The organism is Lysinibacillus sp. NPDC096418 (assembly GCF_044762775.1).
Classification (GTDB): Bacteria; Bacillota; Bacilli; order Bacillales_A; family Planococcaceae; genus Lysinibacillus.
Genome location: NZ_JBIWEY010000014.1, coordinates 57,672 through 100,577, shown reverse-complemented (window position 1 = coordinate 100,577; position 42,906 = coordinate 57,672). Strand labels below are relative to the sequence as shown.

Here is a 42,906-nt window from a genome sequence, read left to right as displayed (position 1 = left end):
GCAATGGACGTTAAAAAAAATGACTCCGGCAGCATACCGAAGTCATTTAATCGCTGTTTAATGTAGCAAATGGTCTTTTATTAAACTGTCTACTTAATAGGGTTCAGTTCAGACATGAGGAAAGTGAGCTTTTTACATGTTGTAGCGTTAAAATTATCTATAGTTCTTCTTCATCAAGTGACAGCATTTCATCGAAAGCCATTTTAATGGCCTCATAGATGAAAAGGGCGGCAATTGTATGTGGTATGACAATTCGCTCACCTAAATCATTTGGTAGAAGACCTCCGCGAATGCGTGTTGAAATGTATGTGTATGCTAAATCTGCTAATGGATTTTCAGCAGTAGGGACTTCACTAGCAACGGCCGCAAATGGAATGAAATCTTCATTTAATTTGCGCGCAAGGGCAAGAGCTTCCTCGTCAAATGCGCTACGTGTGAAGATACATACACGGTCTGCATCTTCTAATATAGTATCTGTTGTCCATGGCAATAATTTTGTGAAACGTTCTACGCTGTTCAGTGCATTTACTTCTACTGCTTGCATTTCACCAAAGCATGCAAAATAAATATTACCCGCACCAATTCCTGCTTGAGCCAACAAACGTGCAGTTTCTTCGATTGCTTCTTCTTCATTTTGTGTTATTCTTTGTAACAAACCACTCAATTGAGTTGTAAGTATTTTTGACATATTTCCACCTCACTAAATATTATATATTTGCGAAAAATATAAATCAAAAACAAAAAATATATAATATAGGGAGGTATTAAGAAACGAAAAGAGAATTATACATATAAAGGAAAATATTTAGGATAATAATTACAATAATAATTTATTACTGAGGAGATGAATAGAAGGTGAAACGACTACTAATTGTTGATGATCAGCAGGGAATTCGTTTGCTTTTGAATGAGGTGTTAAAAAAAGAGGGCTATGCTACATATTTGGCGGCCAATGGAATAGAGGCATTAAGTTTTGCTGAGGAACATGAGTTGGATTGCGTTTTACTAGACATGAAAATACCAGGAATGAATGGTATTGAAATTTTAAAACGCTTGAAAGAAAAATGGCCAGGGCTTCCTGTTTTTATGATGACGGCATATGGAGAGCTTGATATCGTACAAGAGGCGCTAAATTTAGGAGCAATTCGTTACTTTACAAAACCTTTTGATATTTTTGAAGTACGTGATGAAGTGAATAAAATTTTAAAAAGTTAAACTTGCTATTAGTTATAAACATAATATGTTATTTGAAAGACAAAAGGATGGTTTATATAGAAAAACAAACCATCCATAAAATTGATAATGTTCCCATAAAAAGAGAAAATATTGAACGGAATGTTACATTTCCCGTACATAGAACAGAGTAAGCTGAAAATACTTTTCAGAGTACTCTATTTTTGCTATGATAAAAAAGCAATTTTGTTTACAAAATAGTCCTAAGAGGAGGATTTTAGTAATGGCATTAGTATCAATGAAAGAAATGTTAATCAAGGCAAAATCAGAGGGTTATGCAGTTGGTCAATTTAACATCAATAACCTTGAATTTACACAAGCAATTTTACTTGCTGCACAGGAAGAAAATTCTCCTGTTATTTTAGGTGTATCTGAGGGCGCCGGAAAATATATGGGTGGCTTTATCTCAGTAGTACACATGGTAAAAGGATTAATCGAAAGCTATAAAATTACAGTACCTGTAGCAATTCACCTTGATCATGGTTCAAGTTTTGATAAATGTAAAGAGGCAATTGACGCTGGTTTCACATCTGTAATGATTGACGCTTCACATCATTCATTTGAAGAAAACGTGAAAATCACTTCTGAAGTTGTTGAGTATGCACATGCTAAAGGTGTTTCTGTAGAAGCAGAGCTTGGTACAGTAGGTGGCGAAGAAGATGGCGTTATCGGCGGTATTATGTACGCAGATCCAGCTGAATGTAAACAACTTGTAGAAGCAACAAATATTGACTGCTTAGCACCAGCATTAGGTTCAGTTCATGGACCGTACAAAGGTGAACCAAACTTAGGTTTCAAAGAAATGGAAGAGATTTCTAATTTAGCGGACCTACCATTAGTATTACACGGTGGTACAGGTATTCCAACAAAAGATATCCAACGTTCAATTTCTTTAGGAACAGCAAAAATTAATGTTAATACTGAAAACCAAATTGCTGCTACAAAAGCAGTTCGAGAAGTATTAGCAAAAGATACAGAAGTATATGACCCACGTAAATATTTAATTCCTGCACGTGATGCGATTAAAGCAACTGTAATTGGCAAAATGCGTGAATTCGGTAGTTCTCAAAAAGCATAATTTTCGCTTTATCATGTAGGACATGTTAAAAGTAATTTAGATGAATATTGTGTACAATAAGAGAAGTGTTGATGCTTGTAATCGACCTTCTCTTGTTTTTAAGAGAACGGACTATTAGCAGTTATTAGATGAGAAAAGTGGAGGAGGAAATATTATGAAGTTTTTTATTGATACAGCGAATTACGAGGAAATTAAAGAAGCCCATGCATGGGGGATTTTATCGGGTGTTACAACGAACCCATCTTTAGTGGCAAAAGAAGAAAATGTTTCTTTCCACGATCGTCTACGTGAAATTGCTGAGCTAGTTGACGGATCTATTAGTGGTGAAGTCATTGCTCTTGATGCAGAAGGTATGATCAAAGAAGGATTAGAACTAGCGGCAATTGCCCCAAATATTACGGTTAAATTACCAATGACACCAGCTGGCTTAACTGCTTGTAAATTCTTTTCAGAAAAAGGCATTAAAACAAACGTAACATTAATTTTTAGTGCAAACCAAGCATTGATGGCTGCTCGTGCAGGTGCTACATATGTATCTCCATTTATTGGCCGTCTAGATGATATTGGTCTAAATGGTGTGGAACTTATTGAAACAATTGCAGACATATTTACAATTCATAATATTGATACAGAAATAATCGCAGCTTCAGTTCGTCATCCTCAACATGTAACTGCGGCAGCACTTGCGGGAGCACATATTTCTACAACTCCGTTTAAAGTGTTAAAACAACTTTTCCAACATCCATTAACTGATAAAGGAATCGAAGGATTTTTAGCGGATTGGAATAAGAGAAAAAGCGAATAATAAGATTATACAGTTAAACAAATAAAGAAAAGTGCATTCACGCCCGTTAATAGCTAGTATTAGTAGTGAAGCGCTAAACGTGCGTGAATGTCTAGAAATAACGAAAAATATTATATTTTTCCAATTATAAGGGAGAACGCGAAATGGATGTTTATAAAATTACTGGCGAAAATCGTCTAAAAGGTACAATTAAAGTAAGTGGTGCAAAAAATAGTGCAGTCGCCTTAATTCCTGCATCGATTTTGGCGAGCTCTCCAGTGACAATTGGGGGAATACCGGAAATTTCTGATGCTTGGACGTTAAAAGCACTATTAGAAGAAATTGGCGGTGAAGTATCGTTTAAAAATGGAAAGATGGAAATTGACCCTTCGAATATGATCGCATTACCGTTGCCTAATGGAAATGTGAAAAAATTACGTGCTTCATATTATTTAATGGGCGCAATGCTTGGACGCTTTAAAAAGGCTGTTATCGGTTTACCAGGAGGTTGTTTCCTAGGTCCACGTCCAATTGATCAGCATATTAAAGGTTTTGAAGCACTTGGAGCCAAAATAACAAACGAGCATGGGGCGATCTATTTAAGAGCAGATGAATTAATCGGAGCGAAAATTTATTTAGACGTGGCAAGTGTCGGTGCGACGATTAATATTATGCTCGCGGCAGTACGTGCAAAAGGGCGAACAGTTATTGAAAATGCTGCGAAAGAACCTGAAATTATTGATGTTGCAACATTGTTAACAAATATGGGTGCCAATATTAAGGGTGCGGGTACGAGCGTGATTCGTATCGAGGGTGTTGATGAGTTACATGGCACGGAGCATACAATTATTCCTGATCGTATAGAAGCGGCTACATTTATGATTATGGCAGCGACTGTAGGTGATGGTATAACAATCGACAATGTTATTCCACTTCATTTAGAGGCGATTACAGCTAAGCTTCGTGAAATGGGTGTGAAAATTGAAATTGGAGAAGAAAGTATTTATATCCCAAAGACTGATTTGTCAACGTTACAATCTGTTGATGTAAAGACGTTAGTTTATCCAGGATTCCCAACGGATATTCAGCAACCACTTTCCGTTTTAATGACACAGGCATTTGGCTCTTCGAAAGTGACGGATACAATCTACACAGCGCGTTTTAAACATATCGATGAACTACGTCGTATGAATGCTAACGCCCGTGTTGAAGGTAACACAGCAATTATTACAGGACCAAATCAATTACAAGGGTCTAGAGTGACTGCAACAGACCTTCGTGCAGGTGCTGCTTTAGTACTTGCAGGACTTTTAGCAGAAGGTGTAACAGAAATCCATGATATTTATCATATTGAACGAGGTTATAGCTCACTTATTGAAAAATTACGTGATTTAGGCGCAGATATTCGACGTGAGACAATAATGGTCGGTGTTGGCGAACATAAGGAATAAAGTGTGGGTAAACGTTTGGAAATAGTTGTGTTACAATAGAGTTAATTTTAATTTTATTCAGCTGAAGTCTCCATCTCTGAGCGTTACGAGGTGAATATAGGTTTTAGCTTTTTTCAGTAAGCACTCAAACCCAGCTGAATAAGATTAAAGCCTTTGGTGGTGGTCGCAGTTTTGGGGTGTAAATACATCATTTCAAAATCTAAATGCCGAATATGCCTAGGCGAAATTGATATGTTTCGGTAATAGTGCCGATAACGGGAGGCAAAACAACAATGGAACGCAGTTTATCTATGGAAGTAGTACGTGTAACAGAGGCAGCAGCAATCGCATCCGCAAAATGGATGGGGCGTGGTCTGAAAATTGAGGCAGATGATGCAGCAACAACAGCAATGCGCGTTATGTTCGATACAATTCCAATGCATGCTACAGTAGTAATTGGTGAAGGCGAAATGGACGAAGCTCCAATGCTATATATTGGAGAAGAGCTTGGTCTTCGTAATGGTGGTCCAAGCGTAGATATCGCGGTCGATCCTTTAGAAGGTACAAATATCGTTGCAAAAGGCACGAACGGTGCAATGACTGTTCTTGCAATTGCAGATAAAGGTAATCTTTTAAATGCACCAGATATGTATATGGAGAAAATCGCGGTAGGCCCAGAAGCTGCTGGTAAAGTCGATATTAATGCATCTGTTACTTATAACTTATTACAAGTTGCAAAAGCGAAAAATAAAGATATTTCAGATGTCGTGGCTACGCTTTTAGATCGCCCACGTCACCAAGCAATTGTAGATGAAATTCGTGAGGCTGGCGCTCGTATTAAATTTATTCAAGACGGCGATGTTGGTGCTGCCATAAATACAGCATTTGATGAAACAGGTATTGATATTATGTTCGGCATAGGTGGTGCACCAGAAGGCGTTATTTCTGCTGTTGCGTTAAAATGCCTAGGTGGAGATTTCCAAGCAAAGCTAGTACCTGAAGATGAAGAACAATTAGAACGTTGTAAAAAAATGGGCATTGATGTAGATAAAGTACTTTATCTAGATGATCTTGTTAAAGGTGATGATGCAATTTTTGCTGCAACTGCTGTGACAGATTGTGAACTTTTAAAGGGTGTTCAATATAAAGGTGCTTATGCATTAACTCATTCAGTTGTTATGCGTGCAAAATCTGGTACTGTTCGTTTTGTCGAAGGTCGTCATGCGCTAGAGAAAAAGCCTAGCTATTGAAAATAACTTCTACATACTAGTGTGAAAACCTCCAATTCACGTTATAGATTTTAAAAGAAGTGATGGAGGATGCTAGTTTAAATACGTCGCATCCCTGCGACAACAGTTAATTAAGCTGTAACATGCGATCCCAAGCGCAATTTAAAATCTGGGCGTAATGACGCCGAGGAGTAATTAATCCAAAAAAAGTACCTAGTACATTTTTATGTGCTAGGTACCTTCTTCTAAAATAATTCTTCTATTATCTAAACTTCAACGATTATCCCAATTTGAACATATTAATAACATTTAAAAAAAGACTGGAGCTGTGTCTATGTCAACTTTGACAATCTCGCAATTAGAGAATATGACGCTAAAGGAGCTATATGCCCTTGCACGCCAATATAAAATTTCTTACTATAGCAAGTTAACAAAAAAAGAATTGATTTTTTCAATTTTAAAAACGCGTTCAGAGCAAGAAGGTTTCTTCTTTATGGAAGGTGTACTGGAAATTGTCTCTCAAGAAGGTTTTGGTTTCCTTCGCCCGATTAATTATTCACCAAGTAAAGAAGATATTTATATTTCTGCATCCCAAATCCGCAGATTTGATTTGCGTAATGGGGATAAAGTTTCTGGAAAAGTACGTCCACCGAAAGAAAATGAGCGTTATTACGGGTTATTACAAGTAGATGCGGTAAATGGGGAAGATCCAGAAGTTGCGAAAGAACGTGTACATTTCCCAGCGTTGACACCTCTTTATCCTGACCGTCAAATTAAATTGGAAACAACACAAAGCAATATTTCCACTCGTATTATGGATTTAGTGGCACCAGTTGGTTTTGGCCAACGTGGTTTAATCGTAGCGCCACCAAAAGCCGGGAAAACGTCATTATTAAAAGAAATTGCCAATGCCATTACGACAAATTATCCAGATGCAGAGTTAATTGTATTATTAATTGATGAGCGTCCTGAGGAAGTGACGGATATTGAGCGTTCTGTAAAAGCTGATGTTGTGAGCTCGACGTTTGATGAAGTACCAGAAAACCATGTGAAAGTTGCTGAAATTGTATTAGAGCGTGCACGTCGTTTAGTTGAACATAAGCGTGATGTCATTATTTTAATGGACTCTATCACACGTCTCGCTCGTGCTTATAACTTAGTCATTCCACCGAGTGGTCGTACATTATCGGGTGGTATTGACCCGGCAGCATTCCATCGTCCAAAGCGTTTCTTTGGATCTGCGCGTAATATCGAAGAAGGCGGCAGTTTAACAATTTTAGCTACAGCATTAGTCGATACGGGTTCACGTATGGATGAAGTTATCTATGAGGAATTTAAAGGAACAGGTAATCTAGAGTTACATTTAGATCGTCAATTAGCAGAGCGCCGTATATTCCCAGCGCTTGATATTCGTCGATCAGGTACACGAAAAGAAGAATTACTTCTTGAACCAGAGCAGTTAGAAAAATTATGGGCAATTCGTAAAACATTCTCGGATTCATCTGATTTTGCAGAACGCTTCTTAAGAAAATTACGTACAACAAAATCAAACGATGAATTTTTTGAGAAATTAAATGAAGATATGAAAAAAGCTACAAAGGGAAAAGGATTGTTGTAATAATATAAGGCGTCCTCTTGATTTTTAATATGTAAGTTAATGAAAGAGCTAAAAATCGATTTTATTGTTGCAAATAATACATTCAATATGTTAGTATATCTAATGTATGTAACGTGTACATATGTAGCCGACATATTCGGGCTATGTAAGGTACAGTTCGAAAAATACTCTGTTCCAGATGGTTCAGGGCGAGAGGAGAAATCGAATATGAAACAAGGAATTCACCCAGATTACAAAGAAGCAACAGTAACTTGCTCTTGTGGTAATACTTTCAAGACTGGCTCAGTGAAAGAAAGCATCGTTGTCGAGTTCTGCAACGAATGTCACCCATTCTACACTGGTCGTCAAAAATTCGCGTCTGCTGACGGACGTGTTGATCGTTTCAACAAAAAATACGGTCTTAAAAACGAACAATAATAGTTTAATACCTGCCAAGCATGTGCTTGGCAGGTATTTTTTTCAGTGTATAAGTAATTAAGCGGTCATTTTGGGATGTTTTTATAGGAATATCCACCACTTATCATGACCCCACAGCATGATGCGAGGAAAGGGAGATTACAGAATGGCACAGTTATATTTTAAACATGGAGCAATGAATAGTGGAAAATCGATTGAGATTTTAAAAGTTGCCCATAACTATGAAGAACAGAAAAAACCAGTAATGATATTTACATCAGGGTTAGATACACGTGACGAAGTTGGTTATGTTTCAAGTCGTGTTGGTTTGCGACAACAGGCAATCCCTGTTTATGAAGATACAGATATTTTTGAGCTTGTAAAAAATAATGCCGAAAAGCCATATTGCGTACTCGTCGATGAAGTACAATTTTTGAAAAAAGCGCATGTGCTGCAGTTAGCGAATATCGTGGACGAATTAGATATTCCAGTGATGGGCTTTGGCTTAAAAAATGACTTCCAAAATGAACTTTTCGAAGGTAGTCAGTATATGTTGACATATGCTGATAAAATTGAAGAAATGAAAACCATCTGCTGGTTCTGTCACAAAAAGGCGACGATGAATTTACGTGTGGATGAAAGTGGAAAACCTGTGTATACAGGTGACCAAATTAAAATCGGTGGTAATGATTCTTACTATCCAGTTTGTCGCAAGTGTCATGCACACCCTTCGTTATAAGAAAAAGTAGCACAGATACAAAAATTTTCTTATACTAGTGTAAGGAAATGCTGAAAATTATTATATTTAGATAATTAAAATCATAGAGGTGAAGGCCATGTTTGATCGACTGCAAGCAGTAGATGATCGTTATGAAAGACTAAACGAGCTTTTAAGTGATCCAGACATCGTGAATGATAGCAAAAAATTACGCGATTATTCAAAAGAACAGTCTGATATTCAAGAAACGGTAGATACTTACCGTGAATATAAAGAGGTAAAAGCGCAATTAGCTGATGCGCGTGAAATGTTAGACAATGAAAAAGATCCTGACATGCACGAAATGGTGAAGGAAGAATTCAATAGCTTAAAGGAGCAACAAGAAGAGCTTGAGGAACGACTTCGTATACTATTAATCCCTAAAGATCCGAATGATAATAAAAACGTTATTATGGAAATTCGCGGTGCTGCCGGTGGGGATGAGGCAAACATTTTTGCTGGAGACTTATTCCGTATGTATTCACGTTATGCTGAAACTCAAAACTGGAAAATTGACTTGATGGAAGCAACACCAAATGCAATGGGTGGCTTTAAAGAAGTAATTTTCATGATTAACGGACAAGGTGCTTACTCAAAATTTAAATACGAGAATGGTGCTCACCGTGTACAACGTGTGCCAGCAACGGAATCGCAAGGTCGTATCCATACATCAACAGCTACAGTAGCGTGTCTACCAGAAGTTGAAGAAGTAGACGTTGAAATTCATGAAAAAGATATTCGTGTCGATACATTTGCATCATCTGGTGCTGGTGGACAATCGGTAAATACAACGATGTCAGCTGTTCGTATGACCCATTTACCTACAGGTGTGGTTGTATCTATGCAGGATGAGCGTTCACAAATTAAAAACCGTGAAAAAGCAATGAAAATTCTACGTGCACGTGTAGCGGATATGTATATGCGCGAAGCACAAAATGAAATTGATGCAGTACGTAAATCAGCGGTTGGTACAGGAGATCGTTCTGAACGCATTCGCACATACAACTATCCACAAAATCGCGTTACTGATCACCGCATTGGTTTAACGATTCAAAAATTAGACCAGATTGTAGAAGGTAAACTTGACGAAATTATTGATGCACTTATGTTAGAGGAGCAAGCGTCGAAGCTTGAACGATTGAATGAAGATGCATAAGCAAGTATCTGAGGCCCTTAATTGGGCTTCTTCTTTTTTGGTGGATAAAGGTCTTGAGGAAACAGCAGCACGTATTGTGATGCAATATGTACTTGGTACAAGTTATTCGGGTGTAATAATGCATATGTATGATGAGTTAACAGCTGATCAATCTGAGAAGTTTGTTGCGCTAATTGAGGAACATGCAGGGGGGCGTCCGGTACAGTATTGTATCGGTAGCGAAGAATTTTATGGACGTACGTTTATTGTTGATGAATCGGTGTTAATTCCGCGCCCTGAGACTGAGGAACTAGTACTTGGTACAATAAATCGTATAAATAATTTGTTTGGTGAGCAGCAATTGAAGCTTGCTGATATTGGTACTGGCAGTGGTGCGATTGCTATTTCCATGAAACTTGAATGCCCGACACTTGCAGTAGTAGCTACTGACATATCAGAATCAGCGTTAGAAACTGCAAAGAAAAATGCGCAAATGTTAGACGCTACTGTTGACTTTCGACTAGGAGATTTAGCTGCACCGCTTGCTGGTGAAAAGTTTGATATTGTGTTGTCTAATCCGCCGTATATTGCATTTGATGAAGCAAAGGAAATATCTAGTGTTGTACTTGGACATGAACCACATAGTGCGCTTTTTGCAGAGGAGGACGGCCTGATTTTATATCGAAAATTAGCTGAGCAGTTACCAGTCCTAATGAATAAGCCTGGGCTTATTGGTCTAGAAATCGGTTATACACAAGGAACGGCGGTAGCAAATTTTTTCAAAGACAGTTTTCCACAAGCTATCGTAACTGTGGAAAAAGATATTAATGGAAAACCTCGAATGGTTTTTTGTGAAATTCATGAATAGAAAATCTCTTTCTTGACGACAATGTCGAGCAAGGAGGGATTTTTTATGTTAAATGAATATGAGATTGTTAGATTTCCAAAAACAAATATTTTTCTAGCGTTTGTAAAACTAGTGTTGTTGGCGTTAGTGTTACATCTGTGCATATTATATATTCCAGAGTTAGTAGGTTTAGCAAAGGAAACTAGTAATAGTGAACAAGAAAGTGATTTTCGTATTCGAGTTATTGCAAACAGCAATACAGCTGCCGATCAATTGGAAAAAGAGCAGTTAGTAGATGATTTAAAACCATACTTTCTTCAAGTAGCTAATGTGCAAGCTGTGGATAATGAGCAATTAAAGTTGTTAGAACAGAAAATTGATGCAAAAATAAAGGAGAATTATCCACAATTATATACACAGGTTACAATTGGGGATAACTTATTTCCACCTAAGCGTCAAAATGCAAACTTCTATCCACAAAATGTCTATCGATCTATCGTTGTCAAAATTGGGGATGGACGTGGGGATAACTGGTGGTGCAGCATTTTCCCTTCAGTTTGTGAGCCTGAAAAAGAAAAAGAAGAAGAAAAGGAAGAGCCAGTTACCTTTTTTATATGGGAATGGATTAAAGGATTTTTTGATTGAGTTATCTACAAATGCAAAAAACTTATACACAATTTTCTGAAAGTTATTAACAATATGTGAGTAAGTCGATAAAAACGAAGTATAGAGAGGAGGGTTATCATGAAAACGATTCGTAAAGTTGTGGATAGTAATGTGAATAGTCAGTCAAATTATACACAAGCTGTGGATATCTTAAATGCAGGAGAGGTTGTCGCTTTTCCCACGGAAACTGTCTATGGTTTAGGTGCTATTGCAACAGATGATGAAGCGGTAAAAAAAATCTTTGAAGCAAAAGGTCGACCTTCAGATAATCCACTTATTGTTCACATTGGTACAAAAGAAGAAGTAGAGCTTTATATTGAAGAGATCCCGGAAGTTGCAAAAAAATGTATGGAATTATTCTGGCCAGGTCCATTAACGCTGGTGATGAATGCAAAACCAAATATTTTGGCCAAAAGTGTAACAGCCGGATTACATACAGTAGGAATTCGTATGCCAGATCATCCAGTTGCTCTCCAGTTGCTACAACAATTAAAAAAACCACTTGCTGCTCCGAGTGCAAATCGTAGTGGGAAGCCAAGCCCTACTGAGGCGATTCATGTAGAGGAAGATTTGCAGGGGCATATTCCATATATTTTAGACGGCGGTTCAACAGGTATCGGTTTTGAATCGACAGTATTAGATGTAACGCATGAACCTCCTGTGATTTTGCGTCCAGGTGGTATTACGAAGGAAATGTTAGAAGTGGCAATTGGACCAGTTATACAGCCGACAAAGGTCGAACAAAACATGGCATCAACACCAAAAGCACCTGGTATGAAATATACACATTATGCACCAGATGCACCTGTATATTTAATTGATTGCAATGAGAAAATAGCTTCCGAAGCTATCCAAAAGTTACGTACTGAAGGTCAAAAGGTTGCACTTTTAGCACCAAATAATTTTGCAAATATCAATGCGGATTATTTCTTTTCAATTGGAGAAGAAGGTGTCAAAGAAGAGATGGGTGCAACACTGTATCATGCATTACGAGCTTGTGATAAAACAGAGGCAACAATTATTTTAGCAACGACAACATCAGATGATGGTGTGGGTGCAGCAATTATGAATAGACTGGAAAAGGCTGCTGCAGGCCAATGGTATACCTTATAAAACTAGCTTATTTCACATGTGTGAAATTAAGCTAGTTTTTTCTTTGTAAAGGGTTAGAAATAGTGATATCAAAATATTCGTGCGTATTAGACTATATGGCGCTTGTCTTATGCGAACGTAATTATCTTTATAAGATAATTTTGTCGGGGTTTAACTGTTATACAAAAGGTTATTTAGGACCGAAAGTAGGATAATCGTGAATTACTGAGCATAAAATGATAAAATATTAGGGAGTGAAGGGGTGCGTTATTGCAGGGGATTCTTGCAGGTATTTTAACATCTGTTGATGTAATAGGGCTATACGTATTATTACCGACTGTAAGATATCGTTTATTATTGTCAGTGTGGACAGCTTCACTACATATGCTTTTCCCGCTGTTAGGATTTGAATTAGGCAATTACATCGTTCGTTTCCTACTGGACTGGGGACAATGGATTTCTAGTATTTTATTATTTTGTATTGGCTTACAATTACTATTGTTTTCAAATAATAATGAGAAAAGAACGATTTCTCCTATTTTATTAGCTGTTACTGCAAGCCTAGATACCTTTTCAGTAAGTGTTTCTTTTGGTATGCTAAATCTAGAGAAAACGATATTTATTATGAGTGCTGGTGTGAGTGCATTTATATGTTCATATATTGCATTAACGATTGCGAGAAAAAATGAGCATTTTTTAGGTGCAAACCTACAAATAATTGCTGGGATCGTATTTATTATTATGAGTATTTTTGCCGTGAAATAACAACAATTGAACTAGGAGGGTGATGAGTGTGAATATACTTTTTGTTTGTACTGGCAATACTTGTCGCAGTCCGATGGCAGCAGCGATTTTACATGATAAACAGCTGAAAACTGTTAATGTACGCTCGGCAGGTATTTATGCAATTCCGTATACAGAAATGTCCGAATATGCAAAGCAATTATTAGATGAAGCAAATATCAGACATCAACATTATGCAACACAATTATCTAGTGAGGAAATTGAATGGGCGGATTTAATATTAACGATGACAACTGCCCATCGAGATAGTATTTATGCGAATTTTCCGGTAGTTGAGCAAAAAATATTTACGTTAAAAGAATATGTCTCTACTAATGGATCACAAGATGTTAGCGACCCATATGGAGGCAATAAAATGATTTATGAAGTAACGTTCCAAGAGTTAAGGGGGTTAATCGATAGGTTGGTCAAAAAAATAGAAGGGAATTGATGCATTATATGAAAAAACAATTTGGCTTAAGAATTAAACTAGTATTATTTGTTAGTATACTAGCCCTAATAACATATTCAGTTAGTTTTGTTTTCATTGAATTTATACAACCTACCTTTTTTCCAGAGGTTAATCGTAAAACATTTGAAATAATAACTTACCTTCTTGGGATTATTTGGTCTGGAATTTTAGCTGCCGTTTTCAGTGTTGTTTTAGTAAAGCCATTGGAGCAACTTGAGCATAGCGCTTCAAGAGTAGCTGAAGGGAAAATAGGAAAAGATGTAACGATGCCTAATACACACGATGAAATACGCTTAGTTGCCGAAGCATTTCAACAAATGATCTTGAATTTACGTCAAATGATTGAAAGCATCGACCACAATTTCCAAGAAACCAATCAATCTATTATTCATTTGTCAGATGAAACAGCTGTTGCCTCTAAAAAAGCAGAAGGTATTGCACGAACGGTCAAGCATATATCATCAGGTGCAGAGGCTTCTGCCATTGCAATACAAGATACAGCAGAGGCTATTGAAGATGTGAGAGAACTTGCTACGGAAGTAAATACAAGAGCAGTACAATCAGCTACACAGACGAAAGAAATTTTACGAAATTTGACGACGACAACAAATGCAATTGAGACATTGGTTAATAGCATCCGACAAATTGCAGTTGGCAATAATGAAGCATTAAAAAGTATTCATACATTAGAAGAAAATGCAGGACAAGTTGAAAAAATTATTAGCTTAGTTGGAGATATCGCGGCACAAACAAATCTACTCGCGCTCAATGCATCCATTGAAGCTGCCCGTGCAGGCGATCATGGGAAGGGATTTGCGGTTGTAGCAGAAGAAGTGAGAGGATTAGCTGATGAAAGTGCCAAGGCAGTACAAGGTATTACAACGTTAATTCAATCTATGCAACAAAACGTTGAAACCGTCGTGAAGCAAATGAATCATCAGGTGGCATTTGCTACAAAAGAAGCTGAACGTGTATCAGAAACGACTTCAGCTGTTGAAAATATGTCTTCAAGTGTCCAAGAAATGGCTACATCTGTAGTGGAAATCTCTACGTTAATTGAAAAACAAATGTTCAATATTGAAACGACAGCTCGCCAATCACAAGAGGTCGCGGCAATTGCTGAGGAGACATCTGCTGGAGCACAAGAAGTTCGTAGTGCTGCAGAGGAACAAGCTTTTTCAATAGAACAGGTCGAAAAGCTAGCGCATGGTTTGAAAAAGCAGTCTGAAGAGTTATATAAAGTAATCCAGCGATTTGACCGTGAAAGTTAACTTCGTATCGAATTCACTAGAATGATTAGTGAATTCGATTTTTTTTGTTATGAAAACCATAGATTTTTTTCCTGTGGATAATTTAGATATTGTCATCTAGATAAGAGTGGCTTGAAGCTCACACGATTTGAGTTATTTAGGCAACAGGGCTGTCCTAAAGGATAAGATAGTATGCTGTTTTTTAATATATAGATATAGGTGAAAATATGCGTAGACACACGCGGAAAGTGAATTGGTTTTTCTATATAAAAAGTCAATTGTTTTGCTTAAAGAGACTTATTGGCTGTCCGCGTTTTGATAATCAGGTGTGAATGAGCGTTTTAACTCATTTGTTTTTAGTAAATACATTAATTAAAGCAAAAAAACAAGAAAATATAATTGGTGAAATATTGAAGTGTAAATATAAAATACGAATTTATCTACAGAATATCTGCATTATCTATAGAATATTCTGCAATAAATGAACGATTTTAAAATTTTGGACAAGGAATGTTCGTATTTCGGGAAAATTTAGTATGAAAAATGAAAGAAAAGTCGTGTTATTATTTAAGAAGAAGTGGTAAACTAAGAATGACTATAATTCGAAATGAGGGAACCCAGTGAGAGTAGCAATTTCATCTGATCACGGAGGCAACAACTTACGTCGAGAGATTATGCAACTGTTAGAAGAGCTAAACATTAGTTATGAAGACTTTGGTCCACAATCTGATGATTCTGTAGACTATCCTGATTATGCAAAGCCAGTTGCTGAAGGTGTTGCAAGCGGGGAATTTGATAAGGGTATTTTAATTTGTGGAACAGGGATTGGTATTTCTATCGCTGCAAACAAAATTAAGGGTATTCGTTGTGCATTAGTTCATGATTTATTTAGTGCAAAGGCAACTCGTTGCCATAATGATTCAAACGTTTTAGCGATGGGTGAGCGTGTTATTGGTCCAGGCCTTGCGCGTGAAATCGCACAAACTTGGCTTCAAACTGATTTTGAAGGCGGGCGCCATACACGCCGTGTTGAAAAAATCGCTGAACTAGAACAGTAAAAAAGAACATTCGCGCCCTCTTAGTTTATGGCGCGAATGTCTACTATAAATGTAAAATAAGGAGCTGAGCTTAGTGGTTGTACAACAGATACAAACGCAATTGACTCAGTTACTCAGTGAATTCGAAGAGCAGGTAATTTTACGACCAAATACTATTTTTGTCGTAGGATGCTCTACATCTGAAGTGATTGGTCAGAAAATTGGCACAGCGGGCGCGCTTGAAACTGCACAAGCTATCTTCGAACCGTTACATACTTTTGCAAAGAAACATCAGCTATATTTAGCGTTTCAAGGGTGTGAGCACATTAATCGTGCGATTACGATGGAGGCAGATGCGGCGCAACATTGCGGTTATGAACCCGTTGCAGTCGTACCAGTACGCACAGCAGGTGGTTCTATGTCAGCATATGCATATACACAATTTTCAAACCCTGTTGTTGTAGAAGAGGTGCGTGCTCATGCGGGCATTGATATTGGTCAAACATTAATTGGTATGCATTTAAAAGCGGTGGCTGTTCCTATTCGTACATCCGTACGCATTATTGGAGAAGCAGTGGTCACAATTGCAACAACACGTCCAAAACTAATCGGTGGAGAACGTGCAATATATAAGTAAGAAACTTCTATATTTATGAGAAGTAAATTTAAATAATCATTTACTTAGGGGGATTTTTCAATCATGTCATTCGAGAAATTAGCAGTACAAGACAAAGCAGTATTAGATGGAATTTTAGCAGAGAAAAAACGTCAACAAGCAAATATCGAGTTAATCGCATCTGAAAACTTTGTTTCTGAAGCAGTAATGGAAGCACAAGGGTCTGTTCTTACAAACAAATATGCAGAAGGTTACCCAGGTAAACGTTACTATGGTGGCTGTGAGCATGTAGATGTTGTAGAAGATATCGCACGTGATCGCGTAAAAGAAATTTTTGGTGCAGAATACGCAAATGTACAACCTCACTCAGGTGCACAAGCAAACATGGCTGTATACCACACAATTTTAGAGCCAGGTGACACAGTACTTGGTATGAACCTTTCTCATGGTGGTCACTTAACACACGGTTCGCCTGTTAACTTCTCAGGTATTCTTTACAACTTCGTAGAATATGGTGTAACAAAAGATACACACGTAATCGATTATGAAGATGTTCGTCAAAAAGCTTTAGAACATAAACCAAAATTAATCGTTGCGGGTGCATCTGCATACCCACGTGCAATCGACTTTGCTAAATTCCGCGAAATTGCCGATGAAGTAGGTGCGTACTTCATGGTAGATATGGCACACATCGCAGGTTTAGTTGCTGCTGGCGAACACCAATCTCCAGTACCATACGCTGATTTTGTAACTTCAACTACTCATAAAACATTACGTGGTCCACGTGGTGGTCTAATTCTTGCTTCGAAAGAATGGGAGCAAAAATTAAATAAATCTGTATTCCCTGGTATTCAAGGTGGTCCATTAATGCACGTAATCGCTGCAAAAGCTGTAGCATTTGGTGAAGCATTACAACCTGAATTCAAAGAATACGCAAAACAAATTAAAGCAAATGCAAAAGTTCTAGCAGATACATTAATTGCTGAAGGCGTTGAAATCGTTTCTGGTGGAACTGATAACCACTTAGTATTAGTGAACGCTAAATCTCTAGGTTTAACTGGTAAAGTTGCAGAGCATGCACTAGATGCGGTAGGGATTACAACAAATAAAAACACGATTCCTTACGATACAGAATCACCATTCGTAACAAGTGGTATCCGTATTGGTACTCCTGCAGTTACTTCTCGTGGATTTAAAGAAGAAGACATGAAGGAAGTCGGCGAAATTATTGCATCTGTACTGAAAAACCCTGAAGATGAAGCAGTGAAAAAAGATGCAATTGAACGCGTAAAAGCTTTAACTGATAAACACCCATTATACGCATAATTTTATAGATTTTAAAAGATACTTCTGATAACGGTCAGAAGTATCTTTTTTTCTATAAGATTAAGTAATTTCTGCCTAGAAAGTAGAAAGCTGTTGAGCGTACTTTTAATATGCTGTTTATCGATGCGCCGTACAGTGGCTCTTTAAAGGTTGCCGGTATGCTTAAGAGCCCACTGGACAACCTCTATAAGTACAAAATAGTAATTGAACATTTATATAGTTAGGACATAATATGTCCTTTATAAAGAGGATTTACGAAAAAATATCGACAATATTCCGAATTTTTATGTAAAATATAAAGAAAGAGAGAAATGGGTCATTACCTAAATATTTACTTGTTTTAGAGTAAACCTCGATTGTAGGTAAGTGCATGGAACGAAAGGTAGAGGGCTCAAGGCTCACCTCTTGGGAAGTGCCTGTGGTGGAATATACGGGATCATTGCCAAGAGATGGGGTTGACATAATAAAGTGTTTGTTGGAGTGGGACCAGCGTGACTCCTTGGGGATTAATGTCACAGGTAAGATTCTGGCGAAACGGAAAATAACCACTAATTTTGGTGAAGAGTCAATATACTGTTGAGTGTAGATTATAGAGTAGAACTTGGGAAACGCTTCAAAGTTTATGAAGGGAGGTTTTTGTGACAATGCGAAAAGTAACTCAGCGAAATGATTATTTACTTGCTTCTATTTATAGATTAGGAAAGAACTCAAAAAACGGCTATGTAGTCTTCGATGCCAAGGCTAATTATAGTGTTTTAGATTGTAATAACTCTTTTTGTGAAATGACAAATTATTCAACGGAGCAGTTAAAAGGCATAGATTATTTTTCGTTGCTCTCTCAGGAAGCGCAAATTGCAGATGTTGAAATGATTAAAGAAAAAATTTGTAACGGTACAATGATTCACATGGAGTTATATCATGATAGCTATAACAGACCGCCTTTCTGGGCTGAAATACAAGTTCTCCCTTTTCAAAATGAGAAGTCGGAAACGGAATATGTATTACTACTCGTAAAAGATGTTACTTACTATCGTACTGAAGAGTTTATTATGCATCTTGAAAAAGCAATGTATGAAGCTATTGAAAAGGATAATTCTTTTGAAAAAAAAATGCATATAATTTGCAGTGCCTTAGATGATTTTTTTATGCAAAATGTTTCAAGTATGGTATTAACGAAGGAAGACACGAATCAATTACTAGCATTTAACGCGCATACTAAGGTTGGTAAGATTCAAATTTTTAATGAAAATAATAAATTTTACTCTACAGTTATGCAAGCGAATGATTTTATCATAGTAGAGGATTTAACAGTTGTAGACATACCCAAAGCACATAAGGAGTTTGCGGCATTGATGGGAAAACGCTCAGGGTGGTTTGTCCCGATTCGCAATCAGCAACAGCATTGTATTGGGTTATTTGCGATATTATATAATGCACATCCTAATAAGGGAGATTTTTTTGTAGGATTATTTCAAAAAATCGCTGCGCTTGTAGCATTGGCACATACTTACTCGAAGACACAAAAGCAAATTTTAGATTTGGCTTATACGGATCTTACAACAGGTTTGCCAAATCGACATAGTTTTTTAAATACGCTTGAGAAAGTTGAAAATCAAGGGCAAGAGGGTTTTATTTATATATTGAAGCCTAGTGAGTTTAATCAAATTGTTGAGTTATATGGGCGGGAAGCTGGAGATGAATTACTTCGTCAAGTTGCACGTCGATTTGTCGAAAATAAAAACGAGAAGAATGAATATATTGCACGCTTTACAAGTTCTAGTTTAATTATTTCGAGAATGGTCTCTCACGAAGATATGATGAATTATGGTGTGCATATAAAAGATTTAATTCAAAAGCCTTTTATCATAGGTGATAAGCAAATATACATTACGTTGAAAACGGGAATTGCACCATTTAATAAAGACATTAAAATTGCAGATGCCATTCGTTTTGCGGATAGTGCTTTATCATTTGCAAGTAAAAAACCAGGTACGCATACAGAAACGTTTACGAAAGAGCAAAATGAACAGTTAGAACAACAAATGACTGTATTAAATCATTTATCGTATGCACTGAAAAATAGAGAGATAACTGTGAATTTACAGCCGAAAGTAGATTTAAGAACAGGTGAAATTCAAAGTATTGAAGCGCTAGCTCGCTGGATATCACCAACTCTTGGCTTTGTCTCACCTGATGTATTTATTCCTGTAGCAGAGAATGCAGGAAAAGTGAGAGAAATAGATTTGCAAATACTAGAAATTGTTTTACAATGGCTTTCACAAAGAAAGCGTGCAGGTAAAGATTTAGTCAAGGTAGCTGTAAATATTTCACCAGATCATTTTTATCATCCAGGATTTATAAATACCATTGTGGAGTTACTGAGGAAATATGAGATAAATCCAACTTATATCATATTGGAGGTAACTGAAAATATCGGTCTAGTAGATTTCCAAACAGCACTTATGATTATTCGAGAATTAAATAACTATGGTTTTAAAACGTCGGTCGATGATTTTGGAATGGGCTTTTCTTCGCTAAGTTATTTGCAAAAGTTACCGTTTGAGGAGTTGAAAATTGATCGAAGCTTTATTAATGGGATTGAAGAGGCGGGGACATTAGCAATTGTTCGCTCGATCATTCAACTGGCCCTAAATCTAGGCATGACATCTGTGGCGGAAGGCATTGAATCAGAAGAGCAGGTGGAAATATTACGCACGCTTGGCTGTAAGGTTGGTCAAGGTTATTACTATTATAAACCTATGACCATTGAGCAACTTGATGGGATATTAGATGGGTAATACTATATGGAATTTTTGAAAAATTTACTCAATAAAGCAATCTACACATAAAAGGAAGTATCTCGAATTAATTTTTGAGACGCCTCCTTTTTTCTGTTATACTAGTTGAGATAAAAATGAAATCCGAACTGTTAGGAGAGAACCCCTTTGAGCAAAGTATATGTATTTGATCATCCATTAATCCAACACAAGTTAACTTATATTCGTGATAAGAATACAGGAACAAAAGAATTTCGTGAGTTAGTTGATGAAGTAGCAACATTAATGGCATTTGAAATAACACGCGACATGCCACTTGAAGAAATTGAAATTGAAACACCTGTTACAACAGCAAAAACAAAAGTACTTTCTGGTAAAAAACTTGCCATCGTTCCAATTTTACGTGCTGGTATCGGCATGGTTGACGGTGTATTAAAGTTAATTCCAGCTGCAAAAGTTGGTCATATTGGTCTTTACCGTGATCCGGCAACGTTAAAACCAGTAGAGTACTACGCAAAACTACCTGCAGATGTTGAAGAACGTGACTTCATTATTGTAGACCCAATGCTTGCAACGGGCGGTTCAGCTGTAGAAGCTATTAACTCTCTAAAAAAACGTGGTGCGAAAAATATTAAATTTATGTGCTTAATTGCTGCTCCAGAAGGCGTAAAAGTTATTCAAGATGAGCATCCAGACGTAGATATTTACATCGCTGCACTTGATGAAAAATTAGACGACCACGGCTATATCGTACCAGGTTTAGGCGATGCTGGAGATCGTTTATTCGGTACTAAATAAAAAAGTATAGAACGTTAGCGTTTTGCAACATAATAACCATTAGGAGCGTCCTTCTTTATAGAAGGGCGTTTCATAGTATATAAAAACTAAGGACGGTGCAAATTGTTTTGACAAATAAATGGAAAGTAATGACAATTTTCGGCACAAGACCAGAAGCTATTAAAATGGCGCCTCTTGTGCTAGAACTGCAAAAACATCCAGAACAAATTGAATCAATCGTAACAGTAACAGCTCAACATCGCCAAATGCTTGACCAGGTGTTAGAAACATTCAAAATCACACCTAACTATGATTTAAATATTATGAAAGACCGTCAAACTCTTATCGATGTGACAACAAATGCATTGCAAGGACTCGATAAAGTTATGAAAGAGGCAAAGCCTGATATCGTATTAGTACATGGTGATACAGCGACTACTTTCATTGCGAGTTTGGCTGCATTTTACAATCAAATTGCGATTGGTCACGTGGAAGCGGGTCTTCGTACATGGAATAAGTACTCGCCTTACCCTGAAGAAATGAATCGACAGTTAACAGGCGTTATGGCCGATCTTCACTTTGCGCCGACTGAAGTTTCAAAGAAAAACTTGCTAGATGAAAACAAAAATGCAGATACAATTTTTGTTACAGGTAATACGGCGATTGATGCACTTGCAACGACCGTAAGTGAGCATTACACACACCCAGTACTTGAGAAAATGGGTAGTGATCGCGTGATTTTATTAACAGCACATCGTCGTGAAAATTTAGGTGAGCCGATGCGACATATGTTCCGTGCCATTACACGTATTTTAGCTGAACATGATGATGTACAAGTGGTATACCCAGTACATATGAATCCAGCTGTCCGTGAGATTGCCAATGAAATTTTAGGAGATAATAAGCGTGTGCATTTGATCGAACCACTTGAAGTCTTCGATTTCCATAACTTCGCGGCAAATTCGTATATGATTTTAACAGATTCAGGAGGCGTGCAGGAGGAAGCACCGTCACTTGGTAAACCTGTACTTGTACTACGCGACACAACTGAACGTCCTGAAGGTATCGCGGCAGGTACTTTAAAGTTAGCGGGCACGGAAGAAGAAACAATCTATACACTTGCAAAACAGTTGCTAAATGATACAGAAGCGTACGATGCAATGGCGAAAGCCTCAAATCCTTATGGAGATGGACATGCATCTGAACGAATTGTTCGTGCATTGATAGATTTTTTACAAAAAAACGAGTAATATACCAATTAAAATACAATAAAATGAGTCAAATGTACTTTTTTAAAAAAGTGAAGCTAATTTACGAGCGATATAACGACGTAAGTTAGCTTTTTTTTGAAATGTGTCGAAAAAAGTTTAATAAATTTTAATATTTCATACACAAATTTGTCAAGAGTTTGACAAGGTAATAGTGGTTGTGAAGTTTTTCTATATTACTAATTGACTTCAAATATCACCTATTGTATGCTTACAAAGGGTAAGAATGACAAGGGTTTCTATTCGTTTATAGTACTCTTGAAACACTTGTTATATCAAGTTTCTACTAAATCGACAGTTGAAACTATATTTGTCGATTTGCAACGTTTTGTGCGTTTCGGTTTAATCCGATTAAGTAATAGTAGTAAGACTTTTCTTGGACTTTACTAATGTAACTTCGAGGTAACACTGCAATTACTTTTACGCTGTGAGTAGTTTGTTCACTGCTCTTTTCTGATTTCACAAAGTGGTCAGCAAACGTTTTCTTTACTCGAAAAAATAATTCAGGAGACTACAGACCAATGCTAGATTTGCATCACATTTTTGCTGTGCAGAAGAGAGCGTTATTTTTTTTGCTCGCACTTTGCGCATTAGGCTGGGGCTTTACGTCCTATCAAACTGTATTTGCAGGCATCGCAATAGGTGCATTTTTTGGTACGTATAATTTTTGGATTTTGGTTCGACGTTTGGACAAGTTTGATCGTTCCATTAGTGAAGGGAAGAAAATAGGCTCGCTTGGCACAATGCTTCGTTTTGGATCAGGTGTGGCGGCAGTCGCTATAGCCATCTCGTTGCCAAACTATTTTCACTTAATTAGCACGGTCATAGGGCTAATGATTCCGTACGTTTTTCTCTTTGTCGAGAGAATTGTATCTCATGTAAGGAACCACTAATGTGCATTATTAGAAAGAGAGGTGAAATATAACAATGAATCATGAAGCTCCATTAGCACATTTGGATTTAGGTTTTACAACGTTAACGTTTAACTTATCTACAGTTATGATGTTACTAGTTGCAGCAATCGTTGTATTCTTGATAGCTTTTATCTCAACTAGAAGCTTGAAACTAAAGCCAACTGGTATGCAAAACTTTATGGAATGGATTATGGATTTCGTAAAGAACATCATCAAAAGCAACATGGACTGGAAAACTGGTGGTCGATTCCACATATTAGGTATTACGCTTATTATGTTCATCGCCGTATCCAATCTATTAGGTCTTCCATTCTCAATCGTGTACAATCACGAACTATGGTGGAAATCACCTACAGCGGATCCAACCGTTACGATGACTCTAGCAGTAATGATTTTAGTATTAACACAGTACTATGGTATTAAAATGCGTGGCACTGGTCATTATGTTGGTACATTCTTCAAACCGATGTCATTCATGTTCCCATTAAAGATTGTTGAAGAGTTTGCAAACACTTTAACACTAGGTCTACGTCTTTACGGTAACATTTATGCGGGTGAGATTTTACTTGCATTACTTGCAGGTCTAGCATCATCTGGTGCTATTGGTTTCGTAGGTGCAATCGTTCCTATGATGGCATGGCAAGGTTTCTCTATCTTCATCGGCTTTATCCAAGCGTTCATCTTTACTATGTTAACAATGGTTTATATGTCTCACAAAGTGAGCGAAGACCATTAATATAAAGCATTTTAATAATGCTAAAAAAAAAACAAACATAATTCCAAGGAGGAAATTTTACAATGGGTTTATTAGCAGCAGCAATCGCAATCGGTCTAGGTGCACTTGGCGCGGGTATCGGTAACGGTCTTATCGTATCAAAAACAGTAGAAGGTATCGCTCGTCAACCAGAGGCTCGTGGCGTTCTTCAAACTACAATGTTCATCGGGGTAGCTTTAGTAGAAGCATTACCGATCATCGCAGTAGTAGTAGCTTTCATCGTAATGAACAAATAATTCAGTGCAAGCTGAGTTTTAGTTAGTGGCGAAGCTGATTCACCAGATGAAACTTCGCCCTTCATTTTGGACCAGGTAAAAGCTATGTGCAAATATAGCTTTTTAAAATAGGTAAGTTTTTTAGTAAGTACCACAAATTATTATGTTGAAGTCAAAGCTCTTGAAGGGAGTGAAACAATCGTGTTTTTGGATTATCTTGTATTAGGTGCAAGCGCAGGAGAAGCTACATTTAATAGCGGTGACATCATTGCTACATTAGTAATTTTCCTACTGTTAATGGCATTACTTAAAAAGTTCGCTTGGGGTCCACTTATGGGCATCATGCAACAACGTGAAGAATTAGTAGCTAGTGAAATCGAAGCAGCTGAAAAAGCTCGCAAAGATTCGCATCAATATTTAGAAGAACAAAAGAGCCTTCTTAAAGAAGCTCGTACTGAAGCACAATCGATTGTTGAAGGCGCTAAGAAACAAGGCGAATTGCAAAAAGAAGAAATTCTTACAGCAGCACGCAATGAAGCTAACCGCTTAAAAGAATCGGCTGTACGTGAAATCGAGAATGAAAAAGAGAAAGCTATTGCAGCAGTACGTGAAGAAGTCGTTTCATTATCTGTACTTGCAGCATCTAAAGTCCTTAGCAAAGAAATTTCTGAGGCGGACAACCGTGCTCTTATAGAAGAGACGATTGCGAAGGCAGGGGAAGCTCAATGAGTAATTCAACTGTAGCAAAACGTTACGCTCAAGCGTTATTTGAGTTAGCGCAAGAAAAAAACCTTCTTGCTGAAGTTGGAGCTGACTTAAAGGAGTTAACAAAAGTATTAGAAAGTTCTCCAGGGCTTCTTACACTTTTAGAAGCGCCAAAGTTCTCTATCGAACGCAAAAAACAAATAGTAGCAGAAATCTTTGCAGGTAGCACAGCTGAGTTTTTACACACAATTCAACTTCTTGTTGAGAAAAAACGTATTAATGAAGTGAAACACCTTGCAGAGGCGTATGTAGATCTTGCTGCAGAAGCTCAAGGCTCAGCAGAAGCTACTGTTTATTCAACACGTGCTCTTTCAGCTGAAGAAAGCGCAAGTATTTCAACAGCGTTTGCAAAGCGTGTGGGTAAACAATCATTAACAATTACAAACGAAATTGACCCATCATTACTTGGTGGTATTCGTATTCAAATCGGTAACCACATTTATGACAGCACTGTTGTAAGTAAACTTGAACGTCTAAAACGTGAATTAATCGGTTAATATCTTAGAAATGTGAGAGGTGACACTACATGGGCATCAAAGCTGAAGAAATCAGCATGCTGATCAAACAACAGATTGAAAATTACGAATCTGAGCTTAAAGTAAGCGAAGTTGGTACAGTTATCCGTATTGGTGACGGTATCGCTCTTGCTCATGGCCTCGACAACGCCATGGCTGGAGAGCTTTTAGAGTTCTCTAACGGTGTTATGGGGATGGCACAAAACTTAGAAGAAGGTAACGTAGGTATCGTTATTCTAGGTCCATTCGCAGACATCAAAGAAGGCGATGAAGTTCGTCGTACAGGTCGTATTATGGAAGTACCAGTTGGTGAAGAACTAATTGGCCGTGTTGTAAATCCACTTGGTCAACCAGTGGATGGACAAGGTCCTATCAACGCTAAAAAATCTCGTCCAATCGAAAGCCCAGCTTTCGGTGTAATGGCTCGTAAATCAGTACACGAACCATTACAAACAGGTATCAAAGCGATTGACGCTTTAGTACCAATCGGTCGTGGTCAACGTGAATTAATCATCGGTGACCGTCAAGTAGGTAAAACTTCTGTAGCGATCGATACAATCTTAAACCAAGCTGGCGAAAACATGATTTGTATCTATGTTGCTATCGGTCAAAAAGAATCAACTGTACGTAATGTAGTTGAAACTTTACGTAAACATGGCGCATTAGATTACACAATCGTTGTAACAGCAGCTGCATCTCAACCAGCTCCATTATTATACCTAGCACCATTTGCAGGTGTATCTATGGCAGAAGAATTCATGTTACAAGGTAAACACGTATTAATCGTGTATGATGATCTTTCTAAACAAGCATCAGCTTACCGTGAACTTTCACTTCTTCTTCGCCGTCCTCCAGGTCGTGAAGCTTACCCTGGTGACGTATTCTACTTACACAGCCGCTTACTTGAACGTGCTGCGAAGTTAAATGAAACGTATCAAAACGGTTCAATTACAGCTCTTCCATTCGTAGAGACACAAGCTGGGGATATCTCTGCATACATCCCAACTAACGTAATCTCAATTACTGATGGACAAATCTTCTTACAATCTGACTTATTCAACTCAGGTGTACGTCCAGCGATTAACGCCGGTCTTTCTGTATCACGTGTAGGTGGATCTGCTCAAATTAAAGCAATGAAAAAAGTTGCGGGTACACTACGTCTTGACTTAGCTGCATTCCGTGAGCTTGAATCATTCGCTCAATTCGGTTCAGATTTAGATAAAATTACACTTGCTAAACTTGAGCGTGGTAAACGTACGGTTGAAGTTCTTAAACAAGACCTTAACAAGCCACTTAAAGTTGAAAAACAAGTTGCTATCCTTTATGCATTAACTAAAGGTTATTTAGATGATATCCCAGTACAAGATATCGTTCGTTTTGAACGCGAATTCTTAAGCTGGTTAGATACAAACCACACAAACGTTTTAGATCACGTTCGTACTACTAAAGAGCTTGCATCAGACGCTGAGTATGAAGCAGCAATCAATGCCTTCAAAAAAACTTTCGCTAAATCTGAATAAGTTCGAAGTTAGTTGAATCTCGATTAAAAAACAAAAGGTGGTGAAATACCAGTGGTAAACTTACGCGAAATTAAAGGTCGTATTAATTCTACAAAGAGTACGAGACAAATTACGAAAGCGATGCAGATGGTTTCTTCTTCGAAACTACGTCGTGCAGAGCAAAATGCTAAAGCGTACGTTCCTTACATGGAAAAAATCCAGGACGTAGTTGGCGCTATCGCAGCAGGTACGAAAGACAGTGGACATCCAATGTTAACTGCTCGTCCTGTAAAGAAGACAGCTTACTTAGTCATTGGTTCTGACCGTGGTCTAGCAGGGGCTTATAACTCAAGCATCCTTCGCCAAGTACAACGTACAATTAACGAGCGTCATAAATCAAAAGACGAATACGTGATTTTAGCAGTAGGTCGTGTTGTTCGTGATTACTTTGTGAAACGTGATCATAATGTTGTTAGCAGTGTTGTTGCTCTACCTGACCAACCTACATTTGCTGATATTAAAGAAATCGCTCGTAATGCTGTTGGTATGTTCATTGATGGTACATATGATGAACTTTATATGTACTATAATCACTTCGTAAGTGCTATTCAAAGCGATGTGACAGAGAAAAAACTTCTTCCATTAACTGATATTGCACCTGCTAGCACAAATGCTTCTTATGAATTCGAGCCATCTGGTGAAGCAATTCTTGAAGTACTTCTTCCACAATATGCGGAAAGCTTAGTATACGGCGCAATCTTAGACGGAAAAGCAAGTGAACATGCTTCTCGTATGACGGCTATGAAAAATGCAACGGATAATGCATCTGATCTTATTTCGGACTTATCTTTGCAATACAACCGTGCACGTCAAGCGGCTATTACACAAGAAATTACAGAAATCGTTGGTGGAGCTGCAGCCTTAGAATAGGCTAAAGCTTCCCAATGTCGTATAAGAATACGATAGGAGGGTACACAGTAATGAATAAAGGACACGTTCAACAAGTAATGGGTCCAGTTGTTGACGTAAAATTCAGCAACGGCCAATTACCAGCAATCTATAACGCATTAACTGTTAAGATTGCACGTCCAAATGAAGAAGCAACAACTCTTACATTAGAAGTTGCACTTCATTTAGGTGATGATTCTGTTCGTACAATTGCAATGTCATCTACTGATGGCTTACAACGTGGAGCAGAAGTAACAGACTCAGGAAAAGCTATCTCAGTACCAGTTGGTGAAGCTACTTTAGGTCGCGTATTTAACGTACTAGGGGAAGTAATCGACTTAGGCGAAGAGATTCCTGTGGATGCTCGTCGTGATTCAATTCACCGAGAAGCTCCATCTTTCGATGAACTTTCAACTACAGTTGAAATCCTTGAAACAGGTATCAAAGTAGTAGACTTATTAGCACCATACATCAAAGGTGGTAAAATCGGTCTATTCGGTGGTGCCGGCGTAGGTAAAACTGTATTAATCCAAGAATTAATCAATAACATTGCACAAGAGCACTCAGGTATCTCTGTATTCGCTGGTGTAGGTGAGCGTACTCGTGAAGGGAACGACTTATTCTTCGAGATGAGCGATTCAGGCGTTATTAAGCAAACTGCAATGGTATTCGGTCAAATGAACGAGCCACCAGGCGCACGTATGCGTGTAGCTTTAACTGGTCTTACAATGGCGGAATACTTCCGTGATGAGCAAGGTGCAGACGTACTTTTATTCATCGACAATATCTTCCGTTTCACTCAAGCAGGTTCTGAGGTTTCTGCCCTATTAGGTCGTATGCCTTCTGCGGTAGGTTACCAACCAACACTTGCTACTGAAATGGGTAAATTACAAGAGCGTATCACATCTACTAACAAAGGTTCTGTAACTTCTATCCAAGCGATTTACGTACCAGCCGATGACTATACTGACCCGGCTCCAGCTACAACTTTCGCCCACTTAGATGCAACAACTAACCTTGAGCGTAAATTATCTGAAATGGGTATCTACCCTGCGGTTGACCCATTAGCTTCGACTTCTCGTGCATTATCACCTGAAATCGTAGGCGCAGAGCACTACGAAGTAGCTACTAGTGTACAACGTACAATCCAACGTTACCGTGAATTACAAGATATCATTGCTATCTTAGGTATGGATGAGTTATCTGATGACGATAAACAAACAGTAGAACGTGCTCGTCGTATTCAATTCTTCTTATCTCAAAACTTCCACGTTGCGGAACAATTCACTGGTCAAAAAGGTTCTTATGTACCTGTTAAAGAAACTGTTCGATCATTCAAGGAAATCCTTGATGGCAAATGGGATCACTTACCAGAAGATGCTTTCCGTCTAGTTGGATCAATTGACGAAGTAGTTGAAAAAGCGAAAAGCATGGGCGTAGAGGTTTAATACTAGGGACGAGGAGGAAAAAATATGAAGACAGTAACAGTCAATATTGTCACTCCCGACGGCCCGGTATACGATTCTGAAGTAACAATGGTTATCGCTAAAACAACTTCAGGTGAAATTGGTGTTCTTGCAGGCCATATTCCTATGGTGGCTCCACTTGCTATTGGTGCAGTGAAGCTTAAAAAAGCAGATGGTTCAACTGAACTTGTAGCTGTAAGTGGCGGTTTCATTGAAGTTCGTCCAGAGAAGATTTCAATCTTAGCTCCTTCTGCTGAAGCAGCTTCTGACATCAATCTTACTCGTGCAAAAGAGGCGTTAACACGCGCTGAAGGACGTATTCAAAAGAAACAAGATAACATTGATTTCCAACGTGCTGAGCTTGCTCTAAAACGTGCGTTGAATCGTATCAACGTTCATGAGGGTAATATCTAATTCAATTTTTAACGGGCAGATTCGATCTGCCCGTTTTTTAATGGATGAATCTAGGTTCTGTATTTTAAGCGAATTGATAGTATGGTTTAAATGATTATGAATCGAAATGGAGGAAATTACGTGGGAATTTATGAAGCAGTTGGGCAAGAAGCTTTAATTGGCATCTTCTCGCATCTATTTTTTATTGCTATTACTTTTTACGCTTTGCAAGCCTTCATGGTAGAGAAAATATTTAAGAAAAATAAAGTGTTTCAAATACAACTAATTTATCTATTGTTCAGTATTGTGATCGGCACTGGAGTATCGAATTTCTTCTTACAAATTTCAGGGTGGTCTGGGCAACTTCAGTACTTGTTTTAACTATGTATGTCATGATGAGAATGAAGTGTCAGCATAAATGTTATGTACGGAAAGTACAGTGAGCGGTTCAGCTACGAATTATGCTAACGCTTTTGTTGGCGGACGCAATTTTTTCGCGAAAGCGAAACCTTCTGCAACAGGCGTATTTGCTAAAAGTATTACATGTTTTCTAGGACTACATAGAATTGTGTGTGGCCCTATAAAGCACATAGTAATAGTCTGACATAAATAGTATGGAATTCTATTTTGATTGAGTTAGTGGGAGGAAATATAATAAATAATACATTTGCTCTTTTTATTCAATCGGTTACCAAAAACTAGGGATAACATTTACTTAAAAAGCATAGCAATAGTTAGACTGTATGTTGAGTGAAATGCAAGGATGGAAGCCCTCTGAAAAGTACTCAACTGGAATGAAAGACACCACAAATTATGGTTATAGGCCTTTTATTTGGACATTCACAAAAAAATGAGTACGTGCGTACAATAAATAAATAGCAAAATATCAAAAAATGACTTAAAATAGTGATTTGGGCGCTTGAACGAGCGTGCAAAAAGTTGTATTATATATTTGTTTGTTTACTAAAAATGACATTATACATCTTATGATAAATAAGATTTTCATAGGTTGAGAAATTGAATTCGGAGGGACGTACGTGGATAAAATTATTGTGACTGGCGGTCATAAGTTACACGGAACAGTACGTGTAGAAGGCGCTAAAAATGCAGTTTTACCGATCCTAGCAGCAGCATTGCTTGCTTCTAAAGGAGAGAATGTAATTAAAGAAGTCCCTAATCTAGCAGATGTCTATACAATAAATGAAGTGCTTAAAAGTTTAAATGCAGACGTAACATATATTCCAGAAGAGAATGAAGTATATATCGATGCAACAAAAGAACTTTCAAGTGAAGCACAGTTTGAATATGTGAGTAAGATGCGCGCATCTATTTTAGTGATGGGCTCGCTACTTGCACGTAATGGCTATGCGCGTGTAGCATTACCAGGTGGTTGTGCGATTGGTTCTCGTCCTATTGAATTACATTTAAAAGGTTTCGAGGCAATGGGGGCGAAAATCTCATTTGGACATGGCTATGTAGAAGCAATGGTAGCAGACCGCTTACAAGGGGCAAATGTATATTTAGATTTCCCGAGTGTAGGTGCTACTGAAAATATTATGACAGCTGCTGCACTAGCAAAAGGTACGACAATTATTGAAAATGCAGCGAAAGAGCCTGAGATTGTAGATCTTGCTAATTTTATAAATGGTATGGGTGGCCGTGTTATTGGTGCGGGTACGAATACGATTCGTATTGAAGGCGTTGACACATTGTATGGTACGGAGCATTACATTATTCCTGATCGTATTGAAGCTGGTACATTTATGGTGGCAGCTGCAATTACAAAGGGCGATGTTACGATTGAAAATGCAGTACCGGAGCATATGACAGCATTGATTGCTAAAATGCGTGAAATGGGCGTTGAAATTACGGAATTAGACGAAGGATTACGAGTAAGCGTATCTAAAACTTTAAAAGCTGTAGATATTAAAACAATGCCTCATCCGGGTTTCCCAACAGATATGCAATCTCAAATGATGGCATTATTGTTAACAGCTGAAGGCACTGGTATTATTACAGAAACTGTATTTGAAAATCGCTTTATGCATGTAGAAGAATTCAGACGTATGAATGCAAGTTCGAAAATTGAAGGACGTTCAGTCTTTATTGAAGGTCCAACAGAGCTACAAGGTGCCGAAGTTGCAGCGACAGATTTACGCGCAGCAGCAGCACTTATATTAGCAGGTCTTGTATCTGAAGGTGTTACACGTGTGACTAAGCTACATCATTTAGACCGTGGATACGTGGATTTCCATGGAAAGTTAGCGTCACTAGGTGCGGACATTGAACGTATTTCAACAGTTGAAATTACACCAGGGAAAACAATCCAAACAACTATTTAAATAGAAAGTTAATAGTGCCAAGCCATAAACCTCTACATAGTTATCTAGTAGAGGTTTTTATATATTCTTGATTACTGCACATATGTTGATGGAAAAAAGCATATTATTTCTTATGAAAAAATGGATTATGACAGTTGGCGTTTTTTGTTTGGTTGGTGCATTATATGCACTACCTGTGGCACTTGGTGAGAAACAAGGAGAAGAAATCCCTAAAAAGGATAAAGAGGATAATTGTGAGATAATGATTGAAGTAGAAGGTCAACCTGAAAAGATTCCACTTGAAACATACATTACGGGTGTTGTAGCAGCTGAAATGCCAGTTTCCTTTCATAAAGAGGCATTAAAGGCGCAGGCTATCGCTGCACGTACGTACGCACTAAAAACGACAAATTATGGGGAGAAGGCAATTGCTCCAACTGTAGCTAGGCAGGTTTATTATGATGAAACTCAGAGAAAAAGCAATTGGGATTCAGATTTCCTGGGAAATGAGAAGAAAATTGTCGAAGCTATAGAAGAAACGAAAGGACAAGTACTACTATATAATAATGAATTAATTACTGCTATGTTTCATTCAACAAGTAATGGAAAAACAGAAAGTGCTTACGGTTATAGTGGTAATGAATTAGCATATTTACAAAGTGTTGCGAGTATGTCTGATCAGATGTCGCCAAAATTTGCAGCCATGCAAGAATGGACATTAGACGAATGGAATGCCTTGTGGGATATAAAGTGGCAGCCTATTGATTTCAACCGCGTTAAACTCGCTTTAAATGCCTCTGGACGTGTTGAAAAGCTTCAATTAGGAAATAGAGTATGGGCAGGGCGTGAAGTTAGAACACTATTACAACTTCCTTCAACAGATTTTAAACTTACATTCGATATGAATACACAGAAAGTGCAAGTGCTAACAAAAGGTTATGGTCATGGAGTAGGGATGAGCCAATACGGCGCAGAAGCCATGGCGAGTGAAGGAAAGACGGCAAAAGAGATTTTACACTATTATTATCAACAAATAGAAATAAAAAAAATAGATGCATGTTTAAAATAATCACTAGTTGTTTACACTGCAACTAGAGGTGATGAAAATGAGAGAAGACAAAAATAGTCAACCTTCTCAAAAAGGACAATGGCAGAAGAAACCTTGGTTTTGGCCAGCTGTGTATGCTGGAGGCGCTGTAATGTTAGCAGCGATGTTATTTGGTTATAATGCACTCGTAACGAAAGTTGAAGTGGCACCGCAACCAGATGTAGCACAAGTAGAGCCAGGCCCAGTTGTGGAAACAAATGCACGCACAGAGTCGATGAAGTATCCATTTAAGGAAGAGAGTTTCGATAAAGTGCAAGTTTTACAAGAGTTTTATGAAGTAGACGCTGATTCGAAATCGCGAGAAAAGGCCCTTATGGTATTTAATCAATCATTTACGACATCTTCAGGTGTATCACTTGCGATGAATGGTGAAGAGTTTGAAGTTGTAGCTGCGATGAGTGGTAAAGTACTAGATGTAAAACTAGATGAGTTTACGGGCAACAAGATTATGTTAGAGCATCCAAATGGCATGCAAACACATTATAGCTCTGTGAAGGACATCTTAGTTAAAAAGGGTGATCAGATAACACAAGGACAACAGATTGCTACTTCAACAGACAACCAATGGAATCCGACTGCAGGCGTTCATATGCATTTTGAAGTGCTAGAAAATGGAGCCTATGTAAATCCTAAAAAATTATTAGCTTTTACACCTTCTGAATAGAGGGGAAATCTCGGCTGATATCAGCAAGACACCAAGGCGAATTCACTCGTAATATGCAATTTATGTTCTGAATAGCTTTATCCTTACATAAGGTGAAGAAATGCGCAGGCGAGCTTCAAATGCCCAAGCCATTTTGTGAAATTTTGTGGAAAGGACGAAGAACGTGCACGAGCACATTCGGAAGCGCTGCATTCGCCTCGGTGAATTATTGATTGAGACGCGTGAAACTGTGCGTGTCCTCGCGAAAATGACAGGTTATTCGAAAAGTACGGTTCACAAAGATCTGACAGAAAGATTACCAACAATTCACGAAGGATTAGCCGAGCAAGTAAAAGAAATTCTTGCCTACCACAAGGCCGTACGCCATATTCGTGGAGGAGAGGCAACGAAGAACAAATGGAAAGAAAGGGCGAGTCAAGAATGATTCGTTCTTTTTTTGCTTTTTTAAATACTTTTCGTCACTTTGGACACAATATAGGAAAAAGGGTTTATAACTTTATACATAGTAAGGATATTCATCGAAATTTAGGTGAAATTACCAGTCTCTTGTGATAAAATATTCTAGATAAATAGATAAAATCGAACGTTATGTAGTTGGAACTGGTGGAAGGAGAAATTTGAATGTTTTCAAAAGATATTGGCATTGACTTAGGAACTGCGAACGTATTAATCCACGTTAAAGGTAAAGGAATTGTCCTGAATGAACCATCTGTAGTGGCAATTGATAAAAAAACAAATAAAGTATTAGCTGTAGGGGAAGAGGCTCGTCAAATGGTAGGACGTACGCCCGGTAATATTACAGCAATACGCCCATTACGTGATGGGGTCATTGCTGATTTTGACGTAACAGAAGCAATGCTAAGCCACTTTATCAATAAATTAGATTTAAAGGGCTTTTTTTCGAAGCCACGTATTTTAATATGCTGTCCAACCAATATTACGAGTGTCGAGCAAAAGGCAATTCGTGAAGCGGCTGAAAAGTCTGGTGGTAAAAAAGTATACTTAGAGGAAGAACCAAAAGTAGCTGCCATTGGTGCAGGCATGGATATTTTCCAACCGAGTGGCAATATGGTCGTAGATATCGGTGGTGGTACAACGGATGTTGCAGTGCTATCAATGGGCGATATCGTCACAAGTGAGTCCATTAAAGTTGCTGGTGACGTGTTTGACAATGATATTTTACAATATATTAAAAAAGAATATAAATTACTTATTGGTGAGCGTACAGCGGAAGCGATAAAAATGACGATTGGTACTGTATTTAAGGGTGGCCGCAACGACTCTATGGACATTCGAGGCCGTGATATGGTAACAGGTCTACCACGTACAATTACGATTCATTCCGATGAAATTGAACATGCACTACATGAGTCGGTTGCAATGATTGTGCAATCTGCAAAAAATGTACTAGAAAAAACGCCACCAGAACTATCGGCAGATATTATTGATCGTGGTGTTATCATTACCGGTGGAGGCGCATTACTTCACGGTGTTGATCAATTACTTATTGAAGAGTTAAAGGTACCAGTATTTATAGCAGAGCACCCGATGGACTGTGTGGCAATTGGGACAGGCATTATGCTTGAAAATATTGATCGTGCACCTTCAGCTCTATAAGAAAAAAATAACGAGCCCGTCTAGCTTTGCCAATCTTTTTTCAGTTTGAGAGGTTGTGCCTTTGCCAAGACATCCGAAAAATAAGACGAGGTGATTCCTATGTTTAAAGGGTTTTATACAGTAGCAACAGGTATGATAGCTCAACAAAGAAGAACAGAATTACTATCAAATAACTTAGCAAATGCCAATACACCAGGATTTAAAGCAGATCAGTCTTCAATTCGTTCATTCCCGGATATGTTGATGTCTAGTGTTGGGAAAACAAATGCCCCTGCAAATCAACAATCTATGAATCCGGTTGGTGCGCTAAGTACAGGTGTTTATATGCAAGAAACATTGCCTAACTATGTGCAAGGTCAAATTTATAGCACTAATTTCACAACGGATATGGCATTAATTGATGGCTATTTACCGCAAAATGAAGATGGCGTAACGGGTTCTATTTTCTTCCGCTTAGAGCATCCAGAGGGCGGCGAAGCTTATTCACGTAACGGGAACTTTACGTTAGATGGTCAAGGTTATTTAGTGAATCCACAAGGGCTATACGTGTTATCAGATGCTGGCCAACGTATTCAGTTGCCAAATGATGATTTCCAATTAGATCAAGACGGTGCGATTTACGTGAATAATCAGCAGGTGGCGCGTGTGGGCGTATCGTATGCAGCGAATCCAAATGTATTACAAAAGCAGGATAATGGCTTACTTCGCACGCAGGATGGTGAGGATTTACCAAACGCTTACGGTGCAGCTGGTGTGAATTTTACACTACGTCAAAATTTCCTAGAAGGATCCAATGTAGATTCGTCACGTACGATGACAGATTTAATGACGGCATATCGTGCATTTGAGGCAAACCAAAAAGTCTTACAAGCATATGACCGTAGTATGGAAAAAGCTGTGAATGAGATCGGGAAAGTATAATAAGCGTTAGGGAGGCGTTTTCGAATGCTACGTACAATGATTACCGCAACAAATACAATGGGACAATTGCAAAGTAAGCTCGATACGATAAGTAATAATATTGCTAATAGTAATACACATGGCTATAAAACAAAGGAATCGACTTTTAATGAAATGCTATATCAGCAATTCAACAACGATAAATTAGATCCAGCACAGCGTCAAACGCCTGTTGGTATCCGTTATGGTGTCGGTGCTAAGCTTGGTCAAATTCAAACTAATCATACACAAGGGTCATTACAAAATACAGACCGTGGGCTTGATTTAGCTTTCAATAAACCAAAGCAATTCTTTAATATTTTAATGCCAAATGGTGAAAACGGTACACAAACGGTATATACACGTCAAGGCGATTTCTATGTATCTCCATTAAATAATGGTACAGTGATGGTCGTGAATGCAGATGGTTATCCAGTTGCAGATGCAACTGGACAAGCAATTACACTACCAGGAAATGTAACTGGATTTACTGTACGCGAAGGTGGTACATTAGAAGCAACATATGCGAATGGAGATATTATTCGTACAGATCTAGCAGTAACAGAGTTCCAAAAACCACAAGTGTTGGAGCATATTTCTGGTACATACGTAGGGTTACCGAATAATTTAGCAGAGCTTGGGTACACAGAAGCAGACGTACTGATAGATATGCAGGGAGCAAATCGTCAGCAAATTGGCTTGCAAAGTGGTATGCTTGAAATGTCTAACGTGGATTTATCGAAAGAGATGACAGATCTAATGCAAACACAGCGTTCTTATCAATTTAATGCAAGAGCTGTGACATTAGCAGACCAAATGTTAGGGCTAATCAATGGTATCCGATAGACTGTGCTCATTTTTTCATGCTAAAGTCTCCGTCGGATATCGCAGGCTTTGAATTGTGCTCGCACAATTCAAAATCTGGACGCAGTTATGCAAAGGCGTAATTGATTAAGTATGAAGGAGTACAATTTATGACAAACATTTCACGACGCCGTTCAGTGCCGACACGTACAACTGAAACGCAACCAAAAGGGGAGAGAAGCCGTTCGAACGGAGAGCAACAGGAAGTTCGATGGGTGCAAATACGATTGATTCCGATTTGGTTACGTGTCGTACTTGTTCTCATTTTAGTTGTAGTTGCTGCTGTCGTAGGTGCGATGGTTGGTTATAGCGTGATTGGTGAAGGAAAAGCATTGGATGTCTTAAAAGTAGAAACATGGCAGCATATTTTTGACATAATGAATGGTAAAGAGTAGAAATATTCTTTACCATACTTTTCTTTTCACATAAATACATACTTTTAGGGGGAAAAGGAATGTTAACAGTAGAACAGATTCAAGCAATTTTACCGCATCGTTATCCGTTTTTATTAGTGGATCGTATTCTTGAATTAGAAGAAGGGAAACGAGCAGTTGGTTTAAAAAATGTATCGATAAACGAAGAATTTTTTAATGGACATTTTCCAGGTTATCCTGTTATGCCAGGTGTATTAATCATAGAGGCTCTAGCTCAAGTCGGTGGTGTCGCGTTATTAAATGCAGAACAGTTTAAAGGACGTATCGTATTTTTAACAGGTATTGATAATTGTCGTATTAAACGTCAAGTGGTGCCAGGTGATCAGCTTCGATTAGAAGTGGAATTTGTTAAATTACGTGGTTCTATGGGTAAAGGTCACGGCATTGCGACTGTCGACGGTGAACTTGCGTGTGAAGTAGATATTTTATTTGCGATTGGACCTGAGCAACCGAAACAGGGCTGATTTGCATTTATAGGATAAAGGATTTAAAATGGTAAGGTTAAAGAATTTCGGTATTTATGACTATAGGTAATTTTAGGCTTTAAAATGTAGGAGGATTATATTAGATGTATAAGCAATTGTCTTCAGGGGTTAAAATTAGCATTACACGTTCAATTTCTACATCTTTTGAATCATATTTAGCAAGTATTGGTTGGGATGGCGAACGATTTTCAATGGAAGATTTCATTGCAAGCTGGCAAGCATATTTTCAAGAAAATGCAGCTTGGGTAGAAAAAATTCCAACAGAAATTTTAATGAGTTCCGAATTCCATGAAGAGATGGCGAGAAAAATTGACGAAGTAATTGCAAAAATTTTAAATGAAGAACCGACAGCAAAACAGATCGAAACGATTGAGGCACTACAAAAAGAGCTTGGTACTGATTATAGCTACGCTTGTAAAGCAGAAGCAGCCTATATCGAACAACTTTTAAAAGAAAAACAAAAGTAGTTTTTTAAAGAAAGTCGGATATTTCCCTCTTTTCTCGGGCAATCTATGTAGGATCACAAATACACAGTCATTCATATTTGGCATTTGTATTGTGTGACATAGATTATAAAGGAGAAAGGAGGTTTTTTTATGTGGAAAATTCCACTTTTCACAATGATACTTGCTACTATGTTCTTGGGTGGCTGTAACTGGGGAAATCGAGCAGCTGATGAAACCCCAATGAATGATTTAGGCAATGACGTTCGTAGAGGTGTCGATGATGTAGAGGATGCTGTAACGCCAGGAAATGATCGTGATGTCTATGATCGTGATGTTAACGGTGTCGATAGAAACGGAACTGTTAATGAACATGGTACTGTTAATGAAAACGGTGTCGTTCCAGAAGTAAGAACACCGAATAATAACGTTGATGTCAATGGCAATCGTTCAAATGTGAATGATACTAATGACGTTGTTGATGAAAAAGTAGAAGTGCGATAACGTGTAAGTGCAAATACACGTTAGAGATTAGGGAGTGACTCCATAATACGGGGTCACTCTTTTCTGTTGTTTTTATAAAAATACGATTGGGAGAGGAAATACTTGTGGAATGATTGAGAATATGTTTGAGAAGTAGTGAATACGCTCGGAGAGAATGTGAATACCCGCGCAAGCGGTGAAATACACTCTTAGAGAAGAAAAACCCGTGGAGAAATTGAAACCCCGCGATATCAGTCAAAATGTGCTCAGTGGGAAGAATTCATTTAAAAAAAGGTTTCATATGTTCTAAAAGATTTTCTGGTAAAAGGTATACACGATTTTTATATGTACCCGTACTTGGAAAGTAAAATTTTTTCAGTAGGCGGGTTGCAGCATCGCTAGAATGAACACCGAAAAAAGCGCGTAGTTGTCTTTTTGTAATGGTAAGTCCAATTAATAATTGGTAGTCTTGAAATGCTTGAGCAAAAATCTCAGCATTTTTATAGTTGCAACTAGGACAAAACCAAGTTCCGCGATAATGCACCATTTTATGTTTATATCGACAATTTGGGCAGAGGACACCATGATGGAATCGAGAAGAGGAAATTTTAGAAGGTGCAAGTTGTGGCTGCTGTCGATCTCTCAATGTTTGCACAAAATCGCTTACATGTTCATCTTTTAAACAAGGGTTTGGATATTTTTTGAATAGCAAATTAAGATGCTGTTGGAGTCCGGCCGCATGTAATATAGGAATAGTATTCGGATGTCTGTCAATAATAGCAGATGGATTGGAGAAGATAATCGCACATTCGCAAGGAAGAGAAGGCTTTTGAGGAATAGTATTTAAAAATTGAGCATGCCGTTGGATTTGTGTAATCGGATTAGGGAATCCTTCAATTGCTCCATCGCTTTTGGTACGGATGCATTGATGTGTTGCTTCGTCAAAATCAAGTCGACCTCTAATGTTTTTGATTTGCATAATCAACATAAAATGCTTACAAATAAAGAGGGTATCCACTTGGTGTGAATGATTTGCTGCATTGTAGCGTATTAAATTATGCATGATAAAAGAAGTATATGGGCATATTATTTCCTGCCATTCACGATCTATCCGTTTTTCGCCAGCAAAACCAGCATCGAGCCTTCGGTATTGTTCAGCATCATGGCTAGTTGCAGAATCCCCTTCTACTAACCGCCGCTGTAAAGCCTCCAGCCATAACAATTTTAATGATTTTTTACGTACATCAAAGCTCATGATGAATCCCCCTAATTTTTTACACCAAATTGTACAGTAAATTTTCTACTTGTCCAGAAAAAATAACGACACGTAAATTTAACGTGTCGTTATTTGGATAAATCAATCATTTTTAAGTTTTGGGCGCGTCTTCATATCGTGTGAGAAGCGATTAAGTAATTCTTCTACTGAAATACCTTCAGAAAGTAGCTCAGCTAGTAATTGCTCTGCATATTTCGAACGTTTTATCTTTAAAGTACCTTTTAAGAGAACTGATAAATGATCTCCAATTTCTTGAATAGTATGGACTGCAACTCGAAATGGAGCAGGATCATTTTCAGGGAATGAAATAACGACGCGAACATCGAAGACGGCTTTTTTTTCTAGTAATTCATTAAAAATAGAATGGTATTTTTGAGAGATAAACAGCTCAAGAATCCAAGATTGATGACTGTTTTCTTGGTTAATCACAATGCCATCGACAAGTGGGTAGTTTTGCATACCATCCTCAGTGACAAGGTCAAAGGAAAGCATTTTAAATGTTTTCATTAAGAGTCCTCCTGAGTCGCTCATTCGCTTAAGTATAACATATAAAAAAATCCGAAATTTAATATTTCGTGAAAGTTCTTTGCCTATTACAGTCGTAAGGAATTTGAAGAGCTTAATACCCGAATAATAAAAAATAAAATGCATCAAATATTATTTTTACTTGCGGAAATTGAAGCAAAAATTAAAAATCGGCTTTTGCCATATCTTAAGGTTATCTTGTAGGATGAGATTAATCAAAAACAGAGGGGGTGAACAGTATAAATCAAGTTGGACTAGTTGGTAGATTAACGAAAGATCCTGTGTTACGCGAACTTTCAGGAAATCGTATACAATCACATTTTTCTTTAGCCATTAACCGTAATTTCAAAAACAGCCGAGGTGAAGTTGAAGCTGATTTTATTCTTTGTACAGTATGGGGAAGACTGGCAGAGCATATTGTTAGATATTGCGGGAAGGGATCGTTAATTGGTATAAATGGAAGGATCCAATCTCGATCGTTTGTAAATGAAAAAAGTGCAAAAGTATACATTACGGAAGTAGTCGTAGAAGATGTCCGGTTTTACAAGTTAAAGCCACGTGACAGCGATAATGCAGTATTTCCACCGCAAAAGGAACAAGATCACTTGAAGGACTTTGTACTGCCGCAGGAGGAAGTTAATTTACCAATAGTATAGCTGGCTACGCTATACATACGGAGCAAGTATTATAATTATCTGATCCGCCACTCTCCTATAAACTTGAACCGTATTGACTCTAAGAGAAAGGAATGATGCGCTAAAAAATATCATCATCATTGCTGTTGACCGCACAGCAATGAACATTTCTCACAACTAAATATTATTAATGAAGTAAGTAGGAAGAAGAAACATTGTTCTATGAAATTTGCCAACTAAAAGAGCGCCAAGATCGTTCACATCTTGGCGCATATTTTCTAAGTTCTTACATTAAAATCAAGTGTCATCAAATCACGAAGTTCATGATCATCGAGTTCGGTTAACCACTTACTTGATTGAATCAGTTCTTCTGACAATAAAGATTTCTGTGCTAACATTTTATCGATTTTTTCTTCTATTGTGCCAATTGTTACAAATTTATGGACCTGTACAAATTGGGTTTGCCCGATTCGATAGGCTCTGTCCGTTGCTTGGTTTTCAACAGCAGGATTCCACCAGCGATCGGCATGTAATACGTGATTTGCAGCTGTTAAGTTCAGACCAGTACCACCAGCTTTTAATGACAAGATGAAAATCGGAAACTCACCCGCCTGGAAAGCCTCCACTAATCGGTCACGCTGTGCTTTTGGCATCGCACCCGTTAAAAAAGGTACATCCACATTATATAATTCACTAAAGCAATGTTGTAATAGTTGCCCCATACCGATATATTGGGTGAATATTAAACACTGTTCGCCATTGTCCACAATTTCTGCTGCCATATGCACAATGCGTTCTAATTTTACAGATCGTGTAAGCATAGTTGTAGCATCCTCAAACGGCTCCTTTAAATACAGGGCAGGGTGATTACATAACTGTTTAAGTTTACTTAACATTTTTAACACACGGCCTTTTTTCTGAAGGCCAGTTAATGTCTCTAATTGATCTAATGTTTCTAAAATATATCCCTCATATAAAGATGCTTGTTCTGTTGTTAATGGACAGTATGCATGAGACTCCTGTTTTTCTGGTAAATTAAGCTGCAAATGCG

The 42,906-nt window shown here is 37.9% G+C and carries 47 protein-coding genes (1 of these 47 cut by a window edge); 43 read left to right on the top strand and 4 right to left on the bottom strand.

Going from position 1 to position 42,906, the window contains the following annotated elements; all coding sequences use genetic code 11:
- Nucleotides 1-157: 157 nt before the first annotated feature.
- Nucleotides 158-688 carry a DUF2529 family protein gene (locus ACIQZG_RS12695; RefSeq protein ID WP_402755555.1) on the bottom strand — a complete coding sequence of 177 codons (531 nt, stop codon included), beginning with the start codon at nt 686-688 and terminating at the stop codon, nt 158-160.
- 167 nt (nt 689-855) lie between these two features.
- Between ACIQZG_RS12695 and ACIQZG_RS12690 the strand changes: the two genes are divergently transcribed.
- The 42 genes from ACIQZG_RS12690 (at nt 856) to ACIQZG_RS12485 (ending at nt 39,440) form a co-directional block, all read left to right on the top strand.
- Nucleotides 856-1,215 (top strand): response regulator, encoded by a 360-nt coding sequence (locus ACIQZG_RS12690; RefSeq protein WP_402755554.1) that lies wholly within the window; start codon nt 856-858, stop codon nt 1,213-1,215.
- A gap of 241 nt (nt 1,216-1,456) precedes the next feature.
- Nucleotides 1,457-2,311 carry a class II fructose-bisphosphate aldolase gene (locus ACIQZG_RS12685; RefSeq protein ID WP_402755553.1) on the top strand — a complete coding sequence of 285 codons (855 nt, stop codon included), beginning with the start codon at nt 1,457-1,459 and terminating at the stop codon, nt 2,309-2,311.
- Between the two features lie 154 nt (nt 2,312-2,465).
- Nucleotides 2,466-3,116: a fructose-6-phosphate aldolase gene (fsa, locus tag ACIQZG_RS12680; protein WP_402755552.1), complete on the top strand. Its 651-nt coding sequence runs from the start codon at nt 2,466-2,468 to the stop codon at nt 3,114-3,116.
- Between the two features lie 143 nt (nt 3,117-3,259).
- Nucleotides 3,260-4,546 carry a UDP-N-acetylglucosamine 1-carboxyvinyltransferase gene (locus ACIQZG_RS12675; protein WP_402755551.1) on the top strand — a complete coding sequence of 429 codons (1,287 nt, stop codon included), beginning with the start codon at nt 3,260-3,262 and terminating at the stop codon, nt 4,544-4,546.
- A 272-nt stretch (nt 4,547-4,818) separates the two neighbouring features.
- Nucleotides 4,819-5,775: a class II fructose-bisphosphatase gene (gene glpX, locus ACIQZG_RS12670; protein WP_402755550.1), complete on the top strand. Its 957-nt coding sequence runs from the start codon at nt 4,819-4,821 to the stop codon at nt 5,773-5,775.
- A gap of 313 nt (nt 5,776-6,088) precedes the next feature.
- On the top strand, nt 6,089-7,372 hold the full coding sequence (rho, locus tag ACIQZG_RS12665; RefSeq protein ID WP_402755549.1) for a transcription termination factor Rho: 1,284 nt from the start codon (nt 6,089-6,091) through the stop codon (nt 7,370-7,372).
- A 207-nt stretch (nt 7,373-7,579) separates the two neighbouring features.
- A complete protein-coding gene (gene rpmE / locus ACIQZG_RS12660) occupies nt 7,580-7,789 on the top strand; it encodes a 50S ribosomal protein L31 (RefSeq protein ID WP_402755556.1) in 210 nt (69 codons plus the stop codon).
- Nucleotides 7,790-7,934: 145 nt separating this feature from the next.
- A complete protein-coding gene (locus tag ACIQZG_RS12655) occupies nt 7,935-8,507 on the top strand; it encodes a thymidine kinase (protein WP_402755548.1) in 573 nt (190 codons plus the stop codon).
- Nucleotides 8,508-8,604: 97 nt separating this feature from the next.
- Nucleotides 8,605-9,681: a peptide chain release factor 1 gene (gene prfA, locus ACIQZG_RS12650; RefSeq protein ID WP_402755547.1), complete on the top strand. Its 1,077-nt coding sequence runs from the start codon at nt 8,605-8,607 to the stop codon at nt 9,679-9,681.
- A complete protein-coding gene (gene prmC, locus ACIQZG_RS12645) occupies nt 9,668-10,528 on the top strand; it encodes a peptide chain release factor N(5)-glutamine methyltransferase (protein ID WP_402755546.1) in 861 nt (286 codons plus the stop codon). Before prfA ends, prmC begins: the two co-directional genes overlap by 14 nt.
- 45 nt (nt 10,529-10,573) lie before the next feature.
- Nucleotides 10,574-11,152 (top strand): stage II sporulation protein R, encoded by a 579-nt coding sequence (locus ACIQZG_RS12640; protein ID WP_402755545.1) that lies wholly within the window; start codon nt 10,574-10,576, stop codon nt 11,150-11,152.
- Between the two features lie 99 nt (nt 11,153-11,251).
- A complete protein-coding gene (locus ACIQZG_RS12635; protein ID WP_402755544.1) occupies nt 11,252-12,286 on the top strand; it encodes an L-threonylcarbamoyladenylate synthase in 1,035 nt (344 codons plus the stop codon).
- A gap of 249 nt (nt 12,287-12,535) precedes the next feature.
- Nucleotides 12,536-13,030 carry a manganese efflux pump MntP gene (locus ACIQZG_RS12630; RefSeq protein ID WP_402755543.1) on the top strand — a complete coding sequence of 165 codons (495 nt, stop codon included), beginning with the start codon at nt 12,536-12,538 and terminating at the stop codon, nt 13,028-13,030.
- Nucleotides 13,031-13,052: 22 nt separating this feature from the next.
- Nucleotides 13,053-13,499 carry a low molecular weight protein arginine phosphatase gene (locus ACIQZG_RS12625; protein WP_402755542.1) on the top strand — a complete coding sequence of 149 codons (447 nt, stop codon included), beginning with the start codon at nt 13,053-13,055 and terminating at the stop codon, nt 13,497-13,499.
- Between the two features lie 8 nt (nt 13,500-13,507).
- Nucleotides 13,508-14,791: a methyl-accepting chemotaxis protein gene (locus ACIQZG_RS12620; RefSeq protein WP_402755541.1), complete on the top strand. Its 1,284-nt coding sequence runs from the start codon at nt 13,508-13,510 to the stop codon at nt 14,789-14,791.
- A 599-nt stretch (nt 14,792-15,390) separates the two neighbouring features.
- The gene (rpiB, locus tag ACIQZG_RS12615) at nt 15,391-15,828 is read left to right on the top strand and encodes a ribose 5-phosphate isomerase B (protein WP_402755540.1); all 438 of its coding nucleotides are present in this window, start codon (nt 15,391-15,393) and stop codon (nt 15,826-15,828) included.
- A 73-nt stretch (nt 15,829-15,901) separates the two neighbouring features.
- A complete protein-coding gene (locus ACIQZG_RS12610) occupies nt 15,902-16,444 on the top strand; it encodes a TIGR01440 family protein (protein ID WP_402755539.1) in 543 nt (180 codons plus the stop codon).
- 63 nt (nt 16,445-16,507) lie between these two features.
- Nucleotides 16,508-17,749, top strand: a complete 1,242-nt coding sequence (locus ACIQZG_RS12605) for a serine hydroxymethyltransferase (protein ID WP_402755538.1) — start codon at nt 16,508-16,510, stop codon at nt 17,747-17,749.
- 644 nt (nt 17,750-18,393) lie between these two features.
- Nucleotides 18,394-20,547: an EAL domain-containing protein gene (locus ACIQZG_RS12600; protein ID WP_402755537.1), complete on the top strand. Its 2,154-nt coding sequence runs from the start codon at nt 18,394-18,396 to the stop codon at nt 20,545-20,547.
- 147 nt (nt 20,548-20,694) lie between these two features.
- Nucleotides 20,695-21,324, top strand: a complete 630-nt coding sequence (upp, locus tag ACIQZG_RS12595) for a uracil phosphoribosyltransferase (protein WP_402755536.1) — start codon at nt 20,695-20,697, stop codon at nt 21,322-21,324.
- Between the two features lie 107 nt (nt 21,325-21,431).
- Nucleotides 21,432-22,553: a non-hydrolyzing UDP-N-acetylglucosamine 2-epimerase gene (wecB, locus tag ACIQZG_RS12590; protein ID WP_402755535.1), complete on the top strand. Its 1,122-nt coding sequence runs from the start codon at nt 21,432-21,434 to the stop codon at nt 22,551-22,553.
- Between the two features lie 539 nt (nt 22,554-23,092).
- Nucleotides 23,093-23,464, top strand: a complete 372-nt coding sequence (locus ACIQZG_RS12585; protein WP_402755534.1) for an ATP synthase subunit I — start codon at nt 23,093-23,095, stop codon at nt 23,462-23,464.
- Between the two features lie 34 nt (nt 23,465-23,498).
- Nucleotides 23,499-24,221 (top strand): F0F1 ATP synthase subunit A, encoded by a 723-nt coding sequence (atpB, locus tag ACIQZG_RS12580; RefSeq protein ID WP_402755533.1) that lies wholly within the window; start codon nt 23,499-23,501, stop codon nt 24,219-24,221.
- 62 nt (nt 24,222-24,283) lie between these two features.
- The gene (gene atpE, locus ACIQZG_RS12575) at nt 24,284-24,496 is read left to right on the top strand and encodes a F0F1 ATP synthase subunit C (RefSeq protein WP_010857993.1); all 213 of its coding nucleotides are present in this window, start codon (nt 24,284-24,286) and stop codon (nt 24,494-24,496) included.
- Nucleotides 24,497-24,676: 180 nt separating this feature from the next.
- The gene (gene atpF / locus ACIQZG_RS12570; RefSeq protein ID WP_402755532.1) at nt 24,677-25,204 is read left to right on the top strand and encodes a F0F1 ATP synthase subunit B; all 528 of its coding nucleotides are present in this window, start codon (nt 24,677-24,679) and stop codon (nt 25,202-25,204) included.
- A complete protein-coding gene (locus tag ACIQZG_RS12565) occupies nt 25,201-25,737 on the top strand; it encodes a F0F1 ATP synthase subunit delta (protein ID WP_402755531.1) in 537 nt (178 codons plus the stop codon). The genes atpF and ACIQZG_RS12565 overlap by 4 nt, the downstream gene beginning before the upstream one ends.
- Nucleotides 25,738-25,766: 29 nt before the next feature.
- The gene (gene atpA, locus ACIQZG_RS12560) at nt 25,767-27,275 is read left to right on the top strand and encodes a F0F1 ATP synthase subunit alpha (RefSeq protein ID WP_402755530.1); all 1,509 of its coding nucleotides are present in this window, start codon (nt 25,767-25,769) and stop codon (nt 27,273-27,275) included.
- 51 nt (nt 27,276-27,326) lie between these two features.
- The gene (gene atpG, locus ACIQZG_RS12555) at nt 27,327-28,184 is read left to right on the top strand and encodes an ATP synthase F1 subunit gamma (RefSeq protein ID WP_402755529.1); all 858 of its coding nucleotides are present in this window, start codon (nt 27,327-27,329) and stop codon (nt 28,182-28,184) included.
- Between the two features lie 50 nt (nt 28,185-28,234).
- The gene (gene atpD / locus ACIQZG_RS12550; RefSeq protein WP_402755528.1) at nt 28,235-29,650 is read left to right on the top strand and encodes a F0F1 ATP synthase subunit beta; all 1,416 of its coding nucleotides are present in this window, start codon (nt 28,235-28,237) and stop codon (nt 29,648-29,650) included.
- Nucleotides 29,651-29,674: 24 nt separating this feature from the next.
- Entirely contained in the window at nt 29,675-30,082 is a 408-nt protein-coding gene (locus tag ACIQZG_RS12545) for a F0F1 ATP synthase subunit epsilon (protein WP_402755527.1), read from the top strand.
- Between the two features lie 120 nt (nt 30,083-30,202).
- Nucleotides 30,203-30,442 (top strand): DUF1146 family protein, encoded by a 240-nt coding sequence (locus ACIQZG_RS12540; RefSeq protein WP_402755526.1) that lies wholly within the window; start codon nt 30,203-30,205, stop codon nt 30,440-30,442.
- A gap of 656 nt (nt 30,443-31,098) precedes the next feature.
- Nucleotides 31,099-32,403: a UDP-N-acetylglucosamine 1-carboxyvinyltransferase gene (murA, locus tag ACIQZG_RS12535; protein ID WP_402755525.1), complete on the top strand. Its 1,305-nt coding sequence runs from the start codon at nt 31,099-31,101 to the stop codon at nt 32,401-32,403.
- 112 nt (nt 32,404-32,515) lie between these two features.
- Nucleotides 32,516-33,451 (top strand): stage II sporulation protein D, encoded by a 936-nt coding sequence (spoIID, locus tag ACIQZG_RS12530; RefSeq protein ID WP_402755524.1) that lies wholly within the window; start codon nt 32,516-32,518, stop codon nt 33,449-33,451.
- Nucleotides 33,452-33,488: 37 nt separating this feature from the next.
- Nucleotides 33,489-34,154 (top strand): peptidoglycan DD-metalloendopeptidase family protein, encoded by a 666-nt coding sequence (locus tag ACIQZG_RS12525; RefSeq protein ID WP_402755523.1) that lies wholly within the window; start codon nt 33,489-33,491, stop codon nt 34,152-34,154.
- Between the two features lie 163 nt (nt 34,155-34,317).
- Entirely contained in the window at nt 34,318-34,578 is a 261-nt protein-coding gene (locus ACIQZG_RS12520; RefSeq protein WP_010858004.1) for a sporulation transcriptional regulator SpoIIID, read from the top strand.
- 197 nt (nt 34,579-34,775) lie between these two features.
- A complete protein-coding gene (gene mreB, locus ACIQZG_RS12515) occupies nt 34,776-35,771 on the top strand; it encodes a rod shape-determining protein (protein WP_402755522.1) in 996 nt (331 codons plus the stop codon).
- Nucleotides 35,772-35,870: 99 nt separating this feature from the next.
- Nucleotides 35,871-36,692 carry a flagellar hook-basal body protein gene (locus ACIQZG_RS12510; RefSeq protein ID WP_402755521.1) on the top strand — a complete coding sequence of 274 codons (822 nt, stop codon included), beginning with the start codon at nt 35,871-35,873 and terminating at the stop codon, nt 36,690-36,692.
- 24 nt (nt 36,693-36,716) lie between these two features.
- Nucleotides 36,717-37,556 carry a flagellar hook-basal body protein gene (locus tag ACIQZG_RS12505; protein WP_402755520.1) on the top strand — a complete coding sequence of 280 codons (840 nt, stop codon included), beginning with the start codon at nt 36,717-36,719 and terminating at the stop codon, nt 37,554-37,556.
- Between the two features lie 128 nt (nt 37,557-37,684).
- Nucleotides 37,685-37,969 (top strand): DNA-directed RNA polymerase subunit beta, encoded by a 285-nt coding sequence (locus tag ACIQZG_RS12500; RefSeq protein WP_402755519.1) that lies wholly within the window; start codon nt 37,685-37,687, stop codon nt 37,967-37,969.
- A gap of 59 nt (nt 37,970-38,028) precedes the next feature.
- On the top strand, nt 38,029-38,472 hold the full coding sequence (gene fabZ / locus ACIQZG_RS12495; protein WP_402755518.1) for a 3-hydroxyacyl-ACP dehydratase FabZ: 444 nt from the start codon (nt 38,029-38,031) through the stop codon (nt 38,470-38,472).
- 104 nt (nt 38,473-38,576) lie between these two features.
- Nucleotides 38,577-38,960 (top strand): hypothetical protein, encoded by a 384-nt coding sequence (locus ACIQZG_RS12490; RefSeq protein ID WP_402755517.1) that lies wholly within the window; start codon nt 38,577-38,579, stop codon nt 38,958-38,960.
- 129 nt (nt 38,961-39,089) lie between these two features.
- Nucleotides 39,090-39,440 carry a hypothetical protein gene (locus ACIQZG_RS12485; RefSeq protein WP_402755516.1) on the top strand — a complete coding sequence of 117 codons (351 nt, stop codon included), beginning with the start codon at nt 39,090-39,092 and terminating at the stop codon, nt 39,438-39,440.
- A gap of 259 nt (nt 39,441-39,699) precedes the next feature.
- Here ACIQZG_RS12485 and ACIQZG_RS12480 read toward each other — a convergent pair whose 3' ends face one another.
- Both ACIQZG_RS12480 and ACIQZG_RS12475 read right to left on the bottom strand, forming a co-directional pair.
- Nucleotides 39,700-40,674, bottom strand: a complete 975-nt coding sequence (locus tag ACIQZG_RS12480) for a nuclease-related domain-containing protein (RefSeq protein WP_402755515.1) — start codon at nt 40,672-40,674, stop codon at nt 39,700-39,702.
- Nucleotides 40,675-40,776: 102 nt separating this feature from the next.
- Nucleotides 40,777-41,202, bottom strand: a complete 426-nt coding sequence (locus tag ACIQZG_RS12475; RefSeq protein ID WP_402755514.1) for a YwpF family protein — start codon at nt 41,200-41,202, stop codon at nt 40,777-40,779.
- Nucleotides 41,203-41,450: 248 nt separating this feature from the next.
- Here ACIQZG_RS12475 and ssb point away from each other — a divergent pair, with 248 nt between their 5' ends.
- Entirely contained in the window at nt 41,451-41,876 is a 426-nt protein-coding gene (ssb, locus tag ACIQZG_RS12470; RefSeq protein ID WP_402755513.1) for a single-stranded DNA-binding protein, read from the top strand.
- A gap of 257 nt (nt 41,877-42,133) precedes the next feature.
- Here the strand turns inward: ssb and ACIQZG_RS12465 are convergent, their stop codons facing one another.
- A protein-coding gene (locus ACIQZG_RS12465) for a DEAD/DEAH box helicase (protein ID WP_402755512.1) crosses the window boundary here: on the bottom strand, nt 42,134-42,906 show its final stretch. 2,002 nt of this gene lie beyond the right edge of the window; only the last 773 of its 2,775 coding nucleotides appear in the window; its start codon lies off the right edge, out of view; its stop codon occupies nt 42,134-42,136.

Bases quoted from the DNA above. Each gene is read 5' to 3' on its own strand.
- ACIQZG_RS12695 (WP_402755555.1), bottom strand. From the start codon at position 688: ATGTCAAAAATACTTACAACTCAATTGAGTGGTTTGTTACAAAGAATA.
- ACIQZG_RS12685 (WP_402755553.1), top strand. From the start codon at position 1,457: ATGGCATTAGTATCAATGAAAGAAATGTTAATCAAGGCAAAATCAGAG.
- fsa (WP_402755552.1), top strand. From the start codon at position 2,466: ATGAAGTTTTTTATTGATACAGCGAATTACGAGGAAATTAAAGAAGCC.
- ACIQZG_RS12675 (WP_402755551.1), top strand. From the start codon at position 3,260: ATGGATGTTTATAAAATTACTGGCGAAAATCGTCTAAAAGGTACAATT.
- glpX (WP_402755550.1), top strand. From the start codon at position 4,819: ATGGAACGCAGTTTATCTATGGAAGTAGTACGTGTAACAGAGGCAGCA.
- rho (WP_402755549.1), top strand. From the start codon at position 6,089: ATGTCAACTTTGACAATCTCGCAATTAGAGAATATGACGCTAAAGGAG.
- rpmE (WP_402755556.1), top strand. From the start codon at position 7,580: ATGAAACAAGGAATTCACCCAGATTACAAAGAAGCAACAGTAACTTGC.
- ACIQZG_RS12655 (WP_402755548.1), top strand. From the start codon at position 7,935: ATGGCACAGTTATATTTTAAACATGGAGCAATGAATAGTGGAAAATCG.
- prfA (WP_402755547.1), top strand. From the start codon at position 8,605: ATGTTTGATCGACTGCAAGCAGTAGATGATCGTTATGAAAGACTAAAC.
- prmC (WP_402755546.1), top strand. From the start codon at position 9,668: ATGAAGATGCATAAGCAAGTATCTGAGGCCCTTAATTGGGCTTCTTCT.
- ACIQZG_RS12640 (WP_402755545.1), top strand. From the start codon at position 10,574: ATGTTAAATGAATATGAGATTGTTAGATTTCCAAAAACAAATATTTTT.
- ACIQZG_RS12635 (WP_402755544.1), top strand. From the start codon at position 11,252: ATGAAAACGATTCGTAAAGTTGTGGATAGTAATGTGAATAGTCAGTCA.
- ACIQZG_RS12625 (WP_402755542.1), top strand. From the start codon at position 13,053: ATGAGTGTGAATATACTTTTTGTTTGTACTGGCAATACTTGTCGCAGT.
- ACIQZG_RS12620 (WP_402755541.1), top strand. From the start codon at position 13,508: ATGAAAAAACAATTTGGCTTAAGAATTAAACTAGTATTATTTGTTAGT.
- ACIQZG_RS12605 (WP_402755538.1), top strand. From the start codon at position 16,508: ATGTCATTCGAGAAATTAGCAGTACAAGACAAAGCAGTATTAGATGGA.
- ACIQZG_RS12600 (WP_402755537.1), top strand. From the start codon at position 18,394: ATGCGAAAAGTAACTCAGCGAAATGATTATTTACTTGCTTCTATTTAT.
- ACIQZG_RS12585 (WP_402755534.1), top strand. From the start codon at position 23,093: ATGCTAGATTTGCATCACATTTTTGCTGTGCAGAAGAGAGCGTTATTT.
- atpB (WP_402755533.1), top strand. From the start codon at position 23,499: ATGAATCATGAAGCTCCATTAGCACATTTGGATTTAGGTTTTACAACG.
- atpE (WP_010857993.1), top strand. From the start codon at position 24,284: ATGGGTTTATTAGCAGCAGCAATCGCAATCGGTCTAGGTGCACTTGGC.
- ACIQZG_RS12565 (WP_402755531.1), top strand. From the start codon at position 25,201: ATGAGTAATTCAACTGTAGCAAAACGTTACGCTCAAGCGTTATTTGAG.
- atpA (WP_402755530.1), top strand. From the start codon at position 25,767: ATGGGCATCAAAGCTGAAGAAATCAGCATGCTGATCAAACAACAGATT.
- atpD (WP_402755528.1), top strand. From the start codon at position 28,235: ATGAATAAAGGACACGTTCAACAAGTAATGGGTCCAGTTGTTGACGTA.
- ACIQZG_RS12545 (WP_402755527.1), top strand. From the start codon at position 29,675: ATGAAGACAGTAACAGTCAATATTGTCACTCCCGACGGCCCGGTATAC.
- spoIID (WP_402755524.1), top strand. From the start codon at position 32,516: ATGAAAAAATGGATTATGACAGTTGGCGTTTTTTGTTTGGTTGGTGCA.
- ACIQZG_RS12525 (WP_402755523.1), top strand. From the start codon at position 33,489: ATGAGAGAAGACAAAAATAGTCAACCTTCTCAAAAAGGACAATGGCAG.
- mreB (WP_402755522.1), top strand. From the start codon at position 34,776: ATGTTTTCAAAAGATATTGGCATTGACTTAGGAACTGCGAACGTATTA.
- ACIQZG_RS12510 (WP_402755521.1), top strand. From the start codon at position 35,871: ATGTTTAAAGGGTTTTATACAGTAGCAACAGGTATGATAGCTCAACAA.
- ACIQZG_RS12505 (WP_402755520.1), top strand. From the start codon at position 36,717: ATGCTACGTACAATGATTACCGCAACAAATACAATGGGACAATTGCAA.
- ACIQZG_RS12500 (WP_402755519.1), top strand. From the start codon at position 37,685: ATGACAAACATTTCACGACGCCGTTCAGTGCCGACACGTACAACTGAA.
- fabZ (WP_402755518.1), top strand. From the start codon at position 38,029: ATGTTAACAGTAGAACAGATTCAAGCAATTTTACCGCATCGTTATCCG.
- ACIQZG_RS12490 (WP_402755517.1), top strand. From the start codon at position 38,577: ATGTATAAGCAATTGTCTTCAGGGGTTAAAATTAGCATTACACGTTCA.
- ACIQZG_RS12485 (WP_402755516.1), top strand. From the start codon at position 39,090: ATGTGGAAAATTCCACTTTTCACAATGATACTTGCTACTATGTTCTTG.
- ACIQZG_RS12480 (WP_402755515.1), bottom strand. From the start codon at position 40,674: ATGAGCTTTGATGTACGTAAAAAATCATTAAAATTGTTATGGCTGGAG.
- ACIQZG_RS12475 (WP_402755514.1), bottom strand. From the start codon at position 41,202: ATGAAAACATTTAAAATGCTTTCCTTTGACCTTGTCACTGAGGATGGT.